This is a genomic window from Amycolatopsis sp. NPDC004079, from assembly GCF_040610415.1.
In the GTDB taxonomy this organism is placed as follows: Bacteria; Actinomycetota; Actinomycetes; order Mycobacteriales; family Pseudonocardiaceae; genus Amycolatopsis; species Amycolatopsis halotolerans.
This window is the reverse complement of sequence record NZ_JBEXMH010000003.1, coordinates 244309-299972: the sequence shown is the minus strand read 5'-3', so window position 1 is coordinate 299972 and position 55664 is coordinate 244309. Positions and strand designations below refer to the sequence as shown.

Sequence of the window (55664 nt, the reverse complement as noted above, 5' to 3'; positions counted from 1 at the left end):
GCTCGTACGGCTGCGTGATGACCTCGATCCCGTTTCCGCCCGGGTCAAGGAAATACACGCCGCGTCCGCCGTGGTTGTGGTTGATCTCGCCGGGGCCCTGACCGCCCGGCCCGGCGTGGTAGTCGACCCCGGTTCCCTTCAGGCGCAGGAAAAACGCGTCGAAGTCGTCTTCCGGAATGAGGAAGCAGTAGTGCTGCAGCTTGCGATCCTCGTCGGGAACCGTGGCGAAGTCGAGCCGTACGCCGTTGCTGGTTTCGACGGGGATGAACGGGCCCCATTCCTCGCCGATGTCGAATCCGAGCAGGTTCGCGAAGAATTCGGCGGATTCCCGGTTGTTCCGGGACGGGACCATCAGGTGATTCAGTTCAAGAGAGAGGGACACGAAGCAATGCCTCCAGAAGGCATTCCAGCACCTCCATGTCTCACCCAGCCGGTGACCGACACGCGATGCCGCCGACGACTATAACGCAGCGGAAGCGGATCTCCAATCAGGAAACCGGAACTCGCCGCCGGGCCGCGCGCGGACGGCCCACGCCCTGCCACGACAATCCCGCGTCGAGGATCATCCCGGGGTCGAGCAGATTCCGGGTGTCGACGACGTCGTCGCCTTCCATCGCGTCCGCGACCGCCACCCAGTCGAGGTTGCGGAACTCGGCCCATTCGGTAAGCACCACAACGACATCCGCGTCTTTGGCGACCTGGTACGGGTCGTCCACGACGGTCATCCCGGCGATGCCGCCGGACACCGCCGGGTCGTACGCGGTGATCTCCGCGCCGAGCGCGCCCAGCACCGAAGACACTGCCAGCGCGGGGGAATCGCGCAGATCGTTCGTGCCCGCCTTGAACGCCAAGCCCAGTACGCCGATCCGCGCACCGGCCAGCGTTCCGCCGCAGGCACCGGCGATCTTCGCCACGATCCGGTCGCGCTGGGCGATGTTCTCGTCGATCGCCGAGGTCAGCATGCGGAAGTCGTAGTCGACCGACTCGGCGACCTTGACCAGCGCGCTGGTGTCCTTGGGCAGGCAGGAACCGCCCCATCCGGGGCCAGGCTTGAGGAACGTGCGGCCGATGCGTCGGTCGTACCCCATTCCTTCGGTGACCAGGTCGATGTCCGCGCCGAGCCGTTCGCACAGTTCGGCGATCGAGTTCACATAGGACAGTTTGAGCGCGAGGAAGCAGTTCGCCGCGTACTTGACCAGCTCCGCGCTGGCCGCGTCGGCGACCACGATCGGTGCGGCGAGATCGCCGTACAGTTGCCCGACCCACGCGGCCGCGGCGCGCGAGTCCGACCCGACCACGATCCGGTCCGGGTTCAGGAAGTCTTGCACCGCAGTGCCTTCGCGCAGAAACTCCGGGTTGGACACCACCGGCACGTCGTCGCGGCCGACCATCGCGCTGATCCGTTTCGCGGTGCCGACCGGCACCGTCGACTTCGTGATCAGCGCGCAGCCGGCGGGCAGCACGTCGCCGATCTCGGCGGTCACCGCCTCCACCGCACGCAAATCCGCGGACCCGCCCGCGCCCATCGGCGTCGGCACGCAGAGGAAGACCCCTTCCGCGCCGCGAACGGCTTCCCGCGCGCCGACGACGAACGACAGCCGTCCGTTCGCCAGTCCGCGGGAGACCAATTCGGCCAGTCCTGGTTCGAGGATGTCCACGCGGCCCGCTGAGAGCCGGTTCACTTTCGCCACGTCCACGTCCACGCAGGTGACGCGATGCCCGAGGCTCGCGAGACAAGCCCCCGTGGTCAATCCGACGTATCCCGTCCCTACCACCACGATCCGAGCTGAGCTCATAGTGCTGAAGGTGACAGCCGGAGTTGACCTGAGTGCTAACGGAAGCGGTCGAGGCCGAATACTCCTCGCGACGAGAAGCGGGTGAGGCGACACACTCCGGCCCGCGTGCGAACGAGCGTTAACCTGGGCGCGGAGGTGCACCGCGGCACCTGAGAGCAGGAGGAAGGCTGAAGATGCAGATCACCGACACCGCAGCGCTCGTCACGGGTGGCGCGTCCGGTCTCGGCGGCGCGACCGCCAAGGCACTGGCCGCGAAAGGCGCGCGGGTGTTCGCCCTCGACCTCGCGCCCTCGATCGAGAAGGCCGAGCAGGTCGACGGAGTCACCTACGTCGAGGCCGACGTGACCGACCCGGACCAGGTGCAGGCCGCCGTCGACACCGCGGCGAGCTCGGGCGTACCGCTGCGCACGGTGGTCAACTGCGCCGGCATCGGGCCGTCCGCGCGCATCCTGTCCAAGCGGGGCAGGCACGACCTCGGGCTGTACGCGAAGGTCATCCAGATCAACCTGATCGGCACCTTCAACGTGCTCACCGTCGCCTCCGAGGCGATCGCGAAGACCGAGCCGCTGGCCGACGACGCACGCGGCGTCATCATCAACACCGCGTCCGTCGCCGCCTTCGACGGCCAGATCGGGCAGGTGGCGTACGCGTCGTCCAAGGGCGGCGTGGTCGGGATGACCCTGCCCGCCGCGCGCGACCTCGCCTCGCACGGCATCCGCGTGCTGACGATCGCGCCCGGCATCGTCGACACCCCGATGCTCGCCACCGTCAGCGACGAGTTCCGCGCCGGCCTCGCCGCCGGGATTCCGTTCCCGAAGCGGCTGGCGCGCCCGGACGAGTACGCGCAGCTCGCCCTGTCGCTGATCGACCACGACTACCTCAACGGCGAGGTCGTCCGCATGGACGGCTCGCTGCGGATGGCCCCGCGCTGACCTGCGGGGAGTGGGTGTGCCGCCCCCACGGCGGCACACCCACCCCTCCGGTCACTCCTTGCGCAACCGCACCTCGAGGCCGATCCCGTCCGGGGTCACCTCGCAGGTGCGGAACTTGCTCTCCGCGACGGTCGCCCTGAACTGCTCCGGCGTGTACGCCCGCCGCCGCAGCCCGCGGAGCACCCGGACGGTGGAGAACGTGCCCACCGGACCGAGATTCATCCGCTCGACCTCAGCGTCGAGTTCCGCGTCCGTGGTGCTCCGGCTCAAGTCCTGCACCAGCGCGACGCCGCCGGGCCGCAGCACCCGGTGCATCTCGTCGAGCGCGTCCACCGGGTCGGCGAAGTTCTTGAACGCCGCCTGGCAGATCAGGAAGTCGAACGACCCGTCCGCGAACGGCATCGCCGCCACGTCGCCCCGGCGGAAGTCCACCGTGACGCCCTGCTCTTGGGCGTACTCCCTGGCCAGCTCGACAAACGTGCGGCTGACGTCCAGCCCCGTCACCTTGCACCGCCCGGTGCGAGCCATTTCGACGGCGAAGAACCCCGGCCCCGGCGCGACCTCGAGCAGGTCAGTGCCCTCGGCCAGGTCCGCGGCCATCATCTCGGCCGTCTCGCGATACTGCACAAGCTGCGGTTCGGTGCGCCGCCCCCGCGCGTACGCCCGGGCGATCGGCCCCTCCATCTCCGGCAGCAGTTTCGTGCGATGACGTTTGACCTGGGTGTTCCCCATGTGCTTCTCCCTGTTCGGTGAGTACCGAACCAGCGCCGCACGAGGGGTGCCCCTTATCCTTGTTACGCAGCCTGAGGACAGGTACCCGCACACGCGGTTTCCGGTTCGACGGTTCCCGTCCCGGGGGCGGTGTGCCAGCACCTCCTCCGGGACTCTCTTTATTCCCCTTCGTTCTTGACGAAGGCGGTCATTTCGTCCGCGTTCTTCACGAAGGCGGTCATGTCGGGCAGCTCCCCGGTTTCCCGGTAGTGCCGCCATTCCTCGACCCCCGAAATCGCTCCGGAGGCGAGCTCCGCACGCAGCCCGCGGATCCATTCGGCCTCCGCGCGCCACATCGCCAGTTGGTATTCGCTCTCCACGAGAAACAGCCGGGACAGCTCGGCCCGCATCTTCTCCAACGCCGCGACGCGGTCGTCGATCATCCGCTCCAGCTCACCGACCCGGCTCCGCAACCGCTGGTCAACAAGGTCCGGCCCGATCGCGAGCATCACCGACAGCCCAGTGTGGAACCGCGTCGGTTCCGGATCAGGGGTCCCGAGCAGCTCGGCGATCCAATCCTCGAGCTCAGCCTGGCCGGCCTCAGTGATCCGATAAACAGTCCGCTCCGGCCGGGCCCCGTTCCGCACGTTTTCGACCGCCTCGATGAAGCCGTGCTTTTCGAGGTTGCCGACCACGGTGTAGAAGGAGCCCCACTTGATCTTCAGATCGCCCTCTTTGCCCCGTCCCCGCAGCACAGTGGCGATTTCGTACGGATGCATCGGCCGCTCGCACAACGCGGCCAGCACGGCGAGGCCCAGCATGTTGGACACCTTCCGCCGCTTCACGCCGACCTCCTCTCGTGGACGAGTACTCGTCGACGAGTATAGCGAAAGTACGAATCAGCGCCTAGTCCGGAGAAAATCTATGGCGGCGGGGATAGACATTCGATGCCGTGGATGGGTAGTGTTCTCCTCGTACACAGAGAGACAACGTCAATCAGGCACGGGAGATGACGAACTGCCCGTGAGGTGAGACAAGACGGTCAGGCAGGACGAAGCCGATCAAGGAACAGGTTTCGACTGGTGACCGTGCAGCACCCGCAGGAAACGCACTGGCAAACCGGGCAGTGCGGAAGCGGTCAGGTGGCCGGAGCCGATTTTCGACGGGGCTCCGGGCAGTGACCAGCGGCGTTACGCGTGCTGGGGCCGATCAGCGAAAGGGTTCCAGCCGGTGACGTTCGCAGCAGTCGCAGTACCGGAAGTGCAACACCGCAAGAAGGAAACACCGGAAAGAAGGGAACGGGCACATCATTGGATCGCCCGCGGCGGCGGAGCAGCAGTGCCGCGCGGGTACCGCAGTCCCATCAGATTGGCAGGTGGTTCTCGGTTACGAATCAGCGATCTCCGCGCGGCACGTCCGTTGAACGGACCCCGCGGATACCAGAAGCTGGCTTCACAACCGGTTGACAATGATGAAACCCAACCCTGGGGCCCCGGGTGCCATGACGGCACCCGGGGTCCCTTGTGATGTGGAGGTGGAATGATCCCTGACCCACGCGATACCCCGTCTGCGAGTTCAGGCGGGGCCGACAAGTTCGATGACGACGAGTACCCCGCTTACACGATGGGCCGGGCCGCCGAGATGCTCGGCACCAGCCAGAACTTCCTGCGCAGCCTGGACGAGGCGGGCCTGATCCGGCCGCAGCGCTCGTCCGGCGGGCATCGCCGCTACTCCCGCCAGCAGTTGCGCCTCGCCGCACGCGTGCGGGAACTGGTCGATCAGGGCACGGCTGTCGATGCCGCCTGCCGCATCGTCTCCCTCGAGGACCAGCTCCACGAGTCCCAGCGGCAAAACAAGGAACTGCGCTCCGCCGAATAACCTCTGCCGGGTCAAGTGTGCTGGCCGAACACCGCAGCACACCCCCGGCGCCATTCGCGCATCTCCTCGCGGCGGTCGCTCTCCCGCTCCTGCTGCGAGGACCCGCGCGCCACCCATTCGGGACCGTGAACACTCGCGTCGCAGTTCCCGTAGTGAAATTCCGGTGCCACCGCGGCTTCCGTGCGGAGTCAGATATCCAGCATGTACGGAACCTCGTCCTGAGCCCGCTCGCTCATCCACTCCCGCAGCGCCTTAGTCGCCAGCACATCATCCTCGTTGTATCGCAACAACCGTTCCCGCTGCCCGTCGTCAGGAACCGCCCCGTCCATCCCGACCGCGTCCCGGTACCACCGCATCGAAGCCTCGCCCCCGGCCTCCGGGTCCCGCCAGGCGAACCCGGCCACCGGAGCGATCACCTTCAACCCCTTGCCCCGCGAGCACAGGAACTGATCCGTGACACTGCGGAACAGATCCACCCACTCATCAGAATCCACAAAGGACTGCACGGCCCGCTTCTCCGGCACCCCGGAATACTCCCCGAACCGATCCACCGACCCGAACAGCCACCGGTTCTCCGCGAGCGCGTTGTAGCAATACGCCCGGAAAGTCAGCCCCGCGGCGAGAGTCCGCGCACGAACATCCGTGAACCAAGCCCAGAACTCCGCGAACGACCGCGCCTCGTCCACCGTCGGCAACGGCTCCCAGGTCGCGAACGCCCGGTACCCCTGCGGCACCCCGATGTCCGCTCCGGACAGCAGCGTCCCCCACAGGTAAGCCCCGGCGTCGCCGAAACTTTCCATGTCCACGTCGACCTCGACGTCCGCGCGCGGCACCTCGATCCGCGGCGTCCGGCGCACCACGGTGAGATCCGCCAGCCACGCCCGGGCGAGCATGATCGCGTCGGAGAACGTGCCGCCCGTCCAGTTCATCGGCGGCGCTTCGGCGGCCGGATCCAGCGCGGCCAGCTTGTCTACAGTGGACACTCCGACGCGCCGCAGCTCGCCCGCGTCCTCGCCGCGCACCACCAGGCTCACGTCACGCGTCTCGGTGAGCACGACCTCGCAGGTGGCCCAGAACGGACACCGCCGGCACTCCAGCACTCGCGAAGGCGCGGCCAACGCTTCCGCGCCGGTGGCGGCTGCGGTCGCGACAGCGAGCCGGTCCTCGAAGCGCGCGTCGTACTCGTCCAGCGCGCTGCGGCCGCCCGGCCAGGTGCCCGCGGTGAGGTCGTGCCACACGACGACATCAGCGTCGAGACCGATCACCCCGCCGACCGCGCGTCCGCTGGCCGCCAGCTTGCGCGACTCCAGCATTCGCCGCAGATGCGCGAGCCGCAGCTGGTCTCGCGGCTGCGAGCGCACCTTGCGCAGTTCGTCCGGCGAACGACGCGCCGGGTCCAGCTCCGTCATCGCGGTGGTGGGCGCGCCCTGGCCCCGGTCGGTGATCCGGTGCCGGACCACCAGCACCGGCACGTATCCGTCGTCGACCCGCACGAGCAGGTCGATCCCGCCGCGCCGGTGCCCGACCGGATCGGCGGGCAGCAGCGCGCCCCAGATGTACTGCGCGGCATCGGCGAACGCCTGCTCGGTGAGCCGCACCCGCTCGCCAGCGGGCGCGGCGCGCGGCACTCGCGCCCACGTGGCATCCGGCCCCGAGGCCGCGACCAGCTGTTCGAGGATCTCCTCGCGGTGCGCGGTCGCGTCGTCGATGCGCTGCTGCGCCGTCGGATCCGGCGGCGGCAGCGGCACGTCGCGCATCGCCGGGTCGTGTTCCAGGTGCACCCGGCGGCGGCAACGGCTCACTGCTCCCGCGTCGAGCAACACCTCGTCTCCCATAGCGATCACAATAGATCGTGGGTACGACGTTCCCCGCGCGAGCCGACATGCCCGTCACGTCGGGGACCAGTAAGTTCATCCGGAGAAGGCGTGGGAGGTAACGGCCATGGCGCGCAAGGCCAAGCAAGACAAGGCCAAGCAGGACGAGGGTGAAGCCCGGATCACCCCGAAGAAGGCGAAGAACGCGGTCGCGGTGGCCAAGGTGCTCGGACCGGCGGTGCTGCCGGTGCTCGCGCCGTACGCGGTCCGCGCGGCGGGCGCGGCGCGGGAGGCGTACGACCGCTACCAGGCCCGCAAGCTGGGCGTCGCCGTCGACCAGCTCGGCGAGTACACCGGCCGCGGCGCGGCGCTGCACGCCCGGATCGCGGGACTCGTGCAGGGCCTCGGCGAGCTGAAGAAGTCGGCGAAGGCGACCGAGCAGGACCAGAAGTTCGCCGCCGAGACGCAGTCGACGCTGGAGCAGCTGTCGGCCACGGTGCGCGCCGCCGAGCGCATGCCCGCGGCTCGGCGCAAGGCCGCGCACCGCGCGGTGACCGGCGAACTCGAGCGGCTCGAAGACCAGCTGCTGCACCGCTTGGGCATCTGAAAAACGGCGACGGGCCCCTTGAGCGAACTCAAGGGGCCCGTTCCGCTGTCGAGAAGCGCTACTTGATGAAGCCCTTCTCGAGCATCCAGTCGTGCGCGACGGTGCCGGCGTCCTTGCCGTCCACGTCGACCTTCTTGCACAGCTCGACCATCTGCTTGTTGTCGAGCGCCGCCGCCACCTTCTCCAGCGGACCGCGGATCTCCGGATACTTGTCCAGGAACTCCGTGCGCAGCGTCGCCGCGGCGTTGTACTGCGGGAACGCCTTCTTGTCGTCCTCCAGCACGCGCAGGTTCAGCCCGGAGATCCGGCCGTCGGTGGTGAACACCTCGCCGACCGGGCAGGTGCCGTTGGCCACCGCCGAATAGATGGTGCCGATCCCGAAGTTCTCGATCTTCGGGTTCTTGAACCCGTACGCCTTGACCGCCGCCGGGAACCCGTCCTGGCGGCTGGTGAACTCCGTCTCCAGGCAGAACCGGTTCTGGTCCGGATGCGTGGTGAGGAATTTCGCCAGGTCCGAGGTGGACTTGAGGTTGTTCTTCGCCGCGTACGCCTCGGTGGTGGCGAACGCGTACTGGTCGTTCAGCGGCGAGTACTTCAGCCAGGTGACGCCGTACTTCTCCGCGTCGGCCTTCGCCGTGGCGTCGTACTGCGCCTTCTCCCCGCCCGGAACCGGCAGCTCGTTGCCCTGGTAGTTGATCCAGCCGGTGCCGGTGTACTCCCAGGTCACGTCGGTCTGCCCGTTGAGCAGCGCCTGCCGGGACGAGTTCGACCCCTTGATGTCGGTGAGGTCGATGACGTCCATGCCCGCCGCGCTCAGCGCCATCTCGGCCATGTAGCCGAGGATGATGTTCTCGGTGAAGTCCTTCGACCCGACGACCACCCGCTGGCCTTCGAGCGACGGGATCGGCCGGATCGAGCCCGGTTCGATCTTGAACGGGATCGAGGTGTTGACGTCGAGCCCGCACGCCGAGAGCGTCCCGGCGAGCAGGGCGGCGCCGACCAGCGCGCCCGCCTTCTTCAGGACGTTCATCAGCGCAGTCCCTTCGGTCCGAAGTACTGCTCGGCGACCGCGCCCAGCCAGTCCACCAGCAGCGCCAGCGCGACGGCCAGCACCGAACCGGTGATCAGCACCTTCGTGAGGTTGAGCTTGTAGCCGGTGTCGATCAGGAGCCCGAACCCGCCCGCGTTGACGAACATGCCGAACGTCGCGGTCCCGACCGCCAGCACGAGCGACGTGCGCAGGCCGGCCAGGATCAGCGGGACGGCGAGCGGGAATTCCACCCGCCACAGCACCTTCTGCGCGGACATCCCGATGCCGCGGCCGGCGTCGATCAGCGACGGGTCCACCTGCTGGATGCCGACCATCGTGTTGCGCAGCACCGGGAGCAGCGAATAGAACGCCAGCGGCAGCGCCGCGACCCAGAGCCCGCCGACCGCGCCGGTGAAGATGAACCACAGCACCAGCACGCCGAGGGCGGGCGCGGCCTGCCCGATGTTCGCGATCGCCAGGAAGATCGGCGCGAGCCACTTCGCCCACGGCCGGGTCACGATGATCCCGAGCGGCACCGCCACCAGCACCACGATCGCGGTGACCACGACGGTCATCGCCAAGTGGTCGCGCAGCGCGGTGAGCAGCGACTCCGCGTTCAGAGTTTCCTTTTCGGTCGCGGTGAGCCCGCTGGCGAACACCCAGATCAGCGTCACCGCGACGATCAGCACGACGACGACGGGCTGCGCGAACAGCCGGACGCGTTCCGCGCGGCGGGAGCCTGATTCGGTACTGAAACCGGTATCGACGGCAGCGGTCATGCCGTGGCCCCGTCCTCGTCGACGTGGTCGTCGGCGTGCTCGTCGCGCAGCTGCTGGATCGTCGCGATGACCGTGTCCAGCTTGATCGTGCCCGCGTATTCGCCGCGCGCGCCGGTGACCGGCACCGAACCGCCTTCGGCGAGCATCGCCTCGAGCGCGTCCTGCAGGGTCGACTGGAGGCTCACGATGTCGCGCAGCGGCTTGCCGACCGAACCCAGCGACGTGGCGTTGGTCAGCTCGCGCACGTGCACCCAGCGGATCGGCCGCCGCCGCTGGTCGAGCACCAGCGCGAACGGCTTGCGCGATTTGCTCAGCTTCTCCCGCACGTCGGCGGGCGCTTCGTCGATCGTCGTGGTGAGCGCGTCCTGCTGCAGCTCGACGTCGCGCACCCGCAGCAGGGTCAGCTGCTTGAGCGAAGCGCCGGCGCCCACGAAACCGGCGACCGTGTCGTCCGCCGGGTTCGCCAGGATCGACTCCGGCGTGTCGTACTGCAGGATCTTCGACTGGTTGCCGAGCACCGCGATCCGGTCGCCGAGCTTGACCGCCTCGTCGAAGTCGTGCGTGACGAAGACGATCGTCTTCTTCAGGTCGGTCTGCAGCCGCAGCAGTTCGTCCTGCAGGTTGCCGCGGGTGATCGGGTCGACCGCGCCGAACGGCTCGTCCATCAGCAGCACCGGCGGGTCGGCGGCGAGCGCGCGGGCCACGCCGACGCGCTGCTGCTGGCCGCCGGACAGCTGGCGCGGGTAGCGGTCGCGGAAGTCGGCCGGGTCGAGCCCGACCAGGTCCATCATCTCCTCGACCCGCGCGGTCACCTTCTTCTTGTCCCAGCCGAGCAGGCCGGGCACGACGGCGATGTTCTGCGCGACGGTGAAGTGCGGGAACAGCCCGGCCTGCTGGATCGCGTAGCCGATCTGGCGGCGCAGGGTGTCCACGTCGAGCTTCAGCGCGTCCTGCCCGCCGATGGTGATCCGGCCGGACGACGGCTCGATCAGCCGGTTGATCATCCGCATCGTGGTGGTCTTGCCGCAGCCGGACGGGCCGACGAACACCACGATCTTGCCCGCGGGCACGACCATCGAGAAGTCGTCGACCGCGGGGGCGCGGGTGCCGGAGTAACGCTTGGTGACGTGGTCCAGTTCGATCTCGACGCCGGAGACGTTTTCTTCTTCGGTCGCAGTGTGCTCAGCCACGGACACCCCTAGAAATGGTGAATCGCTTGATCAGGACGTAGATGCCGTCGAGCACCAGCGCGAGGACGACCACGCCGATGGTGCCGGTGAGGGCCTGGTTGAGGGAGTTCGTGCTCCCGGCGTTGGTGAGGCCGGAGAAGACCTCCGCGCCGAGGCCGGGGCCCTTGGCGTAGGCCGCGATCACCGCGATGCCCATGAGCATCTGCGTGGCGACCCGCATGCCGGTGAGGATCGCCGGCCAGGCCAGCCGCAGTTCGACCCGGGTGAGCACGGAAAGCCTGCTCATCCCGATGCCGCGGGCGGCGTCGGTGATCGCCGGGTCGACCGCGTCGAGGCCGACGATCGTGTTGCGGACGATGGGCAGCAGGCCGTACAGCACGAGCGCGATCACCGCGGTGGTCGAGCCGAGGCCCGAGAGCGGGATCAGAAGACCCAGCAGGGCGAACGACGGGACGGTGAGGATCGTGCTGGCCAGTGCCGTGGCGACTGCGGAGCCGATGGGGCTGCGATAGACGGCGATGCCGATCAGCACGCCCAGGATCGCGGCGAGGATCGTGCACTGCACCACCATGCTGGTGTGCAGCCACGCCTGGAGCAGCAGCCTTCCCCACCGGTCCGAGATGTACTCGAAGAGGTTCATCCGTATTCGTTCTCCCGCCAGCTTGCGAGCCCCGGACGTCACCCGTTCGGAGTAGCCCATCAATCGGCAGGGTGACTACCCGGAACGGATACGGTCGAAACCCCCACTTCTCGGTTGTGATTACCCACCGTTTCGCATCCCCGAGGGGTCGGCAACCGAAGCGAGGGGCCCCACCGGGCGGTTTTTACCGGATCGAGACCCGCCTACCTGGACGTTTTCCGCAGTTGCTCACCATTCGAGACGCTTCAGTCACCCACCGGAGTGCCGTTAAGCTGCCCGAATGAGCACCCCGGCCCGGCATCGCGGCGCACTCGCCGCTGTCCGTGGCGGGCTGCTCGCTCTGAGTTCGGCGTCACTCGCCGTCACCGCGCACGCGGCCGCCGACGGCGGGCTGCCGGATCCCGCGCTCACCCTGCTGCTGACGGGCCTGCTCGGCTGGACCGCCACCGCGCTCGCCGGCCGGGCCCGCGGACCGCTCGCCACGATCGCCGTGCTCGGCGGCGGACAGCTCGTCATGCACCTGGTGCTGACGACGCTCGGCGGGCACGACCCGAGCGGCGCGGCTGCCGCGCCGGACGGCTGGGCGATGACCGCGGCGCACGCCGTCGCGACCCTGCTCACCGCGCTGGTGCTGGCCCGGGCGGACGCGATGCTGCTTGCGGTGCTGCGCGTGGTGCGGGTGATTCTTCCGCTGCTGGTCCGGCCGTTGCCGGTTCCGGTGGCGGCGGCCGGGATCGCGCGGCCGCGTGCGGCTGGTGCGGTGCCGTTGCTGACGGTTGAGTTGCGGCGCGTGCGGGGGCGGCGCGGGCCGCCAGGGGGCTCCTGAACCCCTCGTGAGTGTTCAAGCCGGTTCTGCTCGGCTTTGCCGCTCACCACCCCTTCCCCCTTTTCCGGCGCAGGCTCTGCCTCCGCCGGCTCACCCCTGTTCAGGAGCAGTTGTGTCCCACCATGTCTTCCGTCGCGCCGGCGTGCTCGCCGCGACCGTCGCCGCCACCGGTCTGCTCGGCGCGGGCATCGCGTCCGCGCACGTGACCGCCAACGTCTACGGCGACCAGCCGGCCAAGGGCGGCTACGGCACGATCTTCTTCCGCGTCCCGAACGAGGACGCGAAGCTCGGCACGATCAAGGTCGAGGTCGACGTCAAACCGGAGTACGGCATCGGCAACTTCCGCACCAAGCCGATCCCCGGCTGGACCGCCGAGGTCACCAAGTCGAAGCTGCCCCAGCCGGTGACCACCGCGTCCGGCACGAAGATCACCGAGGCGGTCACGAAGGTCGTCTGGACCGCGCAGCCGGGCACGAAGATCGGCTCGACCGAGTTCCAGGAGTTCGAGGTCAGCGGCGGCCCGCTGCCGTCGAACGTCGACCAGCTCGAATTCCCCGCCGTCCAGACGTACGAGGGTGGCAAAGTGGTGGACTGGAACCAGCCCACCCCGCCCAGCGGCGAGGAGCCGGAGCACCCCGCCCCGACCATCAAGCTCGCCGCCGCCGAATCGTCGGAGCACGGCGGCCACACGCAGACCACGGCGGCCGGTGACAACGCCGAGGCCGCCTCGTCGTCGGACAACACGGCGCGCTGGCTCGGCGGGGCCGGCCTCGTGGTCGGCGCGCTCGGGCTCGGCGTCGGCGCGGGCGCGGTGCTGCGCTCCCGTCGTCCCGCCGCAGGAAAGACCGAAGGAACCAAGTAATGCGTAAAGCGCTTCTCGCGCTGGCGATTTCCGGGGTGGCCCTGCTAGGCACGGCCACCCCGGCGCTGGCGCACAACGTGCTGATCAACTCCGACCCGGCCAACGGCGCTTCCGTCGCCAAGGGCCCGGCGAAGGTCACGCTCACGTTCGACCAGTACGTGCAGAACGCCGACGTCAACCAGATCGCGGTGACCGGACCGGACGGCAGCCAGTGGGCCGAGGGTCCGGTGACGGTGGAGAACAACGTGCTGAGCGCGCCGCTGCGGCCGCTCGGCCCGGCGGGCAAGTACACCGTCGGCTACCGGGTCCTCTCCGCCGACGGGCACCCGGTGTCCGGCGAGATCCCGTTCACCCTCACCGCCGCGGGCAACGGCACCCCGGCGAAGGGCGACGCGGCCAAGGCGGCCGGGGCCCCGGCCCAGTCGGCTCCGGCCGATTCCTCGTCGTCGAGCGGCGTGCCGATCTGGGTGTGGATCGCCGGTGCGGTGGTGCTGCTCGCGATCGGCCTCACCGTCGCGCTGCGCACCGGCCGCGACCCCGGATCGGACAAGGCGGACCAGTGACGCGAGCCGAGACCACCTCCGCCGTCCGCTGGGCCACGCTCGCCTGCGTGGTCGTCGCGGGACTGCTGGGCGCGCTGATCGGCATCGCGCTCACCGCGTCCTCGCCCATTCCGGGCGTGGTGGAACCCAGCGAGGTGGTCTCGGCGGCCATCCCGATCGTGCGCGTGCTGCTGGACCTTTCGGCGGTCGCGACGATCGGGCTGGCCCTGTTGTCCGTGCTGGTCGGCTACGACCGGCCGAAGCTCACCGAACCGGTCATGCGCCGGGCCCGTCCCGCCGCCGTCGCCGCCGCGCTGATCTGGGCGGCGACCGCGGTGGTCGCGCTGATCCTGCAGACCGCGGAGTACAAGCCGGGCAGGAAGATGCTGACCGGCGGCGACATCGGCGGCTACATCGCCGACGTCGGCGCGGGCAAGGCGCTGGTGATCGTGGCGGTGCTCGCGCTGCTGCACGCCGCGCTCGGCTTCGTCGCGCTGCGCAAGGGCGAGAAGGTGCCCGCCGAGGTGCGGGTGGGCCTCGGCATGTTCGCGCTGCTGCCGTTGCCGGTCACCGGTCACGCGTCGAACTGGGCCTATCACGACTACACGATGATCTCGATGGAGTTGCACGTGATGAGCGCGGTCGCCTGGTGCGGCGGCCTCGGCGCGATGATCGTGCTCCTCGCCGCGAACCGGACGCTGCTCGCGCACGCGCTGCCGCGGTTCTCGAAACTGGCGACGCTTTGTCTGGTGCTGTCCGCGGTGACCGGTCTGTTCAACGGCGTCGTGGAAATCCTGGCGAATCCGACGATCGGCTTCTGGGCGGGCGTGTTCACCACGCCGTACGGCCAGCTGATGGTGCTGAAGGTGCTGTGCACCGGTGCGATCGCGCTGCTGGCGGCCAACTTGCGGTGGCGGCTGATGCCGCGCATCGTGCGACACCAGCGGACGGCGCTCGCGTCGTGGGCCACGCTGGAACTGACCGTGATGGGTCTCGCTTTCGGCTTCGCGGTGGTGCTCACCCGGGCCCCGGTCGCGGTGTCCTGACCGGCCGAAGTGACGGCGGGTAGCCGCAACTTGCACAATGGGACTAGCAGTACGCTGACTGGGGCGACCTGCCGGACCGAATTCTCGCTGCGCAGCGATACCCCGTCAGCCATCGTCGGGAAAGCGTTGAACGGTCATCTGCAGTCTGCGAATGCACGTGCAGAATCCCGCTCAACGGTATCTCGTCCACGCGGTGGCCGTCCGGCCGTCGCGAAGGTCCGCCAGCCGACGGCGGAGTTCAGCCCGCACCGGCGGATGACTGCGCAGAATCGGCAGCACGCTCGTCGTCAGCTTCAGCTCCCGCACCGCCCTGAGCACGGAAAACCCCGGCCAGGCCGTCACGTCGAATCCGTAGGCCGTGGCGAACTCCGCATACCGGGCAGGCGGGTCACCGAACCGTTCGCGGCCGACGGCGAGCGGCGTCAGATCCCATTCCGGCGGGCCGACGCAGGAGGAATCGAAATCGCACAGCACCGGGCCGTCCGGGCCGGGCAGCACGTTGCCCGGATGCGCGTCGCCGTGCACGAATCCCCTGGCCAGCGGGAAATCCAGGGCGTCGAGCCGGTCCTGCACCTCGGCGCAGCGCTCCAGCAGGAACCGCTGGTCGGCGTCGGCCAGTTCCTCGGCGTCGGCGACCCGGGCCTCGATCGAGCGCAGCGGTTCCCATTCGGGCAGGCCGTCCGGCGGCTGCAGGGCGTGCACCTGGCGCAGCAGTCCGGCGAGGTCGGCAGGCGTCGGCGGAGGCCCGGCGAACGGCACCAGATCCCAGACCGTGACCAGGTGTCCTTGCACGTCAAGCGGTTGCTCGACCCCGGCCAGCAGCCGGACCGCAGGCACGTCGTGCCGGGCGAAATGCTCGGCGACGCGCACGACCGTGCCGACGCGGTGGCGCAGCCGGGTGGACCCGACGATCCGCACGACGACCGGCGCCCCGTTCAGCGCGAAGACCGCGTTGTTGGTGAACCGCAGCAGGCGCGCGCCCGCCGGGTCGAAACCCAGCCGGGCGCACGTGGCGGCCAGCACCCGGCGCAGTTTCGCAGGGGTGAACCTGCCTTCGGGCAAAGCGAATCCGGTCGGCTCAGGCCGCGTAGAAGATCTTGAGCCGGTCGGCGAGGTCACGGGCGTCGGGGTTGTTGCTTCGCCGCTCGGCTTCCACCTGCAGGGGCCGCAACCGGTCCTTGACCCGCGCGGATTTGATGCTTTCCGCGCATTCGAGGGCCTTGCCGCCGATCTTCACGCCGTGGTCGATATCGCCCTCGAGCAGGTGATTCGTGGCGAGCGCGCTCAGCATGAACGCCTTGCTGCGCGCCATGTCGTCGGTGTAGGCGTCGACCGCGCGGCTCAGCGCCGGGATCGCGTACTTCGTGTGCTCGGGGTTCTTCATCGCCAGCACGGTGTGCACGGTGCCGGTCATCGCGTAGACGTCGGTCTCGTTGAAGAACTTGACCCACGATTCGGCCTTGGCCAGGTCGGCGCGGGCGAATTCGTCCTTGCACCGGCCGAGCAGCTTCACCGATTGCTCCTCGTTGCCCATCATCGCGTAGGCCCACGCCTCGTTGGCGCAGAGCACGGCGACGGCCAGCTCGGAACCGGATTCCTGCGCGGCGATCTGGCCGAGCTGGAACAGTTTCAGCGCGTCGTTCGCGGCGTCCTGGTGCAGGTAGACGCGGCCCATCCGGTACAGCACGTTCGCCACCAGGTGGTGGTCGCCGCCCTGTTTGGCCAGGTCGAGCGCCTGCGCGAAATGCCCGCGCGCGGAGTCCATCAGACCGGTGTCGAAGGACGTCCACCCGGCGAGGCTGTGCAGGTCCGCGATCGCGGTGAACAGCCGCGTCTTCACCTGCTCGGCCGCGCTGGAGTCGAGCATCTGCTGGCCCCACGACAGCTGCGCGACGACCGCGTCGCGGCAGAATCCGCCGCCGTACTGGTAATCGAGCGCGCGCAACGCTCTGGTCGCCGCCTCGACCTGGCGCACGTCGGTCGTCCCGATGCGCCCGGGGGCGGGAGTGCGCGCGGGCGCCTCCGACCACGTGCCGGATTCCGGACCGAACACCGCCGCACCCATCGTGACCTGGGCGGCGTGCGCGAGGAACCTCCGTCGCTTCACGGACTCGTCCTCCTCAGCCTGCCGGCCGTCGGACGCGCCGACGACCCGTATCGCCGTGGTCTCGTCATAGGCGAGACCCATGTATCCACGGGGGACACCCAGGCCGTCGGCGATTCTCGTGAGCACGTCGTAGGCCATGACCTGGCGACCCTTGAGGATCTCCGACACCTCGGACTGCGACTGGCCGGTCATCGCGGCGATCTGGCGCTGCGATACTCCGTGCTTGCGCAACAGCCGGTACACGGCGCTGACCTCGCGGGCGGCGAGCGCCTCCCGCATGTCGGGCTGTTCCCAGGCGTCGGCCGGAACCGGACCGCCTGACCGGGCGTCTGCGTGAGAGACTCCGGAACCACTGCCAGCACTGGCATCCATTGCCATTGCGCCCCCTCACCGTCTCCTGGGCGTCTGATCAGCACCCTAAGCACACGCGAGAACCTTGTGAAACGCGCGGACAGCCGGGTTGATCGGCAGGGCCGAACTCCGCTGACCGCTTACCGTGGAACGCGGTCCGGTCACCGCTATGACGCGGTTTCGACCTTCTCTCGCACCCGGTTTCACTTCACTGTAGTTGCCAGATCTCCGTCACTGCTCGGACACCCGCAGCGATCACGGAGAGCGATGGACCCGACGACACAGATCTGCCGGGACAGGTGCATCTCGCAAGATGCGCCGGCCCGGGACGAGAGAGCGTGGAGGGACAGTGGAGTTCGTGGATTCGCTCGGTGGAGGACACGCCGGGACCGCGGTGCGGTCCGCACGGCCGGCCGCACCGGGAATCACCACGGCACGCCCGGTGCCGCCTACTGTCGCTTCCGCTGTCGCCGCTTCGGTGTCCGCTGACCCGCGTACCGCGGGCGTGCGGCATTTCGAGGGCGGCCAGGTCGTGTGGCGCGTGCAGTGCGGAGATCTCATCAGCCGCGAGCGCGCCGTGACGGTGTTCGTCGAGGACGACGAGGTCGTCGTGGTGTCCCCGCCCGGGGAGACCGCCCGCCTCACGTCCGGCCAGCTCGGCCAGCTCCGGGCCGCGCTCAACGAAGCCGCCACGATGGCGGAAAGGTGACGGTGAGTTTCCCCATGGATCAGGTTCTCGGTCAGGTTCTCCGCAACGCCGTGTGGGAGCGCCTCGACATGCTGTCCGACCTGGCGGAACGCGCCGACGCCCCGTCGCTGGTCTCGGTCGCCCGCTCCGAACTGCCCCGGCTCGCCGAGGGCTGGCGCGCGATGCTGCAGGCGCACGAGCCCGACGAGCGCGGCGACTGCCCCACCTGCTCGACGCGCTGGCACCGCTGCAAGGCCCCGTGCTCGGTGTGGCAGGTGGCGCACGAGCACCTGGTCGCCGGCGGCCTGGCCCCGCAAGCGCTGTCCGCTGCCGCCGGGCACCGTCCGACCCGCCGCCGCGCCGCGGTTCCCACCGTGCCCGGCCAGAACCGGCGAGCCGAATCGGCCGCGGAGACCACCGGCAGGCACGCCCTGGTGAAGCCGCGTCCGGTCAGCGCCTGACCCCTCGGATGGGTGAGTCCGGGCGGATCACCCATTCGACCTCAACTGGCGAGCGCGCGGCGAGCCCGGTTGCCCCAACCGGCTCGGCCGCCCGGCATCCTCGCCCGGCCGAGGGCTGGTCCGTCCGTCCCCCCGAGCGAGACGGACCGCCCTCGGCCACCTCTAGTCCGCGAACGCGATTAATCGAAAAATGTCCGGCAGAACACCTAGCGGACGCAGTAATCGGACGCTAGGTTGAAGATCATCGCACCGGTGCCGCCGCGCCGGTCGCGACCCAGAACTCCGCGGGCCGGTGCCGTTGCACTCCCCTCCCCCGACCGGCACCGGCCCGCGGTTCCACTTCCCAGACCCGCCGCCGACTCCGAGTTCCGGAGCTCTGCGGCGGGTTTTGCGCGCTTACCGCTGGCCCGCTGGCAAGCGCGGGCACCACCGGCGTAAATAAGCGCAACACCGAGGCAAGCTCGCGAGAACTCTCGGTAACCTGTTACGGGGGTCTGTGCGTTCGAATTCGGCTGCGCGCCCAAGTGAATGTGTTGAGCGCGAAGAAGGGCCGGTATGTCGAATCCATTGGTCGCCGAAAAGCAGGACTCGACCTCCGCGATCTCCGGCATCTCGATCCTCGAGGCTGGCAAGGGCCTGAAGGACGGCATCGAGTCCGGCGACTGGGCGGCGACCGTGATGGGCGCGGTCGGGGTCGGCATGGAAGCGCTCGCCGCGGTGATGGACCCGTTCGGCGCGATCCTCGCCGCGGGTGTCGGCTGGCTGATCGAACACGTCGGCCCGCTCAAGGAAGCGCTGGACAAACTGGCCGGCGACCCGGACCAGGTGCACGCGTACTCCGAGACCTGGAAGAACGTCGCCAAAGAGGTCTCGTCGGTCTCCCAGGATCTGGCCGCACAGGTCAAAAAGGACATCGAGTCCTGGGAGGGCGGCAGCGCCGACGCCTACCGCAAGCAGGCCGAGGAGGTCGCCAAGACCCTCGAAGGCGCCGCGCAGGCCTGCGAAGGCGCGGGCAGCGGGGTGAAGACCGCGGGCGAGGTCGTCGGCGCGGTGCGGATGCTCGTGCGCGACATCATCGCCCAGGTCGTGGCGCACCTGATCTCGTGGGCGCTGCAGGTGCTGTTCACCCTCGGCATCGGGATGGCCTGGGTGGTGCCGCAGGTGGTCAACCTGGTGGCCAAGACCGCCAAGCAGATCGCCGAACTGGTCAAGAACCTCACCAAGGCGCTCAAGGAACTCGGCAAGCTCCTCACCAAGACCAAGGGCCTGTTCGAGAACGTCGCCAAGTCGATGAAGAGCATCAAGGGCGGCGGCAAGGAGGCCACGCACACGCCGAAGGAGATCAAGTCTCCCGGCGGCGGCTCCACCAAGCCTTCCGGCGCGAAGGACACCCCGAACGAAAAGGGCGGTGGCGGCGGCGAGAAACCGCCGCCCGCCAAGGACGAGTCCACCAATACCTCCGGCGCGCACGACGGTCCGCCGCCGGAGAACAAGGGCGGCGGGAACCACGAGCCGCCCCCGCGCGAACCCGCGAAGGACGAGGCGCAGGGCAACGGCGGCGCCGAGGGCGGCGCGAACAAGAACGAACGCGGCGGGAACGAGCAGCCCGACCCGGCGAAGGACAAGACCGAGGCGTCCAACGCCAAGCAGGAGGGCGACGCCGATCCGCCTTGCCTGACCGACCCGGTCGTCATCTCCACCGGCGAGGTGCTCGTCGAGGACTACGACCTCGAACTGCCGGACCTGCTGATGCGGCGGACGCATCGGTCGTCGTATCGCTCCGGGCGCTGGTTCGGTTCGACCTGGTCGTCCACTGTGGACCAACGGCTCGAGTTCGGCGAGGAGTACATCCGGTACTACGGGCCGGAAGGGGTCACCCTCTATTACCCGCTGCCAGCCGGGGACGAGCCGGTGCTGCCGACGGAAGGCGCGCGCTGGCCGCTCACCAGGCACGCCGACGGCAGCTGCACCATCGACCAGGTGCGTCCGGACCGGACGATGCGGTTTTCCGGCGAGGGCAAGGCCTTCCCGCTGCGCTCGATCGAGGACGCCGACGGCGCGCGGACCGAACTGTCCTATGCCGACTCCGGCGCGCCGGCGCTGCTCACGCATTCCAGCGGGATCCAGGTCGGCTTCCGCACCGACGGGCACCGCGTCACCGAACTGCGGATGATCGGCGACGGCCCGGCTCCGGACGTCGTCGTGCGCAGTTACCGCTACAACTACCGCGGCCACCTCTCCGAGGTCATCAACTCCTCGGGCACCGCGATGCGCTACACCTACGATCCCGACGGCCGGGTCACGAGCTGGGAAGACCGCAACGGGGTCGCCTACCGCTACGTCTACGACGCCGAAGGCCGCTGCGTGCGCACCGAGGGCGATCAGGGCTTCTACAGCGGCGCGTTCGAGTTCCGCCCCGAAACCCGCATCACCCGGTTCACCGATTCCCTCGGCCACACCTCGGAATACGAGTACAACCTCGAGGGACGGCCGGTCCGGGAGACCGATCCGCTGGGCAACGTGACGCGCTCCGAATGGGACCGCTACGGAAATCTCCTCCGCCGGGTCGATCCGCTCGGCCGGGTCACCGAGTACACCTACGACGAGGACGGCACGCCGCTCACCATCGCCCGTCCCGACGGCAGTCTCGCCGAACTGGAGCACGACGGCGTCGAATTGGCTTCGATCACGGTGCACGGCAGCGGACGGATCTGGCAGCGCCGGTACGACCAGCCCGCCGTGCCTGAGCTGCCGGGCTTCCTGGGCGAAGCCGAGGTCTCCGACGAGGAGCTGGACCAGTTCGGCCGGCCGCGCACCGCTCCTGAGGTCGGCGGCGGGCGCGTGCAGCTGGGCTGGACTGTCGACGGCAAACCCGCCTCGCGCGTCGGCGTGCGCCGCGAGCGCGCGATGTGGCGGTACGACCGCGAGGGCAACGAGATCGAGCACGTCGACGAACTCGGCCGGGCGACCAAGCGCGAGTACGGGCCGTTCGACATGGTCACCGCGGTCGTCGACCCCTCCGGCGCGCGCACCAGCTACACCTACGACACCGAGCTGCGGCTGACGTCGGTGACCGATCCGCTGAACCGCACCTGGACCTACACCTACGACCCGCTCGGCAGGCTCGTCGCGCAGACCGATTTCGACGGCCGGACCCGGACCTACGCCTACGACGCGGCCGGGCAGACCGTCGCCGTGACCGAGCCGGACGGTTCAGTCACCGAGAACGAGTACGACCTGCTCGGCAACCGGGTCGAGATCCGCGGCCCGCACCGGACCGTGCGCTACGCGTACGACCCGGTCGGCAACGTCGTGCGCGCGGAGTCCGCGGACTCGGTGGTGGAGTTCGACCGCGACCTGTACGGCCGGGTCGTCCGCGAGGCGATCGACGGCGTCGAGGTGCACTTCGCCTACGACGAGGAGAGCCAGACCATCCGCCGCCGCACGCCGTCCGGTGCGGAAAGCCTGTGGACGTTCGACGAGGAAGACCGGCCGGTTTCGCTGGCCACCGCCGGGCACACCGTGCGCTACCGGCTGGACGACGAGGGCCGCGTGCTCGCCCGCGACACCGACGGGGTCAGCACCCTGCAGCAGGCGTTCGGCCCGCGCGGGCTGGTCACCGCGCAGCAGGTTTCCCGTGGAACATCCCCGGTGCGGCGGCGCGGTCTCGAGTACTACGCGGACGGCAGCCTCGCCGCGGTGCAGGACAGCCTTGCCGGGAAGACCGCCTACACGCGGGACCCGGCCGGACGCGTGGTCACGGTGTCCTCCGCGGCGGGCACGGAAGAGCTGCGCTACAACCCGGCCGGCGAACTGACCGCCTGGTCGGGCAGCTCCGGCCTGTCCGCCGACTACGACGCCCTCGGCCGCCGGATCCGGCACCGCGAGGTGCATCCGGGCGGCGTGCGGGTGTGGGAGTACTCGTGGACCGGCGAACTGCTCACCGGCCTGCGCACGCCGGACGGCGCGCAATGGCGCTACCGGTACGACCCGCTCGGCCGCCGGATCGCCAAGGAGCGCCTGCTGGCCGACGGCTCCGTCGCGGAATCGACCCGGTTCGTGTGGGACGGCTTCGTGCTCATCGAACAGGAGCACACCGACCCGGCCGGGGTGCGCCGGACGACCACCTGGGAACGCAGGCCGGGCAGCGACGAACCGGTCACCCAGTTCGAACGCGGCCCCGGCGGCGACCGGTTCGCGTCCGTGGTCACCGACGCGATCGGCACCCCGACCGAACTGATCGACGAGCACGGCGGTCTCGCCTGGAGCGCTCGGCGTTCGCTGTGGGGCAAGGTCCAGCCCGGCGGTATCCCGCTGCAGTTCCCCGGCCAGTACGCGGACGCCGAATCCGGCTTGCACTACAACGTTTTCCGCTACTACGACCCGGCCGTCGCCCGGTACATCAGCCAGGACCCGCTGGGACTGGAGGGCGGGCCGAACCCGAGCAACTACGTTCCCGACCCGTTCGCCGCCACCGACGTGCTCGGCCTCAAATGCGGCGACAAGGGCAAAGGCAAGGACACCGACCCGCCGCCCGCGGACTCCACCGCCAAGCACAACTCCGACAACGGCGGCGGGAGCACCAGTTCCGCCTCGGCCGACAAGGGCAAAGGCAAGGCCGACAACAAGCGCAAGCGCGACAAGGACGACGACGGTTCCGCCGACAAGGGGGACGCGAAGAAAAAGAAGGAAGACGTCTGGAACCGGATGGCGTGGAACTCAGACGCCAAGAACGCGCGCAAGAACCAGATCGGCGACAAAAACGATCCGTTCCACAAGGCCGGAAGCGACGTCGCCCAGCGGCACATCATCTCGTTCCAGAAGATGCGCGACGGCTTGAAGAACTGGGTGCACGAGCAGCCGACCGAGAAACAAAGCGCGCTGACCAAGAAGTACGCCGAGGAAGAACTGCCGAAGCTGCACAACCAGCCCAAGAACCTGCCGCTCGGCCCGCAGCACACCAACGCCGGGATCGGCGGCGTCTCCACCCGGATCGACAAAATCGAGGACGGGGTCGCGGGCAAGATCAAGGTGGGCAAGAACGACAAGATCACCACCGAGAAGCCGAAGTGGCCGAGCGAATCCCTTGACAAGACCGGCGGCTATGCCACCAGGGAACACCCGACCCTCAACAAGCATTCGACCCCGATCGGCCAGCAGGCGGACCGCATCACCGATCCGAAGGAGATGAACCGGGCCACCCGGGACATCGGCGACAGCGCGGACTTCGACTGGCCCGGCGGCGACAAAGCGGGGAAGGAATTCAAGGAGTGGCACAAGTCCTTCAACGAATTCACTGACCTCAAGGAAAACCCGAAGAACTACACGCAGAAAGACGTGGACGGCATCATCGACCGTTTCCACAATCTGCCCCAGCCGTCCGGGCGGCATCCCACGATCGACGAGTTCAACAAGGCCCCGGACGGCCACCCGCACCGGTTCGACGACAAGGGCAAGCCGGTCGACATCAACTCCGACCCGCACCCCGACTGGAAGCGCCCGGACAAGCCGCTCGACGGCAACGACATGCGCACCGAGTGGGGCAACCGGAACGCGCAGGGCAAGGGGCCGACCCAGAAGGACTGGAACGACCTCGAGAACGGGAAGTACGACCCGAAGGAGTGGAGCGACCCCGAGAAGAAGAAGTATCTGGACGGGGTCGGCGAGCCCAGCAAAGCAGACATAGAAAAGGCGGCCAAGGAGCACGCGGACACGGCCGCCGAGTGGGTGGAGAACGCGCAGAAGAACGCGAAGAAGTAACCCCGGAAGCCCGGCGCGGCAAGAGAACCTCGCCGGGCTTCGCGGACGTCAGACGGTTTCCTCCGCGTCGCGCGCGGCGAACACCTCGCGCGCGGCGAAGGTGGCGTTCAGCGATCGGGGGAATCCCGCGTAGACCGCCGAGTGCATGAGCGCCTCGGTGATTTCCTCGCGGCTGAGGCCGACGTTCAGCGCCGCGCCGATGTGCACCTTCAGCTGCGGTTCGCAGCCGCCGAGTGCGGTCAGCACGCCGAGGGTGACCAGCTGGCGGCTGCGCGGGTCGAGGCCGGGCCGGTCGTACATGTCGCCGAAGGCGAACGCGGCCACGTGGTGCCCGAGCGCGGGGTTGATGTCGGCGAGGGAATCGATGACGGCCTCGCCCTGGTGACCGTCGATGCGGGACAGCACCTCGAGCCCGTTCTTGCGGCGGGCGAGGTTTTCCGGGCTGTCGATGTCGTACTGGGTCACGGGAGCGGGCCTTCCTGGTAAGTGGCGATCTTGTATTCGGTGGCGGCGAGGGAAAGCTGCAGCTGAGCGATCTGCGCGCGCAGGGTGTCGCGGTGCTCCAGGAGCATTTCGCGCCGTTCGGGCACGGTGTCCGCGCCGGAATCAACCAGCTCGATGTAGCGGCGCAGGTCGCTGATCGGCATGCCCGAGACACGCATCCGCGTCAGGAACACCAGCCGACGGACCGATGCCGCGTCGTAAACCCGGTGCCCGGCGCTGTCGCGGGCGACCTCGACCAGCCCGATCCGCTCGTAGTACCGCAGCGTGTGCGGGTTCAGCCCGAGGTGTTCCGCGGTGGTGGCGATGTCCCACTCGTTCGCGTCGTCGTCCCGGGCCAGCTCCCGCAGTGCTTCGACCGACACCGTGCCTGGCGGGTCGACCGCCAGGCGCAGCGCCTCGGTCAGCGCGTCTTCCTTCTCCATGCCGAAGACGCTAAGCCTGTGAGCGCGCTCAAACGCAAGCCCTAACCCACCGACCGGACCCGGGTCACCAAAATCCCGGCCAGCAAAGTCGCCACCGCGGACGCCGCGAACAGCCCCGGATACCCGCCCAGCCAGTGCAGGATCAGCGTCGTGAGCAGCGGCGCGACCACCTGCGGCAGCGAGTTCGCGATGTTGACCACGCCGAGGTCCTTGGCCCGGTTCTGCGCCGCGGGCAGCACCTGCGTGAGCATCGCCAGCGCGACCGCCATGTAGACGCCGAACCCGACGCCCAGCAGCGGCGACGCCACCAAAGCCACCGGCCAGCTCTGCCAAATCACCAGCAGCAACGCGGCCAACGCCATGATCGCTGCCGAGCCGAGGACGTAAGGCTTGCGTTTGCCGGACTTGTCCGAGAAGTGCCCGGCCAGCACCGCGCCGATCACCAACGCGACGCCGTACAAGCCCATCATGATCAGCAGGCCGCTGTCCGGATCTGGGTAATGCACCGCGTCCTTGAGGAAGAACAGCAGGTAGAGCGTGCCGAACGCGTTGCCGAGGTTGATCATGAAGTGGCAGCCCCACGCCCACGCGAAGTCCGGATGCCGCCGCGGCGAGACCCACAGGTCGGCGAGGATTTCGCGGATCCGGCCGCTCGGGCGGAACTCCACCGGCAGCCGCGCGTCCGGGGTGCGGAGGACGAACGCCGCCGCGCCGGCGAGCACGATCGCGGCGCACGCGGCGTAGCCGAGCGGCAGTCCGGCGAGGTCGAGCATCACCACGACCACCACCGCGCCGAGCACGGTGCCGAGCATCTGCGCGATGCCGACCAGCCCGCCGACCTGCGCGCGCTGCCCGACCGGAACGCGGTCGGCGATGCCGGACATCAGCGTCGCGAGCATGCCGTTGAGCCCGGCCTGCACGAGACACCAGCCGATCGTCATCACGACGACGTTCGGGGCCTCGGCCAGCACCAGCAGCCCGGCCGCGCCGATCGCGCCGCCCGCGATCGTCCACGGATGCCGCCTGCCGAACCGCGAGCAGGTGCGGTCCGAGAGCAGGCCGATCGCCGGGTTCGCGACGAGCGCGACGGCCGCGCCGATGCCGGTCACGATGCCGAAGACGGTTTCCTTGTGCGCGGCGTCGAGCAGTTCGGCCTGCTGCGGGAGCAGCACCTGGATCGGCGCGTAAACGCCGAGCCAGAGCGCGATGTTCGCGAGGAACAGCAGCGTCATCCACCCGGCGCGGACGCGCTTGACCGGCTCGGCGAAGACGTCCGGGACAGCGGCGGCGGTGTCACTCATGGCGGACCAGCTTCCGGTACCAGGCGAAGGAATCCTTGGGCGTACGGCGTTGCGTCTCGTAATCCACGTGCACGAGCCCGAACCGCGGCGCGTAGCCCTTGGACCATTCGAAGTTGTCTAGCAGCGACCAGACGAAGTATCCGCGGACGTCGACGCCGGCATCCATCGCTTCGCGCAGCGCCCGCAGGTGGCCGGCGAGGAATTCGATCCGCTCGGGGTCTGGCACGGTGCCGTCGGCGGCCGGTTCGTCGGCGAAGCTGCAGCCGTTTTCGGTGATCTGGATCGGCGGCAGGTGTTCGCGGTAGCGCTCGTGGAAGGACACCAGCAGATCGCGCAACGCCTGCGGGACGATCGGCGAATCGTTGGTGGTCATGGGATAACCCTCGACCGGGCGCAGTTCGAACGGCAGCGGGTTTCCCTCGCCGGGAGCCGTGACGCCTTGGGGCTCGTAGTAGTTGACGCCGTAGAAATCGAGCGGCTGCGCGATGGTGGCCAGGTCGTCGGCGAAGTTCTCCGGCAGGTGCGGGTGGACCTGCTCGGGGTAGCTGCCGAGCAGCATCGGGTCGGCGAAAGTGCGGTTGATCAGTGCGTCGAGCCAGTCGGCGGCCGCGCGATCCGCGGGCGTGTCGTGGTCCGGCCAGATCGGCGAGTGGTTGTTCGCGGTGCCGATGCCGGTCGCGCCCGCCGCGCGCAGCGCCTGCACGGCCAGTCCGTGCGCGAGGTTCTGGTGATGCGCCGTGGGGAGCGCGTCGAGCAGGAGGAACTCGCCGGGCGCGTACTCGCCGATGCCGTAGCCGTAGATCGACATGACCATCGGCTCGTTGAGCGGGATCCAGAGTTTCGCCCGATCGGCGAAATGCTCCCCCACGATCGTGGCGTAATCGGCGAAGCGGAAGGCGGTGTCGCGCGAGCGCCAGCCGCCCGCGTCCTCGATCGCCTGCGGCGTGTCCCAGTGGTAGAGCGTGATCGCCGGAGCTATTCCGGCCGCGCATACCTCGTCGATCAGCTTGTCGTAGAAGGCAAGTCCCTCCGCGTTGGGCTTGCCGGCGCCGTCGGGCTGGATGCGCGGCCACGCGATCGACATCCGGTACGCGCCGACGCCGAGTTCCGCCATCAGGGCGATGTCCTCGGAGTAGCGGTGGTAGTGGTCGGCCGCTACCTTGGCGTCCTCGCCCCGGGCGATCTTGCCTTCGGTGGCGGTGAACGTGTCCCAGATGGACGGTCCCCGGCCGCCCTCGGCCGTCGCCCCCTCGATCTGGAACGCCGAGGTCGAGACACCCCACAGGAAGCCGGGCGGGAAGGTCGGATGGTCCACGCTGAGCACCCCTTGCCTTCGGACACCCTCGCGGGTGAACGTGAAAAGTTCTCATATGTTAGGTCGTCACTCGTCTCGGGGGAAGCCCCGCGGGGCGCTAAAGTCCCAGATCAGATGAGTGAATCGCGAGAGACTCCGAGGAACGACGTGGCCGAGACCCAGGCTGAACCCACACCGCTGCGGCGAAAGCCGGTTCAGCAACGCAGCGCCCGGCGGGTGGAACAGATGCTGGACGCGAGCGCCGTGCTCATCGACGAGCTCGGCTACGACGCGCTCACCACCACGCTGATCGCCAAACGCGCGGGCGTCGCGGTCGGGTCGCTGTACCAGTTCTTCCCGGACAAACGCGCGGTCGTGCAGGCGCTGACGCAGCGGAACCTGGAAGGGTTCGTGGCCGCGGTGAACGAGCGGCTGCAGCAGCTCAGCCCCGAGCACTGGTGGAACATCGTCGACTCGGTGCTCGACATCTACCTGCAGATGCACCGCGAGGTGCCGGGGTTCTCGAAGGTCCACTTCGGAGACGTCATCGACGTCCGGCTGCTGGCCGACGACCGCGACAACAACTCGGTCATCGCGGACTCGCTGGTCGAAATCCTGCGCGGGCACGTCGACCGCCCGGCCGACGAACTCCGCTTCGCCATCGCGATCGCCAACGAGACGGCGGACGCGCTGCTGAAACTCGCCTTCCGCCGCGACCCGAACGGGGACGAGCGGATCGTCGCCGAGGCCAAGCACGTGGTGAAGGGTTACCTGGCAAGCAAATTCGGCGACTGAGCGCTTCCCCAATGTGGCATTGGGTGCGTTCAGCGACTCAGCCGTTGAGGCCGTGGCGGGCCCACTGCACCCTGCCAAGGTTCGTGAGGGCCACCCTGAGGGAATCTGATTCCGTCAGGGTTCCCCTCACGGACTTCCGCGGGAGCGAGGCCGCGCAGCCCGTCTCGCCAGTCGGCGCTCTGCATCGCCCGCGAGTACCGCTGCTGCGAAACCACTGTGCGCCGCGCACCTGAGAAACCCCAATGTGGCATTGGGTGCGTCAGACGCACCCAATGTGGCGTTCGGTGCGTCAGATGCACCCAATGCCACATTGGGGCGCTCGCCAGCCCGCGGTCAGCCGAAGTTCTGGCCCTCGCCGCGATAGGTCGGGACGGTGCGTTCTACCTGGCTGCCGCGGACGAGGTGGTACTGCAGGAACCGTTCGGCCAATTCGCCCGCCTTCGCGTGCCGCAGCCAGACCCGGTCGCCCAGGCGCAGGGAGCGCGCGGCCTCGCCGGTCACCGGCGTCTGCACCTCGCCGGCGCCCTCGAAACCCAGCAGGCGCAAGCCTTCCGGCAGGTACGGCGACGGTTCGCGAGAATGGCCGGTCGGGCCAGAGGCGATGTAGCCGCCGGAGTACAGCGTCGCGACGTTCTTCGCCGGACGACGCACCACCGGCAGCGCGAACAACGCGGCCGGGCGCGGCTGGAAGTGCGAATAGCCGTCGAACAGGGTCGGCGCGAGGAAGCCGGAACCGGCGGCGATCTCGGTGACCGCGTTCTCCGCGCCGGTGGTCTCGATGCTTCCGGTGCCGCCGCCGTTGACGAACTCCAGGTCAGCGACCTCGCGCACGGCACGCACCGCGGCACTCCGGCGGCGGGCCAGTTCCGCTGCGGATCGGCGTTGCATCCAGCCGATCACCCGGTTCTGCAGGCCTTTCCCGGCGGCGTCGCCTAGTCCGGCGATCTGGCCTTCGTACGCCATCATCCCGACCAACTGGAAGCCCGGCCGGGCGACGATCTTCCGCGCCACCGCGGCGGCTTGCCCCGGTTTGAACACCGGCGAACGCCTTGTCCCGACATGCACGCCGGGCAGCGGCCGCCAGGACGCGTCGAGTTCGAGGCACACGCGGATGTCCGGGTGCCCGTGGCCGAGCGCGGCGTCGACGAGATCGAGGTGTTCGGTCGAGTCGACCATGATCGTGACCGCCGCGCGGGCGCGTTCGCTCGCGGCCAGCCGGCGGAGCGCTTCGTGGTCGGCGGTCGGGTACGCGACCACGATGTCGGCGGAAGTGCCCAGCTCAGCGTGCCAAACGGCCTCGGCGAGCGAGTAGCACATCAGGCCTTCGAAGCCGTCTCGCGCGAGCGCCCGCTCCAGCAGCGCACGGCAGCGCACGGACTTGCTGACCACCCGGATCGGCTTGCCCGCGGCCCGGCGCAGCAGGTCGTCGGCGTTGGCGTCGAAGGCGTCCAGGTCGACGATCGCGAGCGGCGGATCCAGGTCCTTCGTCGCGAGGTCGTACCCGTGCGCTGAGGTGGTCACGCACTTACGGTACGACAACAACGCTTGAAACGCGAATACTATTCACTTACGGTTCCGGCATCTATCGTGGGAACCTTCCAGCGAAGAACAGGTGCCGCAATGACGTGGAGCAACTGGGCCGGAACGGCCAAGGCCACCCCGCAACGGGTGCACCGGCCGCGCAGCGCGGCCGAGATCGCCGAGGTCGTGGCCGGGATCGCCGAGGCGGGGCACCGCGTCCGCGCGTGGGGCAGCGGGCATTCGTTCACCGCGATCGCCGCCGCCGATTGCGACGCGCTCGACCTCACCGCCTGGACCGGCATCGAACGCGCCGACCTCGAAACGCAGCAGGTCACCGTCCGTTCCGGCACCACTTTGCGCACTCTCAACGCCGCTCTCGACGCGCTCGGGCTCGCCATGACGAACCTCGGCGACATCGACGCACAGACGATCGCTGGCGCGATTTCCACCGGCACGCACGGCACCGGTGCGCGCTTCGGCGGAATCTCGACGCAGATCGTCGCGCTGGAACTCGTGCTCGCTGACGGTTCCCTGGTCCGCTGTTCGGCCGACGAGCGTCCGGAGTTGTTCCACGCCGCCCGCGTAGGCCTTGGCGCGCTTGGCGTCATCAGCACCGTGACCCTCCAATGTGAACAGTCCTTTGTGCTCTCCGCGCAGGAACGTCCGGAGCCGCTGGAGCAGGTCCTCGAGGGCTTCGACGACAACGCCGCGAACAACGACCACTTCGAGTTCTACTGGTTTCCCTACGGCACCAAGGCGTTGGTGAAGCGCAACAACCGGCTGCCGGTGGACGCCGAGCGGAAACCATTGTCCCGCCTGCGACAGTTCGTGGACTACGAGCTCACTGAGAACGTCGCGTTCGGCGGACTCTGCCGGCTCGGCCGCGCGGTGCCGAAACTGGTGCGTCCGCTGGGCGCGTTCGCCTCGCAGGTGTCGTCGCCGCGCGAGTACAGCGATCTTTCGCACCGCGTTTTCGTCACCCATCGCGGCGTGCGGTTCGTGGAGTCCGAGTACGCGGTCCCGCGCGAATCAGTGCTCGACGTGCTGGCCGAACTGCGGACAGTGGTGCCGCGGCTGAAAGATCCGGTGGCGTTCCCAGTCGAGGTGCGCGTGGCCGCGGCCGACGACATCTGGCTGTCCACCGCGAACGGCCGCGATTCCGCGTACATCGCGATCCACCAGTTCCTCGGCATGCCCTACCGCGAGTACTTCGCCGCGTTCGAGAACGTCGTGGGCCAGGTCGGCGGGCGGCCGCACTGGGGCAAAATGCACGATCTCGACGCGTCCGTGCTGCGCACCCGCTACCCGCACTTCGACGACTTCCTGCGGGTGCGGAAGGAGTGCGACCCGGCCGGGACGTTCGCCAACACCTATCTCGACCGGGTCCTCGGAAGCGTCTGATCAGTTCCGGGATCAGTTCGGCTCGAACAGCGAACTGACCGACTCTCCATTGTGGATTCGCCGCATCGCCTCGGCCAGCGCCGGGGCGATGGACAGGATCCGCAGCTTCTCCGTGCGCTCCTCGACCGGCACCGGCACCGTGTTCGTGCAGACGATCTCCAGCACGTCCTCCTGGCCGCCGATCCGCTTGAGCGCGCCGTCGGCGAACAGCCCGTGCGTGCAGGCCACCCGGATCGACCGCGCGCCCATCTCCCGCAGCCGGTCCAGCAGTTCCAGCACCGTGCTGCCGCGCGCGATCTCGTCGTCCAGCACGATGATGTCGCGGCCGGCGATCTCACCGATCACCGACGTGATCTCGACCCGGTCGTCGGCGAACCGCTGCTTCGCACCGGCCGCGACCTTCGCGCCGAGCAGCCGGGCGAAATGCGCGGCTTCCTTGGCGTTGCCCAAATCCGGCGACACGACCGTGGTTTCCGAAAGGTCGTACTGCCGGAAGTACCGCGCCAGCTCGCGCAGCGCGTGCAGGTGGTCGACCGGCACGCTGAAGAACCCGTGCACCTGCGGCGAGTGCAGCGTCATGGTGAGCACGCGGTTCGCACCCGCGGTGACCATCAAATCCGCGACCAGCCTGCCGCCGATGGAGATCCGCGGCGCGTCCTTTTTGTCCGAGCGCGCGTACGAATAGTGCGGCATCACGACGGTGGTGCGCGCGGCCGAGGCGCCGCGGGCCGCGTCGAGCATCAGCAGCAGCTCGACCAGGTGTTCCTGGACCGGTTTGACCAGCGGCTGGATCAGGAAGACGTCCCGCTCGCGGCAGTTGGCCTGGAGCTGGACCTGGAGACAGTCGTTGGCGAACCGGTCGATCTCCACCGGAAGCAGCGGAACGCCCAGGTTGGCGCAGATTTCTTCGGCGAGCTCGGGATGCGCGCTGCCGCTGAAAACCGCGATGTCGCGCATCAGATCCGAGACAGCGCGTCGGCGATGGAATCGTCGCCGGAGACGAGCTCAAGCGTGCGCCGGGCCGTCGCCGGAGTGTCGAGCAGCGCCAGCAGCACCGCGGCGACGTCCTCGCGCGGGATCTCCCCGCCGTCGACCTTCTCCGCGATCTTCACCTGGCCGGTGCCGGAATCGTTGGTGAGGCGGCCGGGACGCAGGATCGTCCAGTCGAGGTCGCGGGCCTTGAGGTCTTCCTCGGCGGCGCGCTTGGCCCGCAGGTAGGCGGCGAAAACCGGGTCGAAGCCGGGGTCGTCCGCCTTGTCCGCGTTGATCGAACCGACCTGGATGAACCGGCGGACGCCAGCGCGCTGCGCGGCATCGGCGAACAGCACGGCCGCGCCGCGGTCCACCGTGTCTTTCCGCCCCTCGCCGCTGCCCGGGCCGGCACCGGCGGAGAACACCGCGGCGTCCGCGCCTTCGAGCGCCTTGGCGACAGCGTCTACATCGGACTTCTCGAGGTCGAGCACAACAGTCTCGGCACCGACGGCGATCAGGTCCGCTTCGTGATCCGGATTGCGCACGATGCCGACCGGCGCGTCGTGCCGCTGCGCGAGCAGCTTTTCCAGGTGCAGGGCGATCTGGCCGTGTCCGCCAGCAATGACGACTCGCATGAACCCGACTCTATCGCCGCGCGCGGACCGACGCCGGTGCTTCAGTCCGCCTCGGCGGGGACGGGGGCGTCGGAGTCCTCGCGCAGCAGCAGGTCGTAGGCCATCTCGTTGACCCAGCGCGAAACCGGGTCCTCCTGCAGCAGCACCCGGTCGTGGTGGGTGTCGAGGTCGAGGTCGGCGGTGGCGTACGGGTCGGCGGTGACGACCGCGAGGCCGTAGGCGCGGGCGCGCGGCAGACAGTTCGTCACGTAGTCGTCGGTCAGCACGGCAGGCGATGGGAGCACCATCGCGGCCTCGCCGTAGCGCGAAAAGGGCACCGCGGAGGCCATCGCGGTCCGCCAGTGCCGGGCGACCGCGAGGACGCCGATGATCTCGGCGGCCGGCGCGGGTGCGGTCGCGGCCAGCTCTGGCCAGGTCCAGGTGTCGACGAGGGCGCGATCGGCGACGGGACCGACACCCATCGCGATCCGCTCCGCGTGCACGTCGGTCTTGAGCTTCGCGACGATGCTGACCTTGCGGCCGAGCAGGGTCGTCGCGGGCAGCACCACGCCGTTCCAGCCCAGAAGGGCCGCGGCCTTGCGCGCCAGCTCGTCGACGCTCGCGGGGAGCTCGATCGGCGGCAGCACCCGGCTCGCCGTCGTCCGGCTGCGCTTCGCACCGCCGGCGACCGTCGAGCGCTCGGTGTTCTGTGGGGTAGCCGCCACGAGTCCGCCTCCTTCAAGCACCTGTTCCTCAAGCACCGGCGAAAACCGGTACATGAACTGAGTACCAGGGCAAAGACGCGAGGTCTCCGGGTTGCCCGGCCGCGTGCGATCGGCGGCGCTCAGCGGTCGGTGACCGGTCGGTAGGCGGTCGTTCGACTTCAGCCCGACCGTGCGGCCAACCGAGTGAGCCGGGGGTGAGTGGTGCGCACGGAGCGCTTCCCCTGGGTGGCGCGCCACCCGCGCGGGGGCGAGGCAGGCGGCGCAACGCCTTACTCCGATCGGCCTAATCAACCGGGTTCCACAGTGGACTTCCCCTGGTCACCGGCGTCACCCGGATGGCGGGTGAGCTTCGCCGCAGCGGGGGTTCGGGTCTCCGGTTTAGGGTTACCCGTCGGTCAAGTACCCGCCGGGAGGACCAGGATGCGCTCGCCGAAGGACTTCTTCGCCCCGCTCGCCGTAGGAGCGCCGCAGCCGCCGCGGCAGATCCCGGTGCGGCCGTCGCGCATGATCCACTTTTTCGATCCGGGCAACGAAAAGATGGCCGCGAAGGTCCCGGACATCGCGAAGAAGACCGACGTGCTGCTGGGCAACCTGGAGGACGCGGTCCGCGCCGACCGCAAAGAAGCCGCGCGCGCCGGGCTGGTGTCGATCGCGAAGGCGACGGACTTCGGCCGCACGCAGCTGTGGACGCGGGTGAACAGCCTCGACTCGCCGTGGGTGCTGGACGACCTGATCACCCTGGTCACCGAGATCGGCGACAAGCTCGACGTGATCATGGTCCCGAAGGTCGAAGGCGCACAGGACATTCACTACGTCGACCGGTTGCTGGCGCAACTGGAGGCGCGGGCCGGGCTGACGAAACCGCTGCTGGTGCACGCGATCCTGGAAACGGCGAGCGGCGTGGCGAACGTCGAGGAAATCGCCGGAGCGTCACCGCGCATGCAGGGCATCTCGCTGGGCCCGGCCGACCTGGCCGCGAGCCGCCGGATGAAGACGACCCGTGTTGGCGGCGGCCACCCGGGATATCTGGTGCGCACCGACCCGGTCGGCGACGACCTCAACGAGGGCCGCACGACGTATCAGCAGGATCTGTGGCACTACACGGTCGCGCGGATGGTCGACGCGTGCGCGATGAACGGAATCCTTCCGTACTACGGACCGTTCGGCGACATCCGCGACGTGGTGGCGTGCGAGGACCAGTTCCGCAACGCGTTCCTGCTCGGCTGCGTCGGCGCGTGGAGCCTGCACCCGGTGCAGATCGACATCGCGAAGAAGGTTTTCTCGCCGTCCCCCGCGGATGTGGCGTGGGCCCGGCGCGTGATCGCCGAGATGGGCGACGGCACCGGCGCGGTGATGATCGACGGGAAAATGCAGGACGACGCCTCGGTCAAGCAGTGCCGGGTGGTCGTGGAACTGGCGGACGAACTGGCCGGTGACGACCCCGAACTGGCCGCCGCGTACGACGCCGCGACGAAGGAGATCCAGTCATGACCGAACTCCGCCCGCGGCGGTCCGTGCTGTACATGCCCGGCGCGAACGAACGCGCGCTGGAGAAGGCGAAGACGCTGCCCGCGGACGCGTTGATCCTGGACTTGGAAGACGCCGTCGCGCCGGACGCGAAGGAAGCCGCGCGGGAACGGGTCTGCGCTGCTGTCGGCACCTATGGCTCGCGCGAAGTGACCATCCGAGTCAACGGCCTGGACACCGAATGGCACGACGCCGACCTGCGCGCTGCGGCTGCCGCCGGTCCCGCCGCCGTGGTGGTGCCGAAGGTGAACTCGGCGGCTGAGGTGCACAACATCGAGCGCGCGCTGGAGCTTGGCGGAGCGCCGGAGCACACGAAGATCTGGGCGATGGTCGAGACGCCGATCGCGATGCTGCACGCTTCCGAGATCGCGGGCGCGTCGGAACGGTTGACCGTACTGGTGATGGGCACGAACGACCTGGCGAAGGAACTGCACGCGGAGTTCGTGCCGGGCCGGGGACCGTTGCTGGGCGGGCTTTCGCTGTGTCTGCTCGCCGCTCGCGCGACCGGGAAGGTGATCCTGGACGGCGTCTACAACGACGTCAAGGACGCGGCCGGGTTCGAGGCGGAATGCTTGCAGGGGCGGCAGTACGGGTTCGACGGGAAGACGTTGATCCATCCTTCGCAGGTGGAGCCTTGCAACCGGGTCTTCGCGCCTTCGGAGGAGGAGATCGACCGGTCTCAGCGGATCATCGCGGCGTTCGAGGAGGCTTCGGCCGAGGGACGCGGTGTGGTTACTGTGGATGGGCGGATGATCGAGAACCTGCATGTCGAGAACGCGCGGCGGGTGCTGGCGTTGGCGGAGGCGATCGGGGCGGCTAGCTAACCGGCCAAGGAAGCTGCTCCCCGCGCAGCTTCTCGAACTCCGCCGCGACCCGCAGGACCTCCAGGTCCGCGAACCGACGTCCCGCGATCTGCAGGCCGATCGGCAAACCCTCCGGGGTATAACCGCAGTTCAGAGATACCGCGGGCTGGCCGGACATGTTGTACGGCACGGTGAAAGCGATGTGCTCGAACGGCCGCGTCGGGTCGTTTGTCGGGGACGGCCAGTCGGCGGGCGGCGGTCCGACGGGGCAGGTCGGCGACAGGACCACGTCGTACGGTTCGGTCGCGCGCAGGGCGGCCACGCTGATCGCGTCGATGGCGGCGAAACCGCGGTAAGTGTCCACACCGGACGCGCTCGCGCCCCCGGCCGCCCAATCCGCGATGTACGGCAGGACTTGGGCGCGTTGGTCTTCCGTCAGTGCGGCCATGTCCGACCAGGCACGGACTCGCCAGAAGATGTCCAGGCCGTCCAGGTGGTCGCGAGTCAGGAACGGGGCGACAGGCTCCACGATCGCGCCTGCGGACGAGAACAGAACGGCGGCGGCGGTGACTGCGTCGGCGATCTCCGAAGTGACGGGGAGGCCGACGCCGGGGTCCAGTTGCAGGCCGACGCGCAGGCCATCTAGCGAACTGCTCAGGGAGAGCCAGTCGATCGACGCTGGCGGCAGGCTGAGGTGGTCCCGCGAATCGGGTTGGGCCAGGACGCTCATCAGCAGGGCGGTGTCGGCGACGGTCCTGGTCAGGGGTCCGGCGACGCGGCCGAGGAAGGGCGGATCGACTGGTACGCGGCCGAAGCTGGGTTTCAGGCCGACTAGGCCGCACCAACCGGCGGGGAGGCGGATCGAGCCGCCGATGTCGGTGCCTACGTGCAAGGGGCCGTAGCCTGCGGCGGCTGCGGAGGCGGCTCCTGCGCTGGAACCGCCGGGAGTGCGCGTGACGTCCCACGGGTTGCGCGAAGCGGCGTGGAAGCTTGAAAGGCCTGAGGTGAGCATGCCGTAGTCGGGCATGGTCGTCTTTGCCAGCAGTACTGCGCCTGACTCGCGTACGCGGGCTGCAGCGGGGGCGTCAGCGGCTGCGGGTGTTAAGGAAGTAGCGGCGGTGCCTAGCGGGGTGGGCACGCCGTAGGAGGCGATGTTTTCCTTCAGTGTCAGCGGTACGCCGTCGATGGCACCGGAGGGTTCGCCAGCGTGCCAGCGTGCTTCGGACGCCTTCGCTGCTTCGCGCGCTGAAGCTGCGTCGTACGCGTACAGGGCGTGCAGTTCGGTTTCGCGGGCATCGATGCGCGCGAGGACGGCTTCGGTGACTTCGACCGGCGAGAACGTCTGCGCGCGGTACCCAGCTACCAACTCGTTAGCCGTCAGGTCGGCCAATTCGGTCACTAGTGGAACCTCCGATTCACGAAGCGGGTGGGTCAAAGCGGCCGTCGACTGCGGTCCAGCCGCCGTCAACAGCGAGCACTGAGCCGGTGACGAAGGTTGAAGCGTCCGAAGCGAGGTACACGACGGCACCGGCCAGTTCGTCCGCGCGCGCCCAGCGGCCGAGAGCGCCCTTCTGGGCATAGGCGTCGTACCAGTCGGGGCGCGCTTTGATTTGTGCGGTCAAGGGCGTCTCTACAACGCCAGGGGCGATGGCGTTGACGCGTACGCCGGACGGTCCGAACTCAGCAGCCGCAGTGCGGAAGAGCTGCACAAGGCCGCCTTTCGTTGCTGCGTACGGGCCTTGGCCGGGTTCGACGGTGGTGCCGCGGATCGAGGAGAAGCCGATGATGCTTCCCCCGCCCTGTTCGACCATCGGTTCGCCGAACGCGCGCAGCACCTCGAAGGCGACGCCTAGGTTCAGTTCCACCACGCGGTCGAACTCTTCGCGCGTGTAGTCCAGCAGGCGTTTCCGGACGTTCGTGGCCGCGGTCAGCACGACGGCGTCCAGCGGGCCCAGGTCGGTGGCGGCGGCAGCGATGGCACCGGGCGCGAGCAGGTCGATCTCGTACGCCTCGCCGACGCCGGTCTCCCGGGCGGCAGCGACGTCTCGGTCCGCGCAGATCACCGACGCGCCGTGTGCGGCAAGAGCTCGGGCAGACTCGCGGCCGATCCCGCTGCCCGCGCCGAGCACGACGGCGCGGCGGCCGTCCATGCGGAACAATCCGGCGTAGTTCACGGGCGCAGCACCGCCATCCTGGTCACGGTCAGCTCTTCCACCGCGAATCGCGGCCCCTCGCGGCCGATCCCGGAGTCCTTGACCCCGCCGTACGGCATCGTGTCGGACCGGAACCCCGGCACCTCGTTCACCACTACCCCGCCGACCTCCAGCTCGTCCAGCGCGCGGAACGCGGTCTTCAGCGAGCGGCTGTACACGCTCGCGTGCAAGCCGTACCGCGACGCGTTGACCGCGGCGAACGCTTCGTCCACATCGGACACTGTGCGCAAGCAGACGACCGGGCCGAAGATCTCCTCGTCCCAGCAATCGACGCCGTCCGGGACGTCCGCGAGCACCGTCGGTTCCAGCACGCCGTCGCGCACCGAACCGCCAGCAAGCAGCCGTGCTCCTGCCGCGATCGCTTTGTCGACCCATTCGGCGACCCGGGCGGTCGAGCGTGCATCGATCAGCGCCGATACGCGGGTGTCGGGAGAACGCGGATCACCAACGGTCACTTCGCCGAGCCGGGCGAGCACCTTGTCGGTGAACTCCGCAGCCACCGACGACACCGCCAGCACTCGCTGTACGGAAATGCAGGCCTGACCGGACGCGTAGAACCCGCCGCGCAGCACGGCATCGGCGGCGGCATCGAGGTCAGCGTCCTCGGCGACCACCAGCGCGGCGTTCGAGCCAAGCTCCAGCAGGGTCTTCGTCGGCGCGGCGTCGCGGGCGATCTGATGGCCGACGGCGGCCGAGCCGGTGAACGACACCGCGCCGATCCGCCGGTCCGTGACCAGCGCCGATCCAACCGAAGCGTCTCCGGTGACCAGCTGAACCATCGCGGGAAGATCGGTCAGCGAGCGGACCAGGTGCACCAGCCACAGCGTCGCCAGCGGGGTTTGCGGCGCGGGCTTCACCACCACCGGACAGCCAGCGGCGATCGCGGGCGCGATCTTGTGCGACGCCAGCAGCAACGGGTAATTGAACCCGGCGATCCCGACCACCAGGCCGATCGGCTTGCGCTTCCAGAACCCGACCAGCCCGTCCCCCGACGGCAGCAGGTCGAGCGGGACAGTTTCGCCGTGCAGCCGCGACACTTCCTCGGCCGCGGCTTCCCAGGTAACGATCGTCCGCGCGACCTCTACCTGACAGTCGACCAGCGGTTTCCCAGTCTCCAGCACGAGAAGCTGCTCAAACTCCACTCGACGCTCGCGCACCGCTGAAGCCACGTCGTTCAGCAGAGTCCGGCGAGCGCGCGAAGGCAGCGAAGCAACTTCGCGGGCCACTGCTACTGCTTCATCGATGGCCCGCGAAGCCAGCGCAGCAGTGCCCACCGGAGCTGTGCCGATCACGGTGCCGTCATAGGGAAACACGACATCCGCGGTATCCACTGTGGACACCCAGTCGGAACCGATCGGCAAGCCGTCCGGGTAGTCAGGCATCCGTTTCTCCCTTCAACCGGGCCAGCTCGGTCCGCAGATTCGGCGCGGCGGCCAGCAGTTCCCGGGTGTACTCGTGCTCCGGTTCGGCGTAAACCTTCTCCACCGCACCGATTTCCACGATCTCCCCGCGCCGCATCACCGCGACGCGATCGCACACGTGCCGCACCACGCCGAGGTCGTGCGAAACGAAAATCAACGTCAGCGAGAACTCGTCGACCAGCCGGGCCAGCAGGTCCAGGATCTGCGCGCGCACCGAAACGTCCAGCGCACTCACCGGTTCGTCCGCGATCAGCACGCTCGGGTTCGGCGCGAGCGCGCGGGCGATCGAGATCCGCTGCCGCTGCCCGCCGGAAAACTGGTGCGGGTACCGCATCGCCGCGTCCTCGGGCAGTCCGACGGCGGCCAGCAGCTCCGCGACTCGCTCCGGCGACCGTCGGCCGAGCGGTTCGGAGACGATTTCCCGCACACGCATCCGCGGGTCGAGCGAGCCCATCGGATCCTGGAAGACGATCTGCATTTCCCGGCGGAGGAACCGCAGCTTCCGCTCGGGCAACGAGTCGATCCGCTGTCCTTGGAAAGACACGGTGCCCGCGGTGGGCCGGTCCAGCGCGGCCAGCAGGCGGACCAGGGTGGACTTCCCCGACCCGGATTCGCCGACGATTCCGAACCGCTCACCAGCGGAAACATCGAAACTCAAGCCGCGCAACGCATGCACGTCCCGCCGCGTATACCGCCGCTCCAAGTCCCGTACGGAGATCATCGCGCACCCTCCAGATCAGAGGCGGCGAGCAACCGCTGGGTATAGGCATGCTTCGGCGCGGTCAGCACCTCCCGCGTCGAGCCGTGCTCCACAATGGACCCGTCGAGCATCACCAGCACCCGGTCGCACATCTGCGCCACCACCGCCAGGTCGTGCGTGATGAACAGCAGCGAGCTCTCCGCCGACAATCGCTCGCGAATCAGGCCGAGGATCTGGGCCTGCACGGTGACGTCCAGCGCGGTGGTCGGCTCGTCGCAGATCAGCAGCGCCGGGTCGTTGGCCAGCGCGATCGCCAGCACCACCCGCTGCCGCTGCCCGCCGGACAGCTGATGCGGATACGCCCGCGCGACGCCCGGCAATCCGACCGCGGCCAGGAGTTCCTCCGCCGGACGCCCGCGACGGCCGTGCACCCGGAACGGCTCGGTGACCTGCCGTCCGATCCGCATCGCCGGGTTCAGCGCGGTCATCGGCTCCTGGAACACCATCGCCATCCCGTTGCCGCGCAACCGGGACAGCTCCTTTTCGGACGCACCGAGCAACTCCCGGCCGTCCAGCCGGACCGAGCCGGTAGCCGACAGTTCTTCCGGCAGCAGGCCCAGCACGGACAGCGCGGTGAGCGATTTCCCGGACCCGGATTCGCCGATCAACCCGACCCGCTCGCCCGCGCCCAGCTCGAACGAAACCCCGCGCACGAGGTCCGCGACCTGCAGGTTTTCCACCGTCAGCGTCATACCCGGGCCGCCAATCGGGGGTCGAGACGGTCGCGCAGACCGTCGCCGAGGAGGTTGAACCCGAGCACTGCCACCGCGATCGCGACGCCCGGAACCAGCGCGAGCCGCGGATGCGCGGTGAGCAGTTCCTGCGATTCCTGCAGCATCCGGCCCCACGACGGCGTCGGCGGCCGCGTGCCGAAGCCGAGGAACGACAGCGCCGCCTCGGCCAGCACCGCGATCGCGAACGACACCGAGGCCTGCACGATCAGCAGCCCGCCGATGTTCGGCAGCACGTGCGACCAGGCGATCCGCGTCCGCGACCGGCCGCCGGCCCGGGCGGCGAGCACGTATTCGCTGCTCATCACCTGCAGCGACCCGGACCGCGCGATCCGGGCGAACGACGGGATGGTCGCGATGCCGATGGCGACCATCGCGGTGAGCGTGTCCGCACCGAAGACAGCGCCGAACATGATCGCCAGCAGCAGCGCGGGAAACGCGAGGACCAGGTCGTTCACCCGCATCACCAACTCGCCGAGCCACCGGGGCGCCATCGCCGCCAGCACGCCCAGCGGCGTGCCGATGACCGCCGCGATGCCGACCGCGACCACGCCGACGTACAGCGTGGTCCGCGCGCCGACGAGGATCTGGCTGAAGACGTCGCGGCCGAATTTGTCCGTGCCGAACAGATGCTCGGCCGAGAAGCCCAGCAGCCGGTCCGCCGCGTTGACCTGCACCGGGTCGTACGACGTCCAGACGAACGACACCAGCGCGGCCAGTACGACAAGCGCGACCAGGATCCCGCCGAGCAGGAGATTTCCGTTGCGGCGCATCAGGACCCCCGCAGTCTCGGGTCGAGCACCGAATACAGCACGTCGACCACGAAGTTCACCAGCAGCACCCCGGCCACCAGCACCAGCACGATCCCTTGCACCGTCAGCAGATCGCGCTGCGCGACCGCGTCCAGCAGCATGCTGCCGAGCCCGGGCAGCACGAACACCCGCTCCACCACGACCGCGCCGATCAGGAGCGTCGTCAGCTGCAGGCCGAGCACGGTGACCACCGGGACGGACGCGTTGCGCAGCCCGTGCCGGAACAGCGCCTGACCAGGCAACAAGCCTTTGGATCGGGCGGTGCGCAGGTAGTCCTGGCCGAGCGTGTCGAGCACGGCCGAGCGGACGTACCGCGTGAGCACCGCGCCCTGCACCAGGCCGAGCGACAGCGCCGGAAGGATCAGTCCGCGCAGGAACTCGCCCGCGTCCTGGTCCGGCGGCGTCCATCCGCCGCTCGGCAGCCAGCGCAGCTGTACGGCGAAAATCTGCACCAGGATGATGCCCGCGAGGAACGCCGGGATCGCGACACCGACCTGCGACAGCCCGGAAACCGCGACACCGCTGGCCTTCCGGTGCCGCACCGCGGCGAACGCGCCGGCGGGCAGAGCGATCACGAGCGCGACGATCATCCCCGCGCCGACCAGCCACAACGTGACCCCGAGCCGGTCCACCAGCTGCGGGCTGATCGCCTCGCGCGTGACGTACGACCGACCGAAGTCGCCGCGGGCCACTCCGCCCATCCAGCTCAGGTACTGCTCGACCAGCGGCCGGTCGATGCCGAATTCGGCGCGGGTCTTCGCGAGCAGTTCCGGCGTCGCGTTGACACCCAAAGCGACCTGCGCCGGGTCGCCCGGCAGCACGGCCATGAACAGGAACACCACGATGGACGCCACGAACAGGCTCGCCGCGAACACGGCCACCCGCCGCAGCACGCGCGCGGTCATGCCGGCCTCACCGCGGTCAGGTCGAACGACTCGCTGACCTGGTTCCGCGCGAGTCCGGTCACCTTCTTCTTGGCGACCACGACGTTCGGGAACAGGAACAACCAGTCCGCCGCCGCGTCGGTGTTCAGCTGCCGCGCGACCTCCTTCATGTCGCTCACCTGCTCCTGCGGTGTGCCGCTGTCCGCCGCCGCGAGCAGTCGCTGCACGTGTTTGTTGTCGTAACCCCAGTAGTACTTGGGTTTTCCGAACGTGGAGATGTCGCGGGCTTCGACGTGCTGGATGATCGACAGGTCGTAGTCGTGGTCGGTGAAGACCTGCTTGAGCCACACCGCAGGGAAGTCGAGCGGCTCGATCGTCGCGGTGACGCCGACGTCCGCCAGCTGCGACTGCACCACCTGCGCCGCCGACACCGCGTACGGCAGGTTCGGAATCCGCAGCCGCAGCTTGAGATCGTGCACGCCCGCCTCGGCGAGCAGCTGCTTCGCCTTCGCCGGGTCGTAGGAGTAGACCTTCGACAGGTCCTCGTACCACGGGTCGGTGGGCGGAACCATGCTGCCGATGAGCGTGCCGCGACCGCTGAAGACCAGGTCCAGCACGGCTTTCCGATCGATGGCGTAGGTGAGCGCGCGGCGGACGCGCACGTCGTTCAGCGGCGCCCGACGGCCGTTGAACGCCAGCGTGACCTCGCTGTTCGTGGTGCCCTGCTGCACGGTGAACCGGTCGTCGCCTTGGAACTGCGGGATCGAATCGGCCGACGTGAGGTTGGAGATCACGTCGATTCCGTTGGACAGCAAGGCGTTGTTGAGCGCGGTCGGATCGGCGAAGTACTTGAGCACCACCGTGCGATACGCCGGTTTCCGGCCCCAGTACCGCGGATTCTCGCGCAGCACAATGGAATCGCCGCGCCGGCGCGACGCCACCTCGTACGGTCCGGTGCCGACCGGATGGTTCGCCAGATCCGCGACGCCGGTCGGGCTGAACATCGCGCCGAGCCTGCTGGTGAGGCTGAACAGCCAGCCGTTGCTGGGCTTCGACAGCACCACGCGAGCGTGATCCGGCGCGACCACCTCGACGTGGTCCACGACGTCCATCGCCGATTTGAGCGAGATCGTCCAGTCCGTCTTCACCCGCATCAGCGAAAACTGGACGTCGGCGGCGGTGAACGGCGCTCCGTTGCTGAACTTCACGCCCTGCTGCAGCTGGAAGTCGTACGTCTTGCGGTCCGGGCTGATCATCCAGGACTTCGCGAGCAGCGGCACGATCCCGCCCTGCGGATCGAGCTTCACCAGGCCCTCGTAGACGTTGTAGAGCAGCGCCTGCGGGATGGCCACGCCGTCGGAACGGGTGAAGTCGAAGTTCGCCGGCTCCGCTGTGTAGCCGACGGAAAGCGTGTCCGGACCTGGGGAAACACTCGCACTGGAGCCTGCCGAGCAGCCGGACGTCACGAGCAGCAGCGCCAGTGCCGCGGCAGTGCTCCGGGCTTTCATTCCGCCTCCTGCTCAGTACACTGGTCAGACCAGTAACCCTGACAGCAGACTCGCATCCGGCAGACACCGAGGTCAAGATGAAGTTCGAACCGGTGGCTCCGGTCCGCGCCTACGAGCGGATCGTCGAGCAGATCGAGGAGGCCGTGGTGAGCGGCCGCCTCAAGCCCGGTGACCGGCTGCCCGGAGAACGGGAGCTGATGACGCAGTTCGGCGTCGGCCGCTCGACCGTGCGCGAGGCGCTGCGGGTGCTGCAGGCCGCCGAACTGATCCGGTCCCGGCCGGGCGATCCGCGCGGGCCCGAGGTGCTGGCCGCGTCGCCGGGCGCACTGCACCGGTCGATGCACCGACTGGCCCGGGCGGAACACGTCGGGCTGGCGGAACTGCTGCAATTCCGGATGGTGCTGGACGGATCGTCGCACCTGCTGGCCGCGGAACTGCGCACCGCCGAGGATTTGACCGCACTCGACAGCGCACTGGAAGGAATGGCGACAGCGGACGGATATGCGGAATTCAGCCGCGCGGACGTCGCATTCCACGACGTGATTGCCCAAGTGTCACGGAATCCGCTTCTGGTCGTGAGCGGCGAAGTGGTCCGCGGCGTCGTCCTGGAATTGATCGAGGACAAACTCAGCCACGCCAACGACCGCGGCACGCTGATGCGCTCGTGGCTGCGGCATCACGAAGAGGTGCTGAACGCGATCCGCGCCGCCGACGGGGAGTCGGCGGCGCGGCTGGCGCGTCAAGCGCTGTATGACAACTACGCGGAATACGTGCCGAAGGACCAGCGCACGCTGCTCACTCCGCTGCTGACCTGAGTCAGGAGACCAGGTTCGCGTACACCACGATGTTGTCCTTGTAGCTGTGCTCGGCGTGGTCGAACACGCCGCCGCAGGTGATGATGCGCAGCTGCGGCTTGTCCGTGTTGCCGAAGACGGCCTGCGTCGGGAACGTGTCCTTGGGGACCTGTTCCTTGCGGTCCACGACGAACTTCAGCTTCTTGCCGTCGCTGCGTTCGACGTCGACCTCGTCGCCCGGGTTCACGTCCTTGAGCTTGTAGAAGATCCCCGGCTTGTGGTCGCCGTCGACGTGCCCGAGCACGATCGCCGGACCCACGTCGCCCGGCACCGGCGAAAGCCGGTACCACGCGGCCTGCATCGGGTTCTTCACCGACGGAACCGAGATCTGCCCGTCCTTGTTGGGAAGGACGGTGATCAGCGTCGACTTCGCGCCGATCTTCGGGATCTCGACCGACGTCGGCCGCAGCCCGGAGAACGGCTTGGTCACCGGGACCGCCGCACTGGCCGGGGCCTGCGCGGCCGGAGCCGCGGGGGCGTCCGAGCCGCACGCGCTCAGCGAGAAGGAGAGGAGCAGGGTGCCCGCTACCGCGACACCCTGCCCGAACTTCCTGGTCATCAGGCGGCCATGCCCCCGAAGCCGGTCTCGATGCCGCGCTTCGGCGTGTACTTCACCTGCGAGTCGCCGTGTCCGCCGGTGGTGCCAGCGGAGCCCGAGCCCGCGCCGCCCGCCGGGGGAACGTGCCCGCCGTCAGTCGACTTGCCGCCGCAGGTCCAGGACGCGTAGACGGTGCCGGTGTCGAAGGAAACACCCGCGTGCCGCTTGACCAGCCACAGCCAGTAGCGGCCGTCGGTCTCGTCCTGCTCCGGGCCCTCGACCAGGTCGAAGTCCTTGGAGTGCACGTTGGTCGGCGCGCCGGCGACGCAAGCGATCCGCAGGATGCCGAGGTCGCCGTCGAGGTCCGAGCCGTAGCCGGTGTCGTCGACGAACGGCGGCTCTTCCGGAGTGCTGGTCTCCGTCGGCTTGCTCGTCTCGGTCGGCTTGCCGGTCTCGGTCGGCTTACCGGTCTCCGTCGGCTTGCCCGTCTCGGTCGGCTTACCGGTCTCCGTCGGCTTGCCCGTCTCCGTCGGCGTGCCGGTCTCGGTCGGCTTGCCCGGTTCAGTCGGCTTGCCGGTCTCGGTGGCCGGGGCCGAGGTGGGAGCCGTCTCGCCCGTGGTGGCCGGAGCCGAGGCGGAGGTTTCCGGCGCGGTCTCCGCGTTCGCGGCGGGCACGACGGTAAGGCTGATCAGGGCGCCCGCGAGCACAGCGCCCGCGAGTCTGCCCAGGGTCTTCTTCAAGATGATTACCCCTCTGAGGAAAAGCGCGATGACCCCCACCGCGCTCGCTGATCCTGCCGAAGATTCAGCCCATAGGGGTAACCCTTTAGCTGGTGATTAATGGCACGAGAGAAAGGCGTAACGAACGCCTTCTCGGCGGCGATGATTTGGCCCGATTGCCGGGAATCCGGCTTGTCGTGCCCATACCGTAACAGTTGCGAGGCAACCCGCACAGCCCTCGTTAAAGAATGGCGGAAATCAGCCGAGTGCGGTCAGCAAATCCCGCCACAGGTCCTCCGGGTCCTCCAACCCGACGGAAAACCGGATGAGCCCCGGCGGCACGCGCTCCTCGCCGGGAAGCCACGCACGCCGTTCCATCAGGCTTTCCACCCCGCCGAGGCTCGTCGCCGGACGGATCAACCGGACGCTCGCGCACACCTTGTCCGCCGCGTCGGCGCCGTCGACCTCGAACGCCACCATCATCCCGAAACCCGGGTAGCGAACCTTTGTTACCGCCGGGTGTTCCGCCAACCGGGACACCAGCAACTCCGCGGTACGGGTTTGCTCGGCGAGCCGCACCGGAAGCGTCCGCAAACCGCGTAACGCAAGCCACGTTTCGAGCGCACCCGGTGTCGCGCCGACCCGAGTACGCGCCGCACGAAGCTCGTCCACAATCTTCTGCTCGGCTGCGACCGCGACACCGAGCAGAAGATCGCTGTGTCCGCCAATAAGTTTCGTGGCGCTGTGCACGACGATGTCCGCGCCGAGCGACAGTGGTTGCTGATGCAGCGAAGTCGCGAAGGTGTTGTCGACGACTACGCGTCCCCTTGTGCCGCGCGCGATGGTCTCGATGTCCATCACGTCGAGCGTCGGGTTAGTCGGCGATTCGAGCCACAACAGATCGGCGTCGCAGTCGAGCCACGACTGAGTGTCCGTCGGCTCCAATTCGGTGACCGTGAGGCGACCGATTTGCTGTGCGTGCTTCAACGCTCCGCGCGTGACGGCGTAACTGAACGACGGAACCGCAACCGTCGACCCGACCGGCAACGAATCCAGCACCGCGGACAACGTGGCGACGCCCGACGCGTAGGCGACTGCGGTGCCACCCTCGAGCGAGCCGACGACTTCCTCGAAGGCAGCCCAGGTAGCCGTGCCGTCGGAACGCGCGTACACCGCGTCGCCACCGGCCTCGAAAGTGCTCGTCGCAACGATCGGCGTGGTCAGCGGTTCGCCGGGGCCGTGCGGCCGACCCGCCGCGATCGCGCGGGTCCGCGGAGTCCAGTCGTCCATGCGGACACGGTAACTTCGCGACCGCTTCAACGGCAGGCGACGAATATCACCAGGTGGTCAGGTGTTCCACAAAGTGGACAACATCGCGGTCCGCAGGACAGTAATGCAGGTAGACGGCCCGGGACAGCCGCGGTTCCAGCGGCCGGATCACAACGGCGGGCGGCGGCGGATCCGGCAACGCCATCGCGGGCGCGACCCCCGCGGTGATTCCGGCGGCAGCCATCGCGACCACCGTCCCGACGTCGCGGACCACATGGTCCGGCCGCCATTCGACACCGTGCGCCGCGAATCCCTCCGCCAAGGCGGGCCCGCACGTGCCACCCGGATCGGCGACCCCGAGCCGGATCAACTCGGCGAGCCGGATCCGCTTCCGGCGGCTGGCCGGATGCTCCTTCGGCACCACGGCAAGGAATTCGTCTTCGAGCGCTAGCTGGGAATCCGGGCCGGGCTGGGTGGTCACAGCGAGATCGACGGTTCCGTCAGCCAGCCAGGCGAGGAGTTCGTCATCCTCGCCCTGCAAGGCAAGTACCTGACTCCGCGGCCAATCCCGTCGCAGCCGCAGCACTCCCGCTGGCACGAAACGCACCAGCGCACTCGCCACCGCGCCAACCCTCAGTGTCGGCGCGCGAATGTCCGCGGCGAGATCGTTGATCGCCCGCAACCCCTCCAGCACTGATGACGCGTGCTTCGCCACCGTGCGACCAAGTTCGGTGAACCCGATTTCTCCGCGATGCACGACGGGCCCGCCAAGCGCACTCTCCAACGCGGCAATCGCCCGGCTGACCGCCGACTGCGTCCGCCCGAGTTCCTGCCCGGCGCGGGTGAAACTGCCGTGCTCCCCCACCGCGAGCAAGGCTTCGAGTTGAGCCACCGTCACGTCCACCGCTTGATGATCTCACCGCATCCGGGAGATGACGAGAAGTTGTTGGACGCATAGCCGCAGGTGAGCTGTGCTGAAGTGCATGGTCTTTCTGGCGTTGGCTGGCCTCTGGCTGTGCTGGGGAACGTCGTTCCCCGCGATGCGGGTCATGGCGCAAACCCTTCCGCCGCTGTCGGCTTCCGGCGGCGCATTCCTCGCTGTGGGCCTGGTGCTGCTCGCCCTCCGGCCAACCGCGTTGCGAGGCTTGAATTTCCGCCAGCTCGCGACCGCCGCTACGACCGGCGTCTGCCTGCTCGGCGCACAAGGAACCGTGGCGCTCGCCGAGCGCACGACCTTCGCCGGGACCGCCGCGTTGGTGGTCGCCGCGCTTCCGCTGTGGGTAACCGTGCTGAACGCCATGCTCGGGGAACGTCCGACCAGAGCCGGTTTGCTGCGAGTGCTCGTCGGCTTCTCCGGCGTCGCCCTGCTGACCGGCACGCAGCCCAACGCGTGGACCTTCGTCGTAGCCGCAGCCGGTCTCGTCTGGGCGATCGGCACCGTCCTGACCGCGCGCACGCCCAACCTCCCCGGACCATGGGCGACCACCACCGTGCAGTTGCTGTGCGGCGGTGCCGTTCTCCTCGCCATCGGCGCGGCGACCGGCGAAGTGGTCGGCCAACCCACCACCACTTCCTGGCTGGCACTCGGCTACCTGGCCCTCGTCGATTCGCTGGCCGGTTTCGGCCTCTACACCTGGCTCCTCCGCACGACCTCCGCCGCGCTGGTCAGCACCTACGCCTACGCCGTACCCATCCTCGCTTGCCTCATCAGCGTCCTGTTCATGAAAGAACCGCCCCGGCCGATCATGCTGGCCGGAGCGGTCCTCATCGTCACGTCAGTAGCAACAGAACTCAGTGCGCGTAAACCTCGAACTCGTACAGCGAATACCCGTACTTAGTCCCGCGCGAGACCCCCTGCATCCGAACGAACCGTGCGTCCGAGGGTGCGAACGAGACGTTGTCCACCCCGCCGTTCCCGTCCGTCACCGCAGCAGCGTCATGCCAGTCGGTGCCGTCCGTGGACAGCTGGATCTTGTACCCCTTCCCGTACGCCTTCTCCCACGACAGCACCGCGCGCGAAACCTGCTGCACCGAGCCCAGGTCCACGGTGATCGACTGGTTGTCGCTCCAATCGCTCGCCCACCGCGTACCCGCGTTGCCGTCGACCGCGTTCGAAGCGGGCGAGTTGTAGAACCCGGTTTCCGCGCTGGAGGCGTTCACCGGCTTGCCCGCCGCGAGGTTCGAGACGTTGTCGCCGCGGTGCGCGGGATATTCGACGACCTGCTGGAACGTCGGCCGGTTCTGCGTGCTGATCTTGCCGTGCGCGATGCCGCCCAGCGGACGCTGGATGATCGAGTCAGCGCACCACTGGTCGCCCGCCGAGCAGTCGGCGTCACCGGGGTACACGGTGTTCGCCGGTTGACCGGCGGCCGTGGTCAGCGAGTCGACCAGCGTCTGCCGGCACGCGGTCAGGTCGCCGCCGCCGCAGAACTTCGCGCCGAGCGGGCCCGCGACCGGCTGTCCGAGCACTGTGCGGAGATCCTTGCTGGCGTAACCCCACCAGCCGTGCTGGTAAGCCGAACCCTGGTGCGGCTGACCGACGTGCTTGCCCGGCGTCTCGTTCTGGAAGCCGGACGGGCTTTCGTTGATCTGCAGCACGTTCGTCATCGCGCCGAACGCGTCGTCGCCCATCGACGGCTTGAACTCGCCGGTGACCAGCAGCGGCCACCACGCGTCCATGATCCGGATCGCGTCGGCGTCGTTGTAGGTCTTGCTGCCCGGGCTGGATTCGACGCGCTGGTGTCCGTGCTCCATCCACGTCTTCAGCTTCGCCTCGGCATCCGCCGCGGCACCGGTGAGCGGGGCCTTGTCGAGCACCTGCAGCAGCAACGGCAGCACCTTCTCAGCCCGCAGGTCGGCCAGCGCCGCGTCCGCCATCGCCTGGGTCAGGTTGACCCGGGTCACCTTGGTGCCGCTGGAAAGCAGGCCCTTGACCCGCGCGTCGAGCAGGTCGGCGCGGTGGACCGCCGACTTGTCCGCACCGCCAGACGCGTAGCCGTTGGACTGCGCGTTGTTCCAGCTGACGTAGTAGTCCTGGTTGACCGACTGCGGATGCTGCGACGCGGGCGTGTAATCAGCCTTGTTGCCCGCCGGGTTCCAGCCCTTCCAGTCGAAGCCGCGATCGCCCCACGCGGGCATCATCGGGTCCACAGTGGAATTGCGCACCGGGTTCGCGCCGGAGTTGAAGTACGCGATGTCCTTCGAATCCGCGTAGAACCAGTTGAAGGTGAAGTTGACGTCGTTCGCGGCGCGCTGGAAGTCCGCGGCCGACTTCACGTAGCCCGGGTCGTTGAACTCCTGGAACCCGATCAGCGAATCCACCTCGTGGAAGTACGAGGACCGCAGCGACGAGTACGCCACCGGCTTCCCGTCCACCGTCGCCCGCGAGGTCACCGGGCCGTACTTCGTGCGGTAGCTGCGCAGCGTGTACGACCCGGCGGCGGTGCCGTCCGCGACGGTCGGCGACCAGGCGTTCTTGCGCTCCACGGTGTCCATCGGGAGGCATTTGCCCTGGTACAGGTAGTAGTTCGAGTCCTTTGTGGCCGGTTTGCCGCTCGGGTCGCACAGCGGCAGCGCGTAGGTGTCGATGATGTCCTGCGCCGCGGTCGTCGCGCTCCACGAGTAGTCCTGGCCGCGCCCGAGCAGCACGTACATGCTGAGCCCGGCGAACGACGCGCCCCGCGCGCTGATGCCCGGACCCTGGATTTCCTGCAGCAGCAACAGCTGCGGCGCGAAGTACCCGGTCTGCGGACCGAACACGGCGACCGGATGCCCGCTGGCGGTCTTCGCGCCGGACACCAGCAGCGCGTTGGACATGCCGTGCTTTTCCTTGAGCATGTTGCCCGGCAGCACGCCGTTGTCGAACATGCCGCGCGCGGACTCCTGGTCCTTCGGCGCGGAAACCTTGACCTTCGCCTGCGCCGCGGCGGCCGAACCGGTCTGGTCGAACACGAGCTGCTGGTTCGTCACCGAACCCTTGTCCGGCAGCGCAGCGCCCTGCGGGTTCGCCGGAGTGTTGCCATACGGGAAATTCTGCCCGTCGTGCAGGGTCTTCACGGCCTCGGGATCGTCCTCGGCGCGCAGGCTCTGCCACACCTTTTCGCCCTGCTCGACGCCGTACTTCTCCTGCAGAGCCAGCTTCGCGACCGCGTTCTGCACCTCGCCGCCACCGCCGGCGCCGAACTGCGCGCCGACCACCGAAGCGAGCACGACGAGGTCAGTGAGCTTGAACGGTTCGATGGTGCCCGCGTTGGTGATCGCGTCGACGTGCCCGGTGAGCACGTATTCGCCCGGGAAGTACCGGCCGTTGTGCGAATCGGTGATGTATTTGTTGATGCCTTCGATGTACGCCTTCGCGTCGGCGAGCCCCTGCTGGCCGCGCGGACCGCTCGCAGCCACGTCGTCGATCTGCTGCTGCAGCTCGTCCTCGGTATAGGGCGCGGAGGCGAAGAAAGACTGCTCCAGCTCGCGGTTCGCTTCCGCGCCGCCGGCGTACGACGTCAGCTGGCCGCGGCCGACCCGGCGCATGATGTCCATGAGCCACAAGCGGTCCTGCGCCGCGGCGTATCCCGCGCCGTACTCGGTGCCGGACCGCGTCGTGCCCTGGATGTGCGGGACGCCGGTGGCCTTGTCGCGCGTGATCGTCACGTCGTCGCGCGGCTTCAGCGTGCTCGCGACCTGGTCGGCGGGCACGCCGAAGGACGAGTCGTTGAAGAACTTGCCGATGGTGTCGGTGGTCAGCGTCTTGTATCCGCCCGCCAGGTCGGCGTATTTGCCGAGCTGGTCGTCCGCGTGCCCGGGCTGCGTGCCGAACGCCTTGTTGGCGAGGATTTCGGCGAGCGTCGCGCTGCCGTTCTCGCCCGGCGGGAGGATGTCGTTGCACTGACCAGCGCAGTAGTCGTTGCCGGGCAACGCGGCGGAAGCCGGTGCCGCGGTCCCGATCTGCACTAACCCGGCCGTGAGCACGGCTACCGCGCCCGCGGCCAGGATTGGGATGCGTCGTCGCATGCCGCACTCCGTCCACGAAGGATTCCCCAGGGTGACCCAGCGCACGCTACCGACGGGTAGGCCACATGTGAAGAGTTTTCGCGTTTATCCCCTCGTTGGGAGTAGTCCTCCCTGGTAGCGGTCCATCAGGCGCGGCGTTTGACCGATAGGTACGGTGAGCCCCATGAGCGTGGAAAAGCCCCTAGTCGAGCGCCCGGACGGACCGCCGCCCGCCGAGCTGCAGATCAAAGACATCACGGTCGGCGACGGCCCCGAAGCCAAGCCGGGCAATGCCGTCAGCGTGCATTACGTGGGTGTCTCGCACTCCACCGGCGCGCAATTCGACGCCTCCTATGACCGCGGCGCACCGCTCGACTTCCAGGTCGGCGCGGGCCAGGTCATCCCGGGCTGGGACCAGGGCGTGGCGGGCATGAAGGTCGGCGGCCGCCGCCAGCTGGTGATCCCGCCGCACCTCGCTTACGGCGAGCGCGGCGCGGGCGGCGTGATCGCCCCGAACGAAACCCTGGTTTTCGTCGTCGATCTCGTCGGCGTGAGCTGATTCAAGAAAACGCGGGCAGCCGGGCAAGCCCGATCGGGCAGCCCCGGCTGATCCCCCTTTCGGGGGAAACCGGAGACGCCTACGTTCGCATTGAGTAGTCGTCTTCCGGAGGATATTTCATGCGTTTGCGTGCTGCCCTTTCCGCTGCCTTCCTCGCCGCCGGCGCCGCGCTAGCCGTGGCGGCGCCCGCGTCCGCGGTCGCGAACGGCAACGATGTGGCGCCCGGCGAGTATCCGTTCGCGGCCAAGCTGTCCATGCCTGTCATCCCGAAGGCGGACGGCACCACTTATTCGAGCGGATGCTCGGGTTCCCTCATCGCGCCGCAATGGATCATCACCGCCGGGCACTGTTTCCACGACGTCAACCGCAAGCCGGTTTCCGGCCCGGTGCCGTACGGGACTTCGGTGCTTCTCGGCGCGACCACCGACGAACCGGGCAAGGGCGAACGGCGCAACGTCACCGAGGTGCAGCAGGCTGGCATCAACGACGTCGCGATCGCCAAGCTCGACTCGCCGGTCACCGACATCAAGCCACTGACCGTCTCGCCCGCCGCGCCGACCACCGGCCAGAAGGTGCTGCTCGCCGGATGGGGCAGCCTCACCGAGGTTTCGCCGAAGCCGTCGGACAAGCTGCAGCAGGGCGAGATGCAGGTCGTCGGCTCGGACGCCACCACCGCGACCATCGTCGGCGTCGCGCCGAAGAAGGACACCAGCGCGTGCAGCTACGACTCGGGCGCGCCGTACTTCGTCGACGACGGCGACCACACCGGCCGCATCATCTCGGTCGAGTCGACCGGCCCGGACTGCCCCCACTCCACCCCGGAGACGACCGCGCGCGTCGACATCCTCAAGGACTGGATCGCCTCGCACACCCAGTGAGGGCAAGTCGCGAGATCGGTCGGTTTTCGTCGCCCATCAAGGGAATTCCGCATCGCGGACAGTGTCGTTAGCGTGGAAGGCCGAGTTCATCGGCGTCCGCCGGTGGCACCGGACGAAGGGACAGAATGCGCGTCCGCGCCGCGATCTCCGCAGCAGTTCTCCTGCCCATCCTCACCGCGAGCCCGGCCTTGGCCGTCGCCAACGGCTCTGATGTCCCAGCGGGCCAATTCGGCTTCGCCGCGAAACTGAGCATGACCGGAATCCCGCTGCCGAACGGAAGCACGTACTCGAGCTTCTGTTCGGCAGCGCTCGTCGCGCCGCAGTGGATCGTCACCACCGGCCACTGTTTCCACGACGCCAACAAGAACCGGGTGTCCGGCCCGGTGCCGTACCCGACGACGGTGTCGCTGGGCCTGGTGGACGAGACCAAGGAGAAAGGCGTCCAGCGCAAGGTCACGCAGGTTCTGCAAGCGGGCCCGAACGACGTCGCACTGGCGCAGCTCGACAGCCCGGTCCCCGGCGTCACGCCGCTCGCGGTGAACCACCTGGTGCCGGGCGTCGGACAGCAGGTCACGCTGGCTGGCTGGGGCAGCCGGACCGCGCAGAATCCGGTGCCGTCCAAGCAGTTGCAGCAGGGCACGATGAAGATCTCGTCGGTCGGCGGCACGACAGTCGGCATTCACGGCGTCGCGCCGGAAGCGTCCACCAGCGCGTGCGCCTACGACACGGGCGCGCCGTATTTCACCGACGGCAAGCTGATCTCGATCGAGAACAACGGCCCGGACTGCCCGCACACCGGCGCGGAAACGACGTCGCGCATCGATATGATCGCCGACTGGATCGACGAGCACGCGAAGTGAGTACGGTGGAAGGGCCGTCGACCTGAGGAGAGTCGCATGCCCGAGCCGATCCTGACCGCTGTCGCCACCGCGCTGGCCACGAAGGCCGCGACCGGGCTGTACGACCTGGTCAAGCGCAAGTTCTCCGGCAACAGCAAGGCGACCGCGGAACTGGAGGCGGCCACCCCGGAGAATCCGGCCACCGTCACTGCGCTGGCCGAACGTCTCGACGAGGTCAGCCGCCAGGACCCGGAGTTCGGCGCGGCGCTGCGCACCGAGTTCGAGGTGCACCAAGAGGCGCGCAGCGGCGGGGTCACGAACCACGTGGGCACGGTGGCCGAAGGGGCCAAGGTCGTCCAGTTGCGTGACGTACAAGGCAATATCAGCCTCTAAGGCTTTTCGCACGACCGGCACGGAGCGCGATCGGTAGGATCGCTCTCCGTGCCTTCGTCGTTCCCTGTGCCGCGCCGATGGCGCACCGTGCCCACGGAACGGACGCTGCTGGCGGTAGTGCACAACGTGACCGCCGCGACGCGACTGCTGGACGTGCTGCCGTTGTTCGCCGGGGATCCCCGGGTGCAGGTGGTGTTCACGTGCCCGGATTCGAGCGCGTTCACCCGGGGGACGCGGGAGTACCTGGCCGCGCGCGGGATCCCGCTGGAGCCTTGGGAAGACGTCGTCGCGGAGGACTTCGACTGGGCATTGGCGGCCAGTTACGGCGGGGAATTGCATCGGATTCGGGCTCCGTTGACAGTTTTGCCGCACGGAATGGGTTATAATAAATTCTTGGAAAC

General features: G+C 68.7%; 52 protein-coding genes and 1 pseudogene (1 of these 53 running past the window's edge). 21 read left to right on the top strand and 32 right to left on the bottom strand.

What is annotated here, in order from left to right; genetic code table 11:
* A protein-coding gene (locus ABZX37_RS05025) for a VOC family protein (protein WP_354736097.1) crosses the window boundary here: on the bottom strand, positions 1 to 352 show its 5' portion. It extends 29 nt beyond the left edge of the window; the window shows 352 of its 381 coding nt (coding positions 1-352); the start codon lies at positions 350 to 352; the stop codon falls past the left edge of the window.
* Positions 353 to 488: 136 nt separating this feature from the next.
* Positions 489 to 1796 (bottom strand): UDP-glucose/GDP-mannose dehydrogenase family protein, encoded by a 1308-nt coding sequence (locus tag ABZX37_RS05020; protein ID WP_354736095.1) that lies wholly within the window; start codon positions 1794 to 1796, stop codon positions 489 to 491.
* Positions 1797 to 1969: 173 nt separating this feature from the next.
* Here ABZX37_RS05020 and ABZX37_RS05015 point away from each other — a divergent pair, with 173 nt between their 5' ends.
* On the top strand, positions 1970 to 2728 hold the full coding sequence (locus ABZX37_RS05015) for an SDR family NAD(P)-dependent oxidoreductase (protein ID WP_354736094.1): 759 nt from the start codon (positions 1970 to 1972) through the stop codon (positions 2726 to 2728).
* Between the two features lie 51 nt (positions 2729 to 2779).
* On the opposite strand, the gene ABZX37_RS05010 is transcribed toward ABZX37_RS05015, so the two are convergent.
* Positions 2780 to 3460: a class I SAM-dependent methyltransferase gene (locus ABZX37_RS05010; RefSeq protein WP_354736092.1), complete on the bottom strand. Its 681-nt coding sequence runs from the start codon at positions 3458 to 3460 to the stop codon at positions 2780 to 2782.
* Between the two features lie 158 nt (positions 3461 to 3618).
* Positions 3619 to 4284, bottom strand: a complete 666-nt coding sequence (locus ABZX37_RS05005; protein WP_354736090.1) for a PadR family transcriptional regulator — start codon at positions 4282 to 4284, stop codon at positions 3619 to 3621.
* Positions 4285 to 4978: 694 nt separating this feature from the next.
* Here ABZX37_RS05005 and ABZX37_RS05000 point away from each other — a divergent pair.
* Complete coding sequence (locus tag ABZX37_RS05000; RefSeq protein WP_354736088.1) at positions 4979 to 5317, top strand: MerR family transcriptional regulator; 339 nt, start codon at positions 4979 to 4981, stop codon at positions 5315 to 5317.
* 188 nt (positions 5318 to 5505) lie between these two features.
* Here ABZX37_RS05000 and ABZX37_RS04995 read toward each other — a convergent pair whose 3' ends face one another.
* On the bottom strand, positions 5506 to 7152 hold the full coding sequence (locus tag ABZX37_RS04995; protein ID WP_354736086.1) for a TM0106 family RecB-like putative nuclease: 1647 nt from the start codon (positions 7150 to 7152) through the stop codon (positions 5506 to 5508).
* 106 nt (positions 7153 to 7258) lie between these two features.
* On the opposite strand from ABZX37_RS04995, the gene ABZX37_RS04990 reads away from it, so the two are divergent.
* Positions 7259 to 7738, top strand: a complete 480-nt coding sequence (locus ABZX37_RS04990) for a DUF6474 family protein (RefSeq protein WP_344282073.1) — start codon at positions 7259 to 7261, stop codon at positions 7736 to 7738.
* Positions 7739 to 7796: 58 nt separating this feature from the next.
* On the opposite strand, the gene ABZX37_RS04985 is transcribed toward ABZX37_RS04990, so the two are convergent.
* From ABZX37_RS04985 to ABZX37_RS04970, 4 genes are read right to left on the bottom strand one after another with little or no spacing between them, the layout of a single operon-like run.
* Complete coding sequence (locus ABZX37_RS04985) at positions 7797 to 8768, bottom strand: glycine betaine ABC transporter substrate-binding protein (protein WP_354736084.1); 972 nt, start codon at positions 8766 to 8768, stop codon at positions 7797 to 7799.
* A complete protein-coding gene (locus ABZX37_RS04980; RefSeq protein ID WP_354736083.1) occupies positions 8768 to 9547 on the bottom strand; it encodes an ABC transporter permease in 780 nt (259 codons plus the stop codon). The genes ABZX37_RS04985 and ABZX37_RS04980 overlap by 1 nt, the downstream gene beginning before the upstream one ends.
* Positions 9544 to 10743: an ABC transporter ATP-binding protein gene (locus ABZX37_RS04975; RefSeq protein ID WP_354736081.1), complete on the bottom strand. Its 1200-nt coding sequence runs from the start codon at positions 10741 to 10743 to the stop codon at positions 9544 to 9546. Before ABZX37_RS04975 ends, ABZX37_RS04980 begins: the two co-directional genes overlap by 4 nt.
* Entirely contained in the window at positions 10730 to 11377 is a 648-nt protein-coding gene (locus ABZX37_RS04970) for an ABC transporter permease (RefSeq protein WP_354736211.1), read from the bottom strand. Before ABZX37_RS04970 ends, ABZX37_RS04975 begins: the two co-directional genes overlap by 14 nt.
* 280 nt (positions 11378 to 11657) lie before the next feature.
* On the opposite strand from ABZX37_RS04970, the gene ABZX37_RS04965 reads away from it, so the two are divergent.
* The 4 genes from ABZX37_RS04965 (at position 11658) to ABZX37_RS04950 (ending at position 14653) form a co-directional block, all read left to right on the top strand.
* Entirely contained in the window at positions 11658 to 12203 is a 546-nt protein-coding gene (locus ABZX37_RS04965) for a hypothetical protein (protein ID WP_354736079.1), read from the top strand.
* A gap of 112 nt (positions 12204 to 12315) precedes the next feature.
* Positions 12316 to 13065, top strand: a complete 750-nt coding sequence (locus ABZX37_RS04960; RefSeq protein ID WP_354736077.1) for a YcnI family protein — start codon at positions 12316 to 12318, stop codon at positions 13063 to 13065.
* Positions 13065 to 13628, top strand: a complete 564-nt coding sequence (locus ABZX37_RS04955; protein ID WP_354736076.1) for a copper resistance CopC family protein — start codon at positions 13065 to 13067, stop codon at positions 13626 to 13628. The genes ABZX37_RS04960 and ABZX37_RS04955 overlap by 1 nt, the downstream gene beginning before the upstream one ends.
* Positions 13625 to 14653, top strand: coding sequence for a CopD family protein (locus ABZX37_RS04950; RefSeq protein WP_354736074.1), 1029 nt, complete (start codon positions 13625 to 13627; stop codon positions 14651 to 14653). Before ABZX37_RS04955 ends, ABZX37_RS04950 begins: the two co-directional genes overlap by 4 nt.
* Before the next feature lie 171 nt (positions 14654 to 14824).
* Here ABZX37_RS04950 and ABZX37_RS04945 read toward each other — a convergent pair whose 3' ends face one another.
* Positions 14825 to 15715 carry an aminoglycoside phosphotransferase family protein gene (locus tag ABZX37_RS04945; protein WP_354736072.1) on the bottom strand — a complete coding sequence of 297 codons (891 nt, stop codon included), beginning with the start codon at positions 15713 to 15715 and terminating at the stop codon, positions 14825 to 14827.
* 16 nt (positions 15716 to 15731) lie between these two features.
* Positions 15732 to 17132, bottom strand: coding sequence for a helix-turn-helix transcriptional regulator (locus tag ABZX37_RS04940; RefSeq protein WP_354736070.1), 1401 nt, complete (start codon positions 17130 to 17132; stop codon positions 15732 to 15734).
* A gap of 328 nt (positions 17133 to 17460) precedes the next feature.
* On the opposite strand from ABZX37_RS04940, the gene ABZX37_RS04935 reads away from it, so the two are divergent.
* From ABZX37_RS04935 to ABZX37_RS04925, 3 genes are all read left to right on the top strand, one after another.
* A complete protein-coding gene (locus ABZX37_RS04935; RefSeq protein ID WP_354736068.1) occupies positions 17461 to 17820 on the top strand; it encodes a hypothetical protein in 360 nt (119 codons plus the stop codon).
* Between the two features lie 14 nt (positions 17821 to 17834).
* Entirely contained in the window at positions 17835 to 18260 is a 426-nt protein-coding gene (locus tag ABZX37_RS04930; RefSeq protein ID WP_354736066.1) for a hypothetical protein, read from the top strand.
* A gap of 555 nt (positions 18261 to 18815) precedes the next feature.
* Positions 18816 to 24020, top strand: a complete 5205-nt coding sequence (locus ABZX37_RS04925) for an RHS repeat-associated core domain-containing protein (RefSeq protein ID WP_354736064.1) — start codon at positions 18816 to 18818, stop codon at positions 24018 to 24020.
* Between the two features lie 48 nt (positions 24021 to 24068).
* On the opposite strand, the gene ABZX37_RS04920 is transcribed toward ABZX37_RS04925, so the two are convergent.
* From ABZX37_RS04920 to ABZX37_RS04905, 4 genes are read right to left on the bottom strand one after another with little or no spacing between them, the layout of a single operon-like run.
* Complete coding sequence (locus ABZX37_RS04920) at positions 24069 to 24485, bottom strand: carboxymuconolactone decarboxylase family protein (protein WP_354736062.1); 417 nt, start codon at positions 24483 to 24485, stop codon at positions 24069 to 24071.
* Positions 24482 to 24946: a MerR family transcriptional regulator gene (locus ABZX37_RS04915; protein ID WP_354736060.1), complete on the bottom strand. Its 465-nt coding sequence runs from the start codon at positions 24944 to 24946 to the stop codon at positions 24482 to 24484. The genes ABZX37_RS04920 and ABZX37_RS04915 overlap by 4 nt, the downstream gene beginning before the upstream one ends.
* 41 nt (positions 24947 to 24987) lie before the next feature.
* Positions 24988 to 26247 (bottom strand): MFS transporter, encoded by a 1260-nt coding sequence (locus tag ABZX37_RS04910; protein ID WP_354736058.1) that lies wholly within the window; start codon positions 26245 to 26247, stop codon positions 24988 to 24990.
* Positions 26240 to 27562, bottom strand: coding sequence for a GH1 family beta-glucosidase (locus tag ABZX37_RS04905; protein ID WP_354736056.1), 1323 nt, complete (start codon positions 27560 to 27562; stop codon positions 26240 to 26242). Before ABZX37_RS04905 ends, ABZX37_RS04910 begins: the two co-directional genes overlap by 8 nt.
* A gap of 114 nt (positions 27563 to 27676) precedes the next feature.
* Here ABZX37_RS04905 and ABZX37_RS04900 point away from each other — a divergent pair, with 114 nt between their 5' ends.
* Positions 27677 to 28336 carry a TetR family transcriptional regulator gene (locus ABZX37_RS04900; protein WP_354736054.1) on the top strand — a complete coding sequence of 220 codons (660 nt, stop codon included), beginning with the start codon at positions 27677 to 27679 and terminating at the stop codon, positions 28334 to 28336.
* A 333-nt stretch (positions 28337 to 28669) separates the two neighbouring features.
* On the opposite strand, the gene ABZX37_RS04895 is transcribed toward ABZX37_RS04900, so the two are convergent.
* On the bottom strand, positions 28670 to 29857 hold the full coding sequence (locus ABZX37_RS04895; protein WP_354736052.1) for an amino acid deaminase/aldolase: 1188 nt from the start codon (positions 29855 to 29857) through the stop codon (positions 28670 to 28672).
* A gap of 99 nt (positions 29858 to 29956) precedes the next feature.
* On the opposite strand from ABZX37_RS04895, the gene ABZX37_RS04890 reads away from it, so the two are divergent.
* A complete protein-coding gene (locus ABZX37_RS04890; protein ID WP_354736050.1) occupies positions 29957 to 31258 on the top strand; it encodes a D-arabinono-1,4-lactone oxidase in 1302 nt (433 codons plus the stop codon).
* 12 nt (positions 31259 to 31270) lie between these two features.
* Here the strand turns inward: ABZX37_RS04890 and ABZX37_RS04885 are convergent, their stop codons facing one another.
* The 3 genes from ABZX37_RS04885 to ABZX37_RS04875 are packed head-to-tail and all read right to left on the bottom strand — an operon-like array spanning position 31271 to position 33569.
* On the bottom strand, positions 31271 to 32215 hold the full coding sequence (locus ABZX37_RS04885) for a ribose-phosphate pyrophosphokinase (protein ID WP_354736048.1): 945 nt from the start codon (positions 32213 to 32215) through the stop codon (positions 31271 to 31273).
* Positions 32215 to 32865, bottom strand: coding sequence for an SDR family oxidoreductase (locus ABZX37_RS04880; protein WP_354736046.1), 651 nt, complete (start codon positions 32863 to 32865; stop codon positions 32215 to 32217). The genes ABZX37_RS04885 and ABZX37_RS04880 overlap by 1 nt, the downstream gene beginning before the upstream one ends.
* 41 nt (positions 32866 to 32906) lie before the next feature.
* On the bottom strand, positions 32907 to 33569 hold the full coding sequence (locus tag ABZX37_RS04875; RefSeq protein ID WP_037809258.1) for a hypothetical protein: 663 nt from the start codon (positions 33567 to 33569) through the stop codon (positions 32907 to 32909).
* 420 nt (positions 33570 to 33989) lie between these two features.
* Here ABZX37_RS04875 and ABZX37_RS04870 point away from each other — a divergent pair, with 420 nt between their 5' ends.
* Together ABZX37_RS04870 and ABZX37_RS04865 are read left to right on the top strand one after the other, a co-directional pair.
* On the top strand, positions 33990 to 35060 hold the full coding sequence (locus ABZX37_RS04870) for a CoA ester lyase (protein ID WP_354736044.1): 1071 nt from the start codon (positions 33990 to 33992) through the stop codon (positions 35058 to 35060).
* Positions 35057 to 35920 carry a CoA ester lyase gene (locus ABZX37_RS04865; RefSeq protein WP_354736042.1) on the top strand — a complete coding sequence of 288 codons (864 nt, stop codon included), beginning with the start codon at positions 35057 to 35059 and terminating at the stop codon, positions 35918 to 35920. Before ABZX37_RS04870 ends, ABZX37_RS04865 begins: the two co-directional genes overlap by 4 nt.
* Here ABZX37_RS04865 and ABZX37_RS04860 read toward each other — a convergent pair.
* From ABZX37_RS04860 to ABZX37_RS04825, 8 genes are read right to left on the bottom strand one after another with little or no spacing between them, the layout of a single operon-like run.
* A complete protein-coding gene (locus ABZX37_RS04860; RefSeq protein ID WP_354736040.1) occupies positions 35913 to 37298 on the bottom strand; it encodes an amidase in 1386 nt (461 codons plus the stop codon). The two genes, ABZX37_RS04865 and ABZX37_RS04860, sit on opposite strands and share 8 nt — an antisense overlap.
* A 16-nt stretch (positions 37299 to 37314) precedes the next feature.
* Positions 37315 to 38073 (bottom strand): SDR family oxidoreductase, encoded by a 759-nt coding sequence (locus tag ABZX37_RS04855; RefSeq protein ID WP_354736038.1) that lies wholly within the window; start codon positions 38071 to 38073, stop codon positions 37315 to 37317.
* Entirely contained in the window at positions 38070 to 39494 is a 1425-nt protein-coding gene (locus ABZX37_RS04850; protein ID WP_354736036.1) for an aldehyde dehydrogenase family protein, read from the bottom strand. The genes ABZX37_RS04855 and ABZX37_RS04850 overlap by 4 nt, the downstream gene beginning before the upstream one ends.
* Positions 39487 to 40254, bottom strand: a complete 768-nt coding sequence (locus tag ABZX37_RS04845; RefSeq protein WP_354736034.1) for an ATP-binding cassette domain-containing protein — start codon at positions 40252 to 40254, stop codon at positions 39487 to 39489. Before ABZX37_RS04845 ends, ABZX37_RS04850 begins: the two co-directional genes overlap by 8 nt.
* Positions 40251 to 40985 carry an ABC transporter ATP-binding protein gene (locus ABZX37_RS04840; RefSeq protein WP_354736033.1) on the bottom strand — a complete coding sequence of 245 codons (735 nt, stop codon included), beginning with the start codon at positions 40983 to 40985 and terminating at the stop codon, positions 40251 to 40253. Before ABZX37_RS04840 ends, ABZX37_RS04845 begins: the two co-directional genes overlap by 4 nt.
* Complete coding sequence (locus tag ABZX37_RS04835) at positions 40982 to 41797, bottom strand: ABC transporter permease (protein ID WP_354736031.1); 816 nt, start codon at positions 41795 to 41797, stop codon at positions 40982 to 40984. The genes ABZX37_RS04840 and ABZX37_RS04835 overlap by 4 nt, the downstream gene beginning before the upstream one ends.
* Entirely contained in the window at positions 41797 to 42741 is a 945-nt protein-coding gene (locus ABZX37_RS04830; RefSeq protein WP_354736029.1) for an ABC transporter permease, read from the bottom strand. The genes ABZX37_RS04835 and ABZX37_RS04830 overlap by 1 nt, the downstream gene beginning before the upstream one ends.
* Positions 42738 to 44228, bottom strand: a complete 1491-nt coding sequence (locus ABZX37_RS04825) for an ABC transporter substrate-binding protein (RefSeq protein WP_354736027.1) — start codon at positions 44226 to 44228, stop codon at positions 42738 to 42740. The genes ABZX37_RS04830 and ABZX37_RS04825 overlap by 4 nt, the downstream gene beginning before the upstream one ends.
* A 77-nt stretch (positions 44229 to 44305) precedes the next feature.
* Between ABZX37_RS04825 and ABZX37_RS04820 the strand changes: the two genes are divergently transcribed.
* Positions 44306 to 45043 (top strand): FadR/GntR family transcriptional regulator, encoded by a 738-nt coding sequence (locus ABZX37_RS04820; protein ID WP_354736025.1) that lies wholly within the window; start codon positions 44306 to 44308, stop codon positions 45041 to 45043.
* 1 nt (position 45044) lies between these two features.
* On the opposite strand, the gene ABZX37_RS04815 is transcribed toward ABZX37_RS04820, so the two are convergent.
* From ABZX37_RS04815 to ABZX37_RS04800, 4 genes are all read right to left on the bottom strand, one after another.
* Positions 45045 to 45641 (bottom strand): class F sortase, encoded by a 597-nt coding sequence (locus ABZX37_RS04815; protein ID WP_354736023.1) that lies wholly within the window; start codon positions 45639 to 45641, stop codon positions 45045 to 45047.
* Positions 45641 to 46360: a hypothetical protein gene (locus ABZX37_RS04810; RefSeq protein ID WP_354736021.1), complete on the bottom strand. Its 720-nt coding sequence runs from the start codon at positions 46358 to 46360 to the stop codon at positions 45641 to 45643. The genes ABZX37_RS04815 and ABZX37_RS04810 overlap by 1 nt, the downstream gene beginning before the upstream one ends.
* 237 nt (positions 46361 to 46597) lie before the next feature.
* Positions 46598 to 47629 (bottom strand): PLP-dependent transferase, encoded by a 1032-nt coding sequence (locus tag ABZX37_RS04805; RefSeq protein WP_354736020.1) that lies wholly within the window; start codon positions 47627 to 47629, stop codon positions 46598 to 46600.
* A gap of 46 nt (positions 47630 to 47675) precedes the next feature.
* Positions 47676 to 48512: a LysR family transcriptional regulator gene (locus ABZX37_RS04800; RefSeq protein WP_354736018.1), complete on the bottom strand. Its 837-nt coding sequence runs from the start codon at positions 48510 to 48512 to the stop codon at positions 47676 to 47678.
* 79 nt (positions 48513 to 48591) lie between these two features.
* Between ABZX37_RS04800 and ABZX37_RS04795 the strand changes: the two genes are divergently transcribed.
* On the top strand, positions 48592 to 49446 hold the full coding sequence (locus ABZX37_RS04795; RefSeq protein WP_354736016.1) for an EamA family transporter: 855 nt from the start codon (positions 48592 to 48594) through the stop codon (positions 49444 to 49446).
* Here the strand turns inward: ABZX37_RS04795 and ABZX37_RS04790 are convergent.
* Entirely contained in the window at positions 49400 to 52615 is a 3216-nt protein-coding gene (locus ABZX37_RS04790) for a penicillin acylase family protein (protein ID WP_354736014.1), read from the bottom strand. The two genes, ABZX37_RS04795 and ABZX37_RS04790, sit on opposite strands and share 47 nt — an antisense overlap.
* A 163-nt stretch (positions 52616 to 52778) precedes the next feature.
* On the opposite strand from ABZX37_RS04790, the gene ABZX37_RS04785 reads away from it, so the two are divergent.
* The 5 genes and pseudogenes from ABZX37_RS04785 to ABZX37_RS04765 all read left to right on the top strand — a co-directional run.
* Positions 52779 to 53153, top strand: coding sequence for an FKBP-type peptidyl-prolyl cis-trans isomerase (locus ABZX37_RS04785; protein WP_354736012.1), 375 nt, complete (start codon positions 52779 to 52781; stop codon positions 53151 to 53153).
* 119 nt (positions 53154 to 53272) lie between these two features.
* On the top strand, positions 53273 to 54031 hold the full coding sequence (locus ABZX37_RS04780) for a trypsin-like serine protease (protein WP_354736010.1): 759 nt from the start codon (positions 53273 to 53275) through the stop codon (positions 54029 to 54031).
* Between the two features lie 125 nt (positions 54032 to 54156).
* Positions 54157 to 54891 (top strand): trypsin-like serine protease, encoded by a 735-nt coding sequence (locus tag ABZX37_RS04775; protein ID WP_354736008.1) that lies wholly within the window; start codon positions 54157 to 54159, stop codon positions 54889 to 54891.
* A 36-nt stretch (positions 54892 to 54927) separates the two neighbouring features.
* Positions 54928 to 55263: a hypothetical protein gene (locus tag ABZX37_RS04770; protein ID WP_344282217.1), complete on the top strand. Its 336-nt coding sequence runs from the start codon at positions 54928 to 54930 to the stop codon at positions 55261 to 55263.
* A 48-nt stretch (positions 55264 to 55311) separates the two neighbouring features.
* Positions 55312 to 55664: pseudogene (locus ABZX37_RS04765) on the top strand (hypothetical protein); the annotation flags it as partial.

Excerpts from the sequence above, each read along its gene's own strand:
- ABZX37_RS04930 (WP_354736066.1), top strand. The coding sequence starts at position 17,835 with ATGGATCAGGTTCTCGGTCAGGTTCTCCGCAACGCCGTGTGGGAGCGC.
- ABZX37_RS04885 (WP_354736048.1), bottom strand. The coding sequence starts at position 32,215 with ATGCGCGACATCGCGGTTTTCAGCGGCAGCGCGCATCCCGAGCTCGCC.
- ABZX37_RS04940 (WP_354736070.1), bottom strand. The coding sequence starts at position 17,132 with ATGGATGCCAGTGCTGGCAGTGGTTCCGGAGTCTCTCACGCAGACGCC.
- ABZX37_RS04880 (WP_354736046.1), bottom strand. The coding sequence starts at position 32,865 with ATGCGAGTCGTCATTGCTGGCGGACACGGCCAGATCGCCCTGCACCTG.
- ABZX37_RS04970 (WP_354736211.1), bottom strand. The coding sequence starts at position 11,377 with ATGAACCTCTTCGAGTACATCTCGGACCGGTGGGGAAGGCTGCTGCTC.
- ABZX37_RS04775 (WP_354736008.1), top strand. The coding sequence starts at position 54,157 with ATGCGCGTCCGCGCCGCGATCTCCGCAGCAGTTCTCCTGCCCATCCTC.
- ABZX37_RS04890 (WP_354736050.1), top strand. The coding sequence starts at position 29,957 with ATGACGTGGAGCAACTGGGCCGGAACGGCCAAGGCCACCCCGCAACGG.
- ABZX37_RS04955 (WP_354736076.1), top strand. The coding sequence starts at position 13,065 with ATGCGTAAAGCGCTTCTCGCGCTGGCGATTTCCGGGGTGGCCCTGCTA.
- ABZX37_RS04840 (WP_354736033.1), bottom strand. The coding sequence starts at position 40,985 with ATGACGCTGACGGTGGAAAACCTGCAGGTCGCGGACCTCGTGCGCGGG.
- ABZX37_RS04870 (WP_354736044.1), top strand. The coding sequence starts at position 33,990 with ATGCGCTCGCCGAAGGACTTCTTCGCCCCGCTCGCCGTAGGAGCGCCG.
- ABZX37_RS04900 (WP_354736054.1), top strand. The coding sequence starts at position 27,677 with ATGAGTGAATCGCGAGAGACTCCGAGGAACGACGTGGCCGAGACCCAG.
- ABZX37_RS04865 (WP_354736042.1), top strand. The coding sequence starts at position 35,057 with ATGACCGAACTCCGCCCGCGGCGGTCCGTGCTGTACATGCCCGGCGCG.
- ABZX37_RS05000 (WP_354736088.1), top strand. The coding sequence starts at position 4,979 with ATGATCCCTGACCCACGCGATACCCCGTCTGCGAGTTCAGGCGGGGCC.
- ABZX37_RS04780 (WP_354736010.1), top strand. The coding sequence starts at position 53,273 with ATGCGTTTGCGTGCTGCCCTTTCCGCTGCCTTCCTCGCCGCCGGCGCC.
- ABZX37_RS04980 (WP_354736083.1), bottom strand. The coding sequence starts at position 9,547 with ATGACCGCTGCCGTCGATACCGGTTTCAGTACCGAATCAGGCTCCCGC.
- ABZX37_RS04795 (WP_354736016.1), top strand. The coding sequence starts at position 48,592 with ATGGTCTTTCTGGCGTTGGCTGGCCTCTGGCTGTGCTGGGGAACGTCG.
- ABZX37_RS04850 (WP_354736036.1), bottom strand. The coding sequence starts at position 39,494 with ATGCCTGACTACCCGGACGGCTTGCCGATCGGTTCCGACTGGGTGTCC.
- ABZX37_RS04990 (WP_344282073.1), top strand. The coding sequence starts at position 7,259 with ATGGCGCGCAAGGCCAAGCAAGACAAGGCCAAGCAGGACGAGGGTGAA.
- ABZX37_RS04835 (WP_354736031.1), bottom strand. The coding sequence starts at position 41,797 with ATGCGCCGCAACGGAAATCTCCTGCTCGGCGGGATCCTGGTCGCGCTT.
- ABZX37_RS04805 (WP_354736020.1), bottom strand. The coding sequence starts at position 47,629 with ATGGACGACTGGACTCCGCGGACCCGCGCGATCGCGGCGGGTCGGCCG.
- ABZX37_RS04995 (WP_354736086.1), bottom strand. The coding sequence starts at position 7,152 with ATGGGAGACGAGGTGTTGCTCGACGCGGGAGCAGTGAGCCGTTGCCGC.
- ABZX37_RS04985 (WP_354736084.1), bottom strand. The coding sequence starts at position 8,768 with ATGAACGTCCTGAAGAAGGCGGGCGCGCTGGTCGGCGCCGCCCTGCTC.
- ABZX37_RS05015 (WP_354736094.1), top strand. The coding sequence starts at position 1,970 with ATGCAGATCACCGACACCGCAGCGCTCGTCACGGGTGGCGCGTCCGGT.
- ABZX37_RS04815 (WP_354736023.1), bottom strand. The coding sequence starts at position 45,641 with ATGACCAGGAAGTTCGGGCAGGGTGTCGCGGTAGCGGGCACCCTGCTC.
- ABZX37_RS04910 (WP_354736058.1), bottom strand. The coding sequence starts at position 26,247 with ATGAGTGACACCGCCGCCGCTGTCCCGGACGTCTTCGCCGAGCCGGTC.
- ABZX37_RS04830 (WP_354736029.1), bottom strand. The coding sequence starts at position 42,741 with ATGACCGCGCGCGTGCTGCGGCGGGTGGCCGTGTTCGCGGCGAGCCTG.
- ABZX37_RS04845 (WP_354736034.1), bottom strand. The coding sequence starts at position 40,254 with ATGATCTCCGTACGGGACTTGGAGCGGCGGTATACGCGGCGGGACGTG.
- ABZX37_RS04925 (WP_354736064.1), top strand. The coding sequence starts at position 18,816 with ATGTCGAATCCATTGGTCGCCGAAAAGCAGGACTCGACCTCCGCGATC.
- ABZX37_RS05010 (WP_354736092.1), bottom strand. The coding sequence starts at position 3,460 with ATGGGGAACACCCAGGTCAAACGTCATCGCACGAAACTGCTGCCGGAG.
- ABZX37_RS04820 (WP_354736025.1), top strand. The coding sequence starts at position 44,306 with ATGAAGTTCGAACCGGTGGCTCCGGTCCGCGCCTACGAGCGGATCGTC.
- ABZX37_RS04770 (WP_344282217.1), top strand. The coding sequence starts at position 54,928 with ATGCCCGAGCCGATCCTGACCGCTGTCGCCACCGCGCTGGCCACGAAG.
- ABZX37_RS04785 (WP_354736012.1), top strand. The coding sequence starts at position 52,779 with ATGAGCGTGGAAAAGCCCCTAGTCGAGCGCCCGGACGGACCGCCGCCC.
- ABZX37_RS04965 (WP_354736079.1), top strand. The coding sequence starts at position 11,658 with ATGAGCACCCCGGCCCGGCATCGCGGCGCACTCGCCGCTGTCCGTGGC.
- ABZX37_RS04790 (WP_354736014.1), bottom strand. The coding sequence starts at position 52,615 with ATGCGACGACGCATCCCAATCCTGGCCGCGGGCGCGGTAGCCGTGCTC.
- ABZX37_RS04915 (WP_354736060.1), bottom strand. The coding sequence starts at position 24,946 with ATGGAGAAGGAAGACGCGCTGACCGAGGCGCTGCGCCTGGCGGTCGAC.
- ABZX37_RS05020 (WP_354736095.1), bottom strand. The coding sequence starts at position 1,796 with ATGAGCTCAGCTCGGATCGTGGTGGTAGGGACGGGATACGTCGGATTG.
- ABZX37_RS04825 (WP_354736027.1), bottom strand. The coding sequence starts at position 44,228 with ATGAAAGCCCGGAGCACTGCCGCGGCACTGGCGCTGCTGCTCGTGACG.